Below are 56439 nucleotides of genomic sequence, written 5' to 3'. Positions count from 1 at the left end.
GGGCAGGCACTGGTGGTGCTGGAAGCGATGAAAATGGAGCACACCCTGCACGCGCCCAGCGATGGCACCGTGCAGGCGTACCTGGTGGCCGAAGGCGATCTGGTGAACGACGGTGCCGCGCTGGTGGAATTTGTGTCCGCGTCTGCGTAGCGGCGCATGGCAGGGTGACCAACGGCACGTTCGCCTGCACGCACGCTGCCGCTAGCGTGGCAAATCGGCCGGCCCGGCCGCCTTGCCACCGGAGTTCCCATGCAACGCCTGCTTCTTGTTTCCAGCATGCTGCTCGCGCTGTCTGCGTGCAGCGACAAACCTGCGCCCGCTCCCGAGAAAGCGGCAGCACCTGCACCGGCGGCAGCAGCGCCCGCAGCGCCGCCTGCGTTAATCACCCGCGATGCGCTGTTCGGCAATCCCGAGCGGGCCAATGTCAGCATCAGTCCGGACGGCAAGTACCTCAGCTGGGTGGCGCCGCTGGAGGGTGTGCTCAATGTCTGGGTGGCGCCGGTGGATGCGCCCGACCAGGCGCGTGCGATCACCAAGGACACCGCACGCGGCATTCGCAATTACTTCTGGACCTATCAACCCAATACCTTGCTGTATCTGCGCGACAACGGCGGCGATGAAGATTTCCACCTGTTTTCGGTCAATTTGGCTGACGGCAGCAGCAAGGATCTCACTCCGTTCAAGAAAACCAATGCCGAGGTGTATCGGGTCAGCGCACAACATCCCGAATCGATCATGGTCGGCATGAACGACCGCGACGCCAAGTGGCACGACCTGTACCGCGTGGACCTGGCCTCCGGCAAGCGCACGCTGGTGCAGAAGAACACCGACAGCCTGGATGCGTACCTGCTCGATGGCGACTACCAGCTGCGCTACGCCACGCGCGCGACAGACGATGCCGGCAGGGAGTTGCTGGTGCCCGATGGCAACCGCTGGAAGAGCGTAGACCGCATTCCGTTCGAGGACGTCACCAATACCGCGCCGGAGGGCCTGACCGAGGATGGCAAGACGCTGTACATGCAGGATTCGCGCAACCGCGACACCGCAGCGCTGTATGCCATCGACACGACCAGCAACACACGTACGCTGTTGTTCGAAAATCCGCGCGCCGACGTCGGCGCCACCTTGAACGACCCCAAGACCGGGGCGGTGCAGGCGGTGTCCACCGACTACCTGCGCGAAGAATGGAAGCCGCTGGACAACGGCATTGCCGCGGATCTGCAGAAACTCAAATCCCTTGGCGGCGGCGATGCCAGCGTGGCCGCGCGCACGCTCGACGACCGCATCTGGATCGTGGGCTATTCCGCGGCAGAAACCCCGCTCACGTACTACCGCTACGATCGCGCCGATGGCGGCAAGCTGACCAAACTGTTCTCCGCACGACCCGCGCTGGAGGGCAAGCCACTGGTGCCGATGTGGCCACAGGAGCTGACCGCACGCGACGGCCTCAAACTGATCAGCTACCTCACCCTGCCGGCCGAAGCCGATGCCAACCACGACGGCAAGGCCGACAAGCCGGTGCCGTTGGTGCTGTTCGTGCACGGCGGCCCGTGGGCGCGCGACAGCTACGGCTACGGGCCGTACGAGCAATGGTTGGCCAACCGCGGCTATGCGGTGTTGTCGGTGAACTTCCGTGGCTCCACCGGGTTCGGCAAGGCATTCACCAACGCCGGCAATGGCGAGTGGGCCGGCAAGATGCACGAGGACCTGCTCGACGCGGTGCAATGGGCGGTCAAGCAAGGCGTCACCAAACCGGACGAGGTCGCCATCATGGGCGGCAGCTACGGCGGCTATGCCACGCTGGTCGGCATGACGTTTACCCCGGACGCCTTCAAATGCGGCGTGGATATCGTGGGCCCGGCCAATCTCAACACCTTGCTCGGCACCGTGCCGCCCTACTGGGCCAGCTTCTACAAGCAGCTGACCCGGCGCATGGGCGACCCCGCCACCGAAGCCGGCAAGCAGTGGCTGACCGACCGTTCTCCGCTGACCCATGTCGACAAGATCAGCAAGCCGCTGTTGATCGGCCAGGGCGCCAACGACCCGCGCGTCAAGCAGGCCGAAAGCGACCAGATCGTCAACGCAATGAAGGCCAAGAACATTCCGGTCACCTACGTGCTGTTCCCCGACGAAGGCCACGGCTTCCGCCGCCCGGAAAACAGCAAGGCCTTCAACGCCGTGACCGAAAGCTTCCTGAGCCAGTGCCTGGGCGGCCGCGTGCAACCGATCGGTGCGGACCTGGAAGGCTCCAGCATCACCGTCCCGGAAGGCGCCGACAAGATCAACGGCCTGAGCGAGGCCTTGAAGACGCATACGCAGGCGATTCGGAAGTAAGCCTGCGCGGGACTTGCTTTAGCCGGGAAACGAAAGCCGACGGCACTCTGCCGTCGGCCTTCGCAGGTGCTACGAAACACCGGAGCGCGGCTCGGATTGTCAGTAAGCGGCGCCAGATACCGGCGGGTAAACCGGGTGTATCAAGGGCAGCTACCAATACGTCAACGGCACACGCTCGGACATAGCGAGAAAGCGAGCAAACTGACCTCACGCGATTGTCCGATACGTCTCAAGTCGCTGCGGACCAAATCGCACCCATAGGATCCAGCTCTGCCGTCACCATGGTCGTGGCGCGCCAGCCAAAGCCGCATACGGCGAGAACGCCTTGCGAAGTCGGGTCCAAACCAAGCGCGCGCTCAAGATGTTTTTCGTTCACCGCACCGGTGATAAACGCCCCCAAACCGAGGTCGGTTGCCGCCAGATACAGCGTCTGCGACAAGTGCCCGGCTTCCAACGCAACCACGCGATACCCTTTGGCATGCTGCCTGTATTTCCAGAAGGTTCGATCAAAGCGCGGCACCAAGGCAACCAGTACATGCGCGTCTGCGAACCAGTGTTGCTGTCCTACAGCCTGCATGACGAAGTCATCGGAGCACTCAAGACCTGACATACGCTCTAAGGCGTGACTATCTGCACGATAGTGGTAGACGCCAGATTCCAGATCTTGGACGTTCCTCACCAAAATGTATGCCTCGATAGGATGCAAGCCACCACCGGAAGGCACATTCTTTTTAAGAAAAACCAGGTCATCGCCCACCTTTACCTTGGCATGAGCAGCGAACACCCGCTGCAACATGTGGGCGAACGTCGGTAGAGGAACGGGTCTGCTCTGATCGAAATTACGACAAGTGACACGCCGTCCCAGCAGGTCATCGAAATCGTTTGCGACCATGGGCGGCAGGCCGATGAGTGTTCGACGGTCATTTGCCGGCAACACTTCCGGGGGCGCAGGCCCCAAGACACGCCGCATTGCCACCGCTGTATCGGTGCCAGAATCCCGGGTGTTCTTGACCGCATCTACCCCATCCCATCGCGTAAATGCGTGCAGCACCGCGGCAAGCGGATGCCAGTGCGAGGCCCTCAGACGCGAATCGGCTTTAGCAAACCTGCTGCCTTGCGTTTGTTCCTCCAGCACCAGGCCCTGCGCGATCAAGCCGTCAAGCGCTTCACTCTCGTATGGCAAGCGGGTCGTCCAGTGCGAGGGACTAAGCTCACCCAGCAACGCCCGCTGAGCTTCTGACACGGCCACCGGGGCATCGAGATGCGGCGCGAGCGCAAACCACTGCATCGAATGGTCCAGCCCATTGCCGCCTCGTAGAAGACTGTCCAATGTGTAAGACACGGTCTCACGTGGCTCCAGCACGACAATTGCGCAACGCTTGACCAGCATCATCTTCTCCAGCGATCTGAGGTACACCGTGTGCAGATATTTCTGCTCCAGGAATAACGCCCCGCCGTTGCCTAACTTGAGCCAATGCCTGATACCGCTCAAGCCAGCCCCGTTAGAGCCGCTATGTGTTACTTCATCCCACTGAAGTGCCAGCGATGCCAATGCTGAAGCTTGAACCTGCTGTTGCAAGCAACCTGATCGATCTACTATCTACCGATGATGCCTTTCGTGCATTATTCGTCTCAGACACATTAGAGGCACTACGACAGGTTGGGCACATCGCCGCACCTGGCGACGACATCGAGGCATTCGTTCGCGATTGCGCATGCAATATCCAGTTGGCAGATAAGGATGTAATCGCAGGTGCGCGTGAGCAGATCAACACCATGCTGACGTCTGGGACCTCACACATCGTCCCTCAGCTGGATGCCGGTTACAACGGCGATAGGACGCTCAAATAAAGAACAGCTTTTTGGCACGCTGCAGGTTTACCCCTGCGTCTCTGCTATCCACGAATCTTCTGCTGTTCTCAGATCCACCAGATTGAGCGGCTGCAGACAGTATCCGCATTCGATCTCCGCGTAAGCCAAACCTCGATGCTGGCGGATCCAGTCGTGTTGAATCCGCGCATCTGCGTTACGCTGTCCAAGTTGGGCAGCGCGCATTGCCGTTGCCCTTGTCTGAAATCGCGACATCGAATCCAGATAGGGACTGAGCATGCGGAATGCATCGTCTGGCCGCTGCTCGGCTAATAGAATTTCCGCATCGACAACCGCACCCAGTTCCACCACCAAGCGGTTGGCGTAGGCCAGTGGCGCCACCTTGACCTGCTGCCGGACCCTAGCGGCACCTTGGGTATCGCCGGCGCGGGCCATGATGAGCGCGGCAGCCAATGCGGTGGACAGGTTGTCGATCCTATCGATTGGGACATCTGCGCCTAAATCCCGCAATGCCAACCTTGCCCCCTCTTCGGCGACCTCCGCGGCTTTTGGTCGCTGCCCGGAGGCAAGCAACGCAGTTGCTAGCGGGACGTAATAGTTGATCCGATCAGTTCCTCTCCTGTTCAATCCTGCGCTCAGTCCGACTTGGGCATGCGCGACCGCCGCGTGCAGATCCCCTTCATCAAGAGCGATAGTGGTTCGCGTGATATCGGCATGGAAATTCGTCTTGTCGACTCGAGCAAGCGCATCGCGTGCGCCCGAGTAGTCACGCTTCGCAGCCGCGACAGCAGCCTGACGCAGCAGCGCGCCATTCCATCCTGATCCGACCGCCTTTCTCACTGCCTGATCGGCTTGGTCGTATTGACCAAGAGCCAGCAAGATACGCCCATACATATCGAGCGATACGCTGGAAAGATCGTACTTCCCCTGCGCCGAAGCACGCGCGTACGGCAGAGCGTCAGCGAACCGATTAGCGACGAACAAGTCCATCGCTGCGTTCGCTTGGGCAGGTGCATAGTCGGGATACAACTCCGCCATCTGTATCCAGGAATCGGCCGCCTGCGCTGGATCGAGAATCTGCACGCCCCAGCTTTTTACGTAAAGCGCCTCGCGCGGGGGGAGCCTGGACTTGAATTGCTCAGCAACCCTAAGCGTTTCGGTCGCCTTCTTGTAATCGACATTGGCAAAATGGGCGCGCACTTGACCAAGCCAGGCCAGCGCAAAGTGCGGATCGATATCGACTGCTTTCTGGAAGAAATCCAAAGCAGCACCGTATTTCCCTTCCGAGTATCGTTGTTGTCCCAATGCATAAGCGCGCAACGCATCGAGACTAGATGTGGTGACATCCGGCAAGGCAGGACTGTTTTGTCGAATACTGTCACGGTTTTCGCCGAGCTGCGTCCTCAGTTCGCCCGTCACTGTATCAACAGCAGAAAGAATCGACGGATTTGAGCCGAATGCGGTACTTACAGCAACAGTCTGCTGAGTTTTCGGGTCGACCACTTCCACGACGAAACGTGTGCGCCCCCCAACGTAACCCACGGAAGGAAGTAACACCGCTCTCGCACCGGTGCGTAATGCGACATCCGACGCGTTCTTGCGGTCCAGCGGATCTTTGGTGGGATCTTTGCGCATCAGTGCTAACAGTTTCAGTGTTCTGTCTTCACTGAGAACGTTGACGTATCGCGACTGCTCCAGGCTGATCCGAAATGCCTGATCGAGTGCTCCGTCCAGCATCACGTCATTGGTGAGGTTGCGGACCGTCCCGACAACCACCCAGTCGCGTTCTGCAAACGCGAGCGCTGGTTGCGGCCGTGCAAAGAGCCAGATTGCGAAACCAATCCCCAGCACCACCCCCACCTCAGCCACCAACGCGGCCGGCCTGCGCCACAGCGGCACATCGCGCCAGGCTTTTGCCGAATTCTTCGGCATGCGCAGGGGAGTCAGGCCGACTTCGCCGACTTCGTAGATCTCCATCGCGGTGGGCATGCCTTTGAAGCGCCAGCGCCCGTGCGATTTCCACAATAACCGGTCGGCCCGGTTTCCGAGTTCGCGTGCGGCGCGATGGGTCAACGACTCGGCCACGGCCGAGAGCAAGATCTGCCCCGGCCGTGCCATCGACATCAGGCGTGCGGCGGTGGGCTTGGCCAGCCCTTCGACTTCCAGCGGCTTGGCGCCGATGCTGATCGCTTCGTCGCTATTGCGCCAGGTCAGCACTTCGCCCACATGCAGGCCCTGGCGTGCGCAGAGCGTGAGCGCATGCGCATCGCCCATCGTCTTGAGCCCGCGCGCGTAATCCAGCGCGAAACCCAGGCCATCGATGGGGCGGTCGAACAGCAGCAGCAGCCCGTCGGAACGATCGATCAGGCGGCCGCGCCAGTGCTGCTGCAGCTTGACCACCAGGCGGTCGTGCTCGCGGAACAAGGCGGCTGCGGCGTTATCGCCGATACGTTCGACCAGCGCGGTCGAATCGCAGAGATCGGTCAACAGCAAGGTGCGCAGCCGCGGCGCCTGGATCGCTTCCGACGACGCGTCCTTGCGTGCGTGGGTACGGCTGCTCATCGCTCAGCGGTGACCGGTGGCAGGCGGTTGATCCAGGGCCAGCGTCTCCTGCATGCACAGCACATTGCCGCCCTGCCGCTTGGCCTCGTACAAGGCGCTGTCGGCGAGCGTGTACCAGTCGTTCCAGGCCGCGTCCGCGTCGATCATGCACGAGCCTACGCTGACCGAGCAGCCTTGTTCGCCCTGGCCGTTGCACAGCCGCGCTTCCACCGCGCGCACGATGCATTCGCCGATGTGGTGCACCAGCTCGCTGGTGCCTTGCGCGACGAGCACGCAGAATTCATCGCCGCCGAGACGGCAGGCCAGGTCGCCTTCGGCGATCACCGAACGCAGGGCATGGGCCACGTTCTGCAGCACGCGGTCGCCTGCCAGGTGACCGAACTCGTCGTTGATGCGCTTGAAACGGTCGCAGTCGATCAGGATCAGGCCCACACCCGGCACGTGGCCGGCCCGCCGGCATTCCTGCAGGTGCAACGCCAGCCCGCGCCGGTTGTGCAGGCCGGTGAGCTCGTCGGTCCGGCTCAGTTCTTCGGTGTGGTTGAGCTGGTGCGAGGTGACGTAGAGGTTGTCCAGCGCCGCTTCCAGATCGTGGTTGCGGCGGCGCAGCTGGCGGATCAGCAATTGTTCGTTGTTGACCACCCGCACGATGGAGCGGCGCAGGAAGTGCGCCACCATCGAGGGGTCCTGGTCGACCAGACGCTGGAAATCCTCGTGTGCCAGCTCGATCAGACGGCTGTCGGTGGAGGCGCTGGCGCCGGCGCTGCGCGCGTGATCGCCGATCAGCAGGCCGAGCTCGCCGAAGAATTCTCCCGGGCCCAGATGCTTGAGCATCAGGTCCTCGCCGAAATCCAGGTCGATCTGGCCGCTGACAACGATGTACATCTGCGTGCCCACCGCACCGCGCTCGAACAGCGACTGGCCCGCGGACACCTCACGCGAACGGCCGAAACGGGCGAAAAACGCCAGTTCCTCGGCAGTCATCAGCGCATGCAGCCCATCGGGGACCGTTTTGGCAACGTTCCCTGTCGGCTCGAGTGCGCCTGCGGTGTTGTGGCACGTCATCGGTTTTCCCTTAGGCCAGCCTGCACCATTAGCCCATGGACAAATCCTACAGGACCCCCTTGTTCAGCACCAGATCACACTATTTCTCACCAAGAAAGAGACGAATTGACGGGTATCGGACGTAAAAAAAGGGCTCGGTTCTCCGAGCCCTTCCCCCTCCCAGGGTGGCGCAATGTGGCGCCGGTTGAATCTGCCTTGGTCGGCTATTGCTGTAGCAACAGCTGCATCAACTCAGCGCCAGGTGTCGCTGCGCTGCATTGCCTCATGTACAGCCGCTGCCGTTGCGGTGCCGCCAGCCATCAGGCCGCCTTGTCGCTATGGAATTGCGCTTCTTCGGTGGAGCCACGCAAGGCGGTGGTGGACGATTGCCCCTGCTGGATCGCCTGCGTCACTGCATCGAAATAGCCGGTGCCTACTTCGCGCTGGTGCTTGACTGCGGTAAATCCCCTCTCCGCCGCCTCGAACTCGGCCTGCTGCAATTCGACGAACGCACTCATCTGCCGGCGCGCATAGCCGTGCGCCAGATGGAACATGCCGTAGTTCAAGGCGTGGAAGCCAGCCAGGGTGATGAACTGGAACTTGTAGCCATAGCTCGCCAGTTCGGTCTGGAATTTGGCGATGGTGGCATCGTCCAGATTCTTCTTCCAATTGAAACTCGGCGAGCAGTTGTAGGCCAGCAATTTGCCGGGGAACCTGGCATGGATGGCCTGCGCAAACGCACGCGCAAATTCCAGGTCCGGCTTGCCGGTTTCGCACCAGATCAGGTCGGCGTACGGGGCATAGGCCAAGCCGCGGCTGATCGCCTGGTCCAGGCCATTGCGGGTCTTAAAGAAGCCTTCGACCGTGCGCTGCCCGGTGGTGAACGGTTGGTCGTTGGCATCCACGTCGCTGGTGATCAGGTCGGCGGCTTCGGCGTCGGTGCGTGCGATCAGCACCGTCGGCACGCCCAGCACGTCGGCAGCCAGGCGCGCGGCATTCAATTTTTCGATCGCCTCACGCGTGGGTACCAGCACCTTGCCGCCCATGTGGCCGCACTTCTTGACCGAGGCCAGTTGGTCTTCGAAATGCACGCCAGCCGCGCCGGCTTCGATCATCGCCTTCATCAGTTCGAAGGCGTTGAGCACGCCACCGAAGCCGGCTTCGGCGTCGGCCACGATCGGCTGCAGGAAGTCGATGGCATCGTTGCCTTCGGCGTGATGCAACTGGTCGGCGCGCAGCAAGGTGTTGTTGATGCGCTTGACCACCGCCGGCACCGAATCGGCCGGGTACAGCGATTGGTCCGGATACATCTGCCCGGCCAGATTGGCGTCGGCGGCAACCTGCCAGCCGCTCAGGTAAATCGCCTTCAAGCCGGCCTTGACCTGCTGCATGGCCTGGTTGCCGGTCAATGCGCCCAGCGCATTGACGAACGGCGTGGCATGCAATGAGGCCCACAATTTTTCCGCGCCCAACCGCGCCAGCGAATGCTCGACATGCACGGTGCCGCGCAGGCGCACCACATCGGCAGCGCTGTAATTGCGGGTGATGCCGCTCCAGCGCGGGTTGTTGGCCCAGTCCTGCTGCAGTTGTTCGGCGCTTTGCAGTGTAGTGCTCATCTTGCGTTCTCCTGAGAGGTACGACGGATGGAACGAGGAAGAATGGTGGGCATGCGGCATGGCAAGGCCGTCGTTGCGCGCGTGTGCGCAACGGGCGTTGGAATGCGTTGAAGTGGAAACTGCGCGACGCCGGTGGCAGGCGTCGCCGCAGGGTGAAATCAATCGATCAGGCGGTACGCCGGTACGGTAAGGAAGTCCGCCAGTTCGTCGGCGCGGCTCAACTCTTCGAGCAAGGCAATCGCTTCATCGATCCGTGCAGCGCCGGGCAGCGCGGTGGCGGTTCCCAACCGTGCAGGCAGTGCGCGCAAGGTGGCCTGCAGCAGGTGTTGATCGATGGCGGTGCCATCATCCAGGTGCTGGCCGTGATGCAACCACTGCCACAGCTGCGCGCGGCTGATTTCGGCCGTGGCGGCGTCTTCCATCAGGTGGTGGATCGGCACGCAGCCATTGCCGTCCAGCCAGGCCGCCAGGTAGCGCACGCACACTTCGACATTGCCTTCGAACCCGGCGCGGGTGACATTGCCCGGCGAGGGCGCGATCAACATGTCGCGCGTCACCTGCACGTCATTGCGCACTACATGCTGCTGATGCGCGGTGGGCATGTGTTCGTCGAACAGTTTCATCGCCACCGGAATCAGCGCCGGATGCGCCACCCAGGTGCCATCGTGGCCGGCGGTCACTTCGCGCAACTTGTCGGCACGCACGCGGGCCATGGCCTGTTCGTTGGCGGCTTCATCGTGATTGATCGGAATCTGCGCGGCCATGCCGCCCATCGCATGCGCACCGCGGCGGTGGCAGGTCTTGATCAGCAGCTCCGAATAGGCCTTCAAAAATGGCTGGGTCATGGTGACCTGGCCGCGTTCGGGCAGCACGCGGTCGCGGTGCGCCCGAAAGGTTTTCAGGTAGGAAAAGATATAGTCCCAACGCCCGCAGTTCAGGCCCACGATGCGCTCGCGCAGCGCATGGAGAATTTCGTCCATCTCGAACACCGCCGGCAGCGTTTCGATCAGCACGGTGACCTTGATCTGCCCATGCGGCAGGCCCAGCATCGCTTCGATATGCGCCAGCGCGGTGTCCCACAGTGCGGCTTCTTCCATGCTCTGCAGCTTGGGCAGGTACAGGTACGGGCCGCGGTCCTTGGCCAGCAACGCACGGCCATTGTGGAAGGCAAACAGCGCCGCATCGAACAGGCCGCCGGCCAGCGGCTGGCCGTCGATCAACACGTGCTTTTCGTCCAGGTGCCAGCCGCGCGGGCGCACGATCAGCACTGCACGTTCGGCCTCCGGGCGCAGGGCGTAGTGCTTGCCGTTGGGCGCATCGAAGCTGAGGTCACCGCGCACCGCCGCGGCCAGGGTGCGCTGGCCGGCCAGCAGGTTGCGCCAGGTCGGCGCGGTGGAATCTTCGAAGTCGGCCATGAACACCTTGGCGCCGGAGTTCAGCGCATTGATGACCATCTTCGGGTCGGTCGGGCCGGTGATTTCGACACGGCGGTCCTGCAGTGCCGCCGGCAGGGGAGCCACGCGCCAATCGCCGGCGCGGATGGCCTGGGTATCGGTACGGAAGTCTGGCAGCTGACCGGCATCGAAAGCGGCCTGGCGCTGGCGCCGCTGGGCCAGACGCTGCTGGCGGCCGGGCTCGATCGCCCGGTGCAGCGAAACCAGCAGGGCCAGCGCGGCGGCCGGCAGCAGCTCTGCCTGGCCGGCGATCTGGGTGGTCAGCGCAATGCCGGGCGTGGCGTGGTCGGTGGGACGGGGAGCAAACGCGGTGGCAGCCATGTGGGGGTCCTTGTGCATCCGGACCTGCACCGTGCGCCCGATACAATTATTTGACAAAGCAGTTTTATCAATGCTGTAAATAAGCTCGACTTATATTAGACCAGCGCAACGCACGCTCATGGCGCCAACCCCGCGATTTTCCTACAAATCTGATCGCCTCAAGCCGCTGCGCGCATTCTGCCAGACAGTGCGGCTGGGCTCTGTCTCACGGGCCGCTGAGGCGCTCTATGTCAGCCAGCCGGCCGTGACCCTGCAGCTGCAGGCACTGGAGCGTGATCTGGGCGTGCCGTTGTTCGAACGCTCCGGTCGACGCATGGCACCCAGCCGCGAAGGCCAGTTGCTGTACGACATGGCGCAACCGCTGGTGGAAAGCCTGGATGGGCTGGAAGCGAGCTTTCGCGAAAAGGTGCGCGGGCTGGATGCCGGCGAGCTCAATATCGCCGCCAACAGTTCCACCATCCTGTACCTGCTGCCGCGCATCGTGGCCAACTTCCGCGCGCGCCACCCGGACGTGCGGCTGACCCTGCACAACGCCATCAGCGCCGATGGCACCGACCTGCTGCGCGAAGATGAAGTGGATCTGGCGGTTGGCTCGATGCTGGATGTGCCGGCCGACCTCAACTACGCGCCGGTCTACCGTTTCGAGCAATTGCTGATCACCCCGCCCGATCATCCATTGGCCGGCAAGGCCGAGGTCTCGCTGCAGGATCTGTCGCCATATCCATTGATCCTGCCGCCGCGCCGGCAGGTGACCTACCGCCTGGTCGATCTGGTCTTTCAGCAGGCGCGCGTGCCCTACACCGTGGCACTGGAGGTGGGCGGCTGGGAGGTGATCAAGCAATACGTGGCGATGGGCATGGGTATTTCCATCGTCACCGCGATCTGCCTCACCGATGCCGACCGCGACAAGCTGGCCACGCGCTCGCTGAAGGATTTTTTCCCGACCCGCAGCTACGGCGTGGTGGTGCGCAAGGGCAAGTATCTGTCGCCGCAAGCACGCGCGTTTATCGAGCTGATTCAGCCGGATCTGTTCACGCCGCGTGGCTATGACGAGAGCGGCGATTCGGAGCGTTGAGTCGTTCGCGATGGCCCGGCGTCATCGTCTGGCATCGCGGCCATGCGAGCACGCGTCGCGCCATCCATCACGCACATCCGCCGGAAGATGCTGGATCAAGCGCGCCAAACGTGTGTGCCCTGCAGCAATGCGAGCGAACGCGACAAGATGCGTGACCTGCATTCGACCATCTATCCCTTACGTCAGGACGCATTGCCTGCGCGCGTTGATCACCAACCTGATCGCAGCGCGTCGCCATGCATACACTAAGCGCCGGCATGCCGCGCATCGCCGTGTCGTCGGTTGGGGGGGAACTTGCCGATGCCCTGCAGGACGCGCGGCTGAGCCGACTCAACCACTGGAATGCTCACGCGATGAATCCGACCACGTTGTTGCTGGTGCAGTTGGCAGTGATCCTGGGCGCTGCGCGCCTGTGCGGTGCGTTGTTGCAACGCATTGGGCAGCCGCCGGTCATCGGCGAAATGGCGGCCGGGTTGTTGCTCGGTCCGATCGCATTCGGTGCCTGGCTGCCCGACCTGCACATGGCGTTGTTCGCCGCCAGAAGCCTGCCGCCGCTGTCCGGCCTGGCCACGATGGGCGTGGTGCTTTTCATGTTCGTGGTCGGTGTCGAATTGCGTGCGCCGGAAGGCACCAAGGCGCAAGTGCGCGCCTCGATCCTGGTGGGCGTGTCCGGCATCGTGTTGCCGCTGCTGCTCGGACTGGCTGCCGCGCCGTGGCTGTTCCCGCGCTTCGCACCGCAAGGCGTCAGCTTCTGGCCATTCGCGCTGTTCATTGCCGCGGCGATGTCGGTAACGGCATTTCCGGTGCTGGCGCGCATCCTCAAGGACCGCAACATGACGCGGACGCCCGCCGGCCGCCTGGCGCTGGGCGCGGCCGTGATCGACGACGCCACGGTATGGATCTTCCTGGCGATCGTGCTGACCCTGACCGGCAACAACGCGCATGGCGGCGTGGCGTTCACGGCCATCGGTGCGTTGGTCTTGATCGCCGCCGTGTTCGGTGTGCTCAGGCCTGCCTATGCGCGCGTGCTGCGGCCACATGCGCATGACGGCCGGTATGCACCGAGCGCGCTGGTATGGGTCTTGATCGGTCTGCTGGCGTGCGCCGCGCTGGCGGAGTGGATCGGGCTGCATGCGATCTTTGGCGCCTTCCTGTTCGGCATTTGCCTGCCGCGCGATGACCGCCTGCTGGAACATCTGGCCGGGCGTATCGAGCCGCTGGCCATCACCCTGCTGATGCCGGTGCTGTTTGCGGTTGCCGGTCAAGCCACCAGCCCTGGTGCATTCGCCGGCGCCGGCCTGAGCGGACTTGTGCTGGTGATCGGGGTGGCGGTGGGCGGCAAGTTGCTCGGCTGCACGCTGGGTGCGCGCCTGAGCGGCCATCACTGGCGCGACAGTCTTACCGTGGGCTCGCTGATGAACGCACGCGGGCTGATGGAGTTGGTGGTGATCAAGATCGGCCTGGATAGCGGCGTGATCGGGCCGGATCTGTTTACGCTGTTGTTCGGCATGACGCTGGTGACCACGGTCATGGCCTCGCCGATGGTGGCCTGGTTCCAGCGCAAACGGCACGCAGCAGCCGATGCGCTGGCCGCAAGCAATTCACCTCACGGATGAGGGCGCGATGGTGCTGCGGTGCCGCGTCAGGCCCGATACCGTGCATGCAACTGGGCTGCCGTGCAGCGCACGGCATTGAATCATGGCGCGCTCCACGTTGCGGCACTGCACGCGCCCGCATCCGCTCCCACGCAGAGTGCCGTCATGTCCGACCCAGCTGAGCCGTGTTATGCCGAAAGCGCGGCACCGCCTGCGTTACGCGCGCAGCTGCAGTGCAGCTGACAATTTCGCCAGGGCGATTGCGCGCCGCAACCGGTGCTGGTGTTGCCCGATGGCAGCGTCGATCTGATCTGGAACGGCAGCGAAGTATTCGTTGCCGGGCCGGATCGCATTGCCAATCCCGCATCGGTGGCGGCAGGCACGACGTTGACCGGTGTCCGCCTGGCAGCGGGCGTGGCAGCCGGTCTGCTGCAGCTGCCGTTACACGCCATTGCCGACCAACGCGTTGCGCTGGAAACGCTGTGGGGCGAGCGGGGCCGCACATGGCAGCATCGCCTGGAAGACGGCGCCGACCCGTTACAGACCTTGCAGGCACTGTGCCAACAGCACGCCGCAGCGCGCGATCCGCAGATGGCTTGGCTGTTCGAACAACTGACCGTCGGCGCGCCGACCCGGCTAAGCGCGTTGACCGACGCGTTGGGAATCAGCGAGCGCTCGCTGCGCCGCCGCTGTCAGGACGCGTTCGGCTACGGCAGCAAGACGCTGGAGCGCGTTCTGCGCCTGCAGCGCTTCCTGCGGATCGTGCGACGGCACCGCAACTTGACCGAGGCCGCGCTGCATGCCGGCTACGGCGATGCGCCGCATCTGGTGCGCGATGCACGTCAACTCACCGGGCTGAGTCCGCGCGCCCTGGTGCAGCAGCATGCACGCTGAGTTGGCCGTTTTCGCCAAGCCACCGGCGTGCGCCATCTGCATGCTGTGCGCTCGCTCAGGAGCACGCCATGACCGACACCACGCAGCACCGCATCGATTATCTGGAATTTGCCGTCGACTCGATCGCCGTCGCCAAAGCCTTTTACGGGCAGGCCTTCGGCTGGACATTTCAGGACTACGGCCCTGACTACTGCGAATTCCGCGACGGCCGCCTGAGCGGCGGTTTCTTCCATGGCACGCCGCAGCCGGGTGGCGCGCTGGTGGTGCTCGCCTCCGATGATCTGGCGCGCAGCCAGGCGCGTATCGAAGCGGCAGGTGGACGCATCACCCAACCGGTGTTCGCGTTCCCGGGCGGGCGCCGTTTTCACTTTGCCGACCCGCACGGCTATCCCTTGGCAGTGTGGTCAAAAGACTAAGCGCAGCTGGCAAAACGCCTACGCGCGCCGCCAGGCGGCGCGGCCGGTGCGCGAAATCGGGGCACGTCCCACTCGTCCGCTGCGCCTGTGAGTGCGCCGGCTGCGCTCACCTGACGACTACTCGCTACGCCTTGTTAGCAAATGAACGGGCTGCCCGCGCTTATTTGCGCGCGTACAGCCCCAGGAACATCGCCACCGCCGATTCGGCCACCTGCGTCTGTTGCTGCGGCGACAGCGGCGGCTGGCCCATGGTGATCTGCGGCCAGAACGCAAAGCCCTTCACCAGCGCCTGCAACTGCTGCGCGGCGAATTCAGGCTCTACGCCTGCCAGCCGGCCATCGGCCAGTGCGGCACGCAGCCAGGCGGTGGTGCCCTCTTCCTTGCTGCCCAGCTGCGACAACAATTCGCGCGCACGCGCCGGCGAGTGGATGCCTTCGGCGATGGCCACGCGCGACAGATCGATGAACGCCGGGTCGTCCAACAGCCGCAGTTTCTGTTGCAGCAGGGCGATCAACTGCAGGTGCAGCGGTTGGTCGGGCCGATAGGCCAGGTTCACCGCCTCGGCGCTGCGTTGCCACAGTCCGCGCAAGATCTCGCCAAACAAGGCGTCCTTGCTGGGGAAGTGGTTGTAGACCGTGCGTTTGGAAACGCCGGCGGTGGCGGCCACGCGGTCCATGCTGGTCGCTTCGAAGCCGTGCTGCCGGAATTGGGCAATGGCGGCCTCGACGATGGCGTTGCGCTTGCGGTCGGTCAGGCGCTGGGGCGTGGCCGGAGAGGAAGATGCGGTCGACATCGGGCGATTTTACACCGGGTAGTTTACTTTCACTAAAATAAAACTACACTGTGTAGTGTAATCAGTGCTGGTGCGCTGTGTTGTTGTCACCCCGCCGCCGTTGGTCTGTAGGAAGCTGCCTGTACGCCCGTCCATGCCGATCCTGACGCCAGGTCCACCCAGTGCTTGCTGCATCGCCGTTGCCTGATCGCTCGTCCTTCTGTTCTCCCACGTCTTGCCCGGACTTCCTATGGCTTCCCCACGCCCTTCCCCGTATGTCGATTCGCCGCAGTTTCGCGCTGGCCGCTTCCGTAATGCGATGCCGTTGCCGACCACCGTCATGACCCTGCGCGAGCAGCTCGGCCTGATGTGGGCCATGGTATTCGGCAAGCCCCGCACCACGGTGCCCTCCGCGCCCTTGCCGGTGCAGCCGCTGACACGCGCGCAACTGCTGGCCGCACCGGATCGCAGCCTGTACCGGCTGGGCCATTCCACCCTGCTGATGAAGCTGGCGGGCGGGCTGTGGCTGACCGACCCGGTGTTTTCCAAACGCGCCTCGCCGGTGCCGTTCGCCGGACCCAAGCGCTTCCACGCCCCGCCGATTGCGCTGGACGCGCTGCCGCCGCTGGCTGGGGTGATCCTGTCGCATGACCACTACGACCATCTCGACCGCGCCACCATCGCTGCGCTGGCCGACCGTGTCGGCGTGTTTGTGGCCCCGTTGGGCGTGGGCGACCTGCTGGTGCGCTGGGGCGTGGACCCGGCCAAGGTGCGGCAGCTGGATTGGTGGGAGTCGATCAGCATTGCCGGCCTGCAGCTCACCGCCACCCCGTCGCAACATTTTTCCGGCCGCGGGCTGTTCGACAATGGACGCACGCTGTGGTGTTCCTGGGTGATCCAGTCAGGTGACCTGCGTTTGTTCTTCAGCGGCGACGGCGGCTATGGCCCGCACTTCAAGACCATCGGCGAGCAGCTCGGGCCGTTCGATGTCGCATTGATCGAAAACGGCGCCTACGACCACATGTGGCCGCACGTGCATATGCAGCCGGAGCAGACCTTGCAGGCGTTCATCGACGTCGGCGGCCGTAGCCTGCTGCCGATCCACAACGGCACCTTCGATCTGGCCATGCACGCGTGGCAGGAGCCGCTGGACCGGATCGTGGCGCTGGCCGACGCTGCTGGTGTCGCACTGATCACCCCGTGCATGGGCGAGCGTGTGGACTTGAATGCCCCCGGCAACCGCGTGCGTTGGTGGCGGCAGGACGCTGCGGCCACTGCGTCGGATGGAGTGGTGGCAACGCCGTAAATGGCCGGCTGCGCGGCCGGCGTGGGTGGCGGGTGTGGCTACGCCATGGTGCGCGTGATGCTTGTCGACGCCCTGGTGACCGCGTGCACAGCGTGACGCAAAGATCGGCAAGGTCGGTCTCTTCGACATCGCGAGCACCACTGCCACGTGTCTCGATCTGCGCGGCGCGCACTGCAGCGGCAGGCATGCGGATACGACCGGCATGATGTGGCTTGTACCCGCGCACGGTGCGTTAAAAACTGAATGCTGATCCTGAAAGTGGCAATGCCGTCATGTAGCGCGTACATGCGCACAAACAAAAAACGGGATGGCACGTGGCCATCCCGTCTTGATTGCTCAGCACTGGCCAGGCATGCATGCCTTCGCATGCAAACATCGCCTACGCACGCACACGCTTACTCGGTCAATCCTCGGTTTTCCAGCAGCGCCTTGACGCTGGGGTCCTTGCCGCGGAAATCGCGATACAGCGTGGCCAGATCGACGGTGTTGCCGCGCGAGAGGATCTTGGCGCGGAAGGTGTCGCCGTTCTTGCGGGTCAGGCCGCCGTTTTCCTTGAACCATTCGAACGCATCGTCGTCGAGCACTTCCGACCAGAAGTACGCGTAGTACCCGGCCGAATAACCGCCGCCCCAGATGTGGTCGAAGTAGCTGCTGCGATAACGCGGCGGCACTTCGGACAGATCCACCTTGAAGCGCTTCAGGGCGTCGGCTTCGAACTTGCTCACGTCCTGCAGCGGCGCGTCGGCCGGCTGGGTGTGCCAGGCCAGATCCAGCAGCGCTGCCGACAGGTATTCGGTGGTGGCGTAGCCGCTGTTGAAGGTCTTGGCCTTCTTGATCTTTTCCACCAGCTCGGCCGGCATCGGCGCGCCGGTCTGGTAGTGCTTGGCGTAGTGGGCGAAGACCTTCGGATCGGAGGCCCAGTGCTCGTTGAACTGCGAGGGGAATTCCACGAAGTCGCGCGAGGTGCTGGTGCCGGCAATCGAGGGGTACTTCACCTTGGAGAACATGCCGTGCAGCGCATGGCCGAACTCATGGAACAAGGTGGTGACGTCGTCAAAGCTCAGCAACGCCGGCTGGCCGGCGGCCGGCTTGGTGAAGTTGCACACGTTGTAGACCACCGGCTTGGCACCGGTAAGGCCGTCCTGCTCGACGAACACGTCCATCCACGCGCCACCGGACTTGCTGTCGCGCTTGAAGTAGTCGGTGTAGAACAGCGCCATGGAAGTGCCGTCGGCATCGAACACCTCATACACCTTCATATCCGCGTGATAGGTCGGGATGTCGGTGCGTTGCTTGAAGGTGATGCCATACAGCTGAGTGGCGGCGTAGAAGACGCCGTTCTGCAGCACGTTGTCCAGCTCGAAATACGGCTTGATCTGCGCCTCGTCCAGGTCGTACTTGGCCTTGCGCACCTGCTCGGCGTAGAAGTCCCAATCGGACGCGGCGAGCTTGAAATCGCCGGTCTTTGCATCAGCACGTTGCGCGTCGATCACCTTCTGCATCTCGGCCACTTCGCGGCGCGCCTTGGCGGTGGCGGCCGGCACGGTGTCGGTCAGCAGCTTGAGCGCAGCATCCGGCGTCTTGGCCATCTGGTCGCCCAGGCTGTAGGCGGCGTAGTTGTCGAAGCCGAGCAACTTGGCCTTTTGCGCGCGCAGCTGCGCCAAGCGCTGGATGGTCTGGCGGGTGTCGTTGGCATCGCCCTTTTCTGCGCGTGTTTCAGAGGCCTTCAACACCTCGGCACGCAGCTGGCGATCCTTCAGCGAGGCCAGCACCGGCTGCTGGGTAGTGTTCTGCAGGGTGAGCAGATACTTGCCATCGAGCTTGCGGGCCTTGGCGGCATCGGCCGCGGCGGCGATATCGCCTTCGCTCAGGCCATCGAGCTTGGCCTTGTCGTCCACCACCACCGCGCCGGCGGCCGAGGCGGCGACCAGGCGGGTATGGAACTGCGTGGAGAGGGTGGTTTCTTCCACGTTGAGCTTGCGCAGGCTGTCCTTGTCGGCATCGGACAGCTGCGCGCCGGCGCGTACCAGCTCTTCGTAGTCGCGCTCGACCAGACGCTTCTGCTCCGGGTCCAGATTCAGCGTGTCGCGCTGGTCGTAAATGGTTTTGACGCGTGCGAAGAGTTTGGGGTCCAGATTGATCTCGTCCTGATGCGCGGCCAGCTTGGGCGCGATCTCTTCCTGGATTTTCTGGCGTGCGTCGCTGGTATCGGCCTGCACCAGCCCGAAGAAGATGCGCGACACGCGCGTGAGCGTTTCGCCACCACGCTCCATCGCTTCGATGGTGTTGTCGAAGGTGGGCGCTTGGGGGTTATCGGCGATCTTGCGGATGTCGGCCAGATGCTGGCGCATGCCTTCTTCGAACGCCGGCAGGTAATCGGCGTCCTTGATCTTGTCGAACGGCGGCGCCTGGAACGGCAGCGTGCTGGCAGTCAGCAAGGGGTTGGATGCAGCATCCGCGGCCGGGGCCGGGGCGGTTTTCTCGGGCACGGTGGTGGACTCCTGGCCGGACGACTCTTTTCCAGAACAAGCAGCCAGTGCCAAGGTGATGGCAGCGGCCAGAACGACGGTACGCGACATGGCGTGTGATTCCTGAGTGGGTAGTGCAGCCGGCCACGCTAGCGGGTTTCGCGCCCGCTGGCATGTGCCGTTGGATTGGGTCGACGGACGCGGTTGGGGATGGCGGCGCTACAGCGTCTCGTCCTTGAAAATCGCCACATGCGGGGTGCCGTCGGCACCGATCCAGCCGCGGTACATGCCCTCGGTATTGAAGGGAAACGCCAGGTTGCCCTGTGCATCCAGCGCGATGGCGCCGCCGTCGCCGCCGGCCTTTGGGATCTGCTGGTCGATCACGGTCTCGGCCGCCTGCTGCAGCGATTGTCCGGCGTATTTCATGCGCGCGCAGATGTCGTAGGCCGCCACGGCGCGGATGTAGAACTCGCCCCAGCCGGTGCCCGACACCGCGCATTGGCTGTTGGCATAGGTGCCGGCGCCGATGATCGGCGCATCGCCCACGCGGCCGTAGCGCTTGTTGGTCATGCCGCCGGTGGAGGTGCCAGCGGCCAGATGGCCGTCGCGGTCCAGCGCCAGCGCACCGACCGTGCCGAAATGCTTGGCGGTTTCCAGGTCCAGCTGCGCCTGCGCCTGCCGATCGCCGGCCTCGGCCTTGAGCGCCTTCTGCAGCTGCTGCCAGCGCTTGTCGGTGCGGAAATAGCTCGGGTCGACCAGGGCGACGCCCTGCTCGCGCGCGAATTGCTCGGCGCCGTCGCCGACCAGCATGACGTGCCTGGAGTGGTCCATGACGCGGCGTGCCAGCTGGATCGGGTTCTTGACCGTGTGCACGCCGGCAATCGCGCCGGCCTTGCCGCTGGCGCCGTCCATGATGGCCGCGTCCAGTTCGTTCCTGCCGTCGTGGGTGAACACCGCACCGCGCCCGGCGTTGAACTGCGGCGCGTCCTCCAGCACGGTGATGGTGGCGGCCACTGCATCCACCGCACTGCCACCGCGGTTCAACACCGCGTGCCCGGCGCGCAGTGCGCGTTGCATCGCCTCGCGCGCCTGCGCCTGCTCGTCCTTGGAAAGGCTGGATTTCTCCACGCCCGCACCACCGTGGATCACCAGCATCGGCGTGGCTGCGAGCGCCGGGCCGGCGATGAGCAGCAGAGAAAGCGACAGACACAACGCGCGTGCGCACCTAGCGATCATGAAGTGCCTCGATGGAATGCATATTCGACGACAGGCGCACCGGTTCACCAACCAACGCCGACGATCCTTCAACCGCGCGCCACGCCACTCACAACGTATCGCGATGCTTGCCGCGCCACGGCCGGTACCAGGTGCGGATGGCGGCGATATCGGCGGCCATGTCGTTACCGGTCCAGAACGGCTCGCCGATGCCAACGGTCTTGCTGGGGTAGTCAAAATACACCGGCAGGATCGGCACCTTGGCATCGGAGGCGATCTTCCAGAAGCCGGCCTTCCACTGTTCCACCCGCTTGCGCGTGCCTTCGGGGGTGATCACGTACCACATCTGCTCGGAGTTACGGATCAGCCGCACCGCCTGGCCGATGGTGCCCTGTGGCGAGCTGCGGTCCAGCGGAATGCCGCCGAGCTTGCGCAGCAGCGGGCCCAGCGGCCACCAGAACAGCTGCGCCTTGCCCAGCACGCGCACTTCAAAACCCAGCGCGAACTTGGCCGCAAAGCCCAAAAAGCCGTCCCAGTTGGACGAATGCGGGGCCACGATCATGACCAGCTTGGGCTCGTCGGGCAGCCGCCCGAGCAGGCGCCAGCCGGTCACGCGCAAGGCGGTACGGCCCAGCCAACGGATGAAGCGGCCATGGGCACGCGGCATCCGGGGCGGAGATGGCTGCAGCAGGATGTTGGCCTGTGTTACCGGTGGCAACGACGGGTCGGGTTGACTCACGCTTACTCCCAGTGGGACGCAGAGCGTCCACGCTTGATTTGGCTGCGTTCCCGCTTGGCATCCAGCCGCCGCAGCTTGGCACCATGACTCGGTTTGGTGGCGACCCGGCGCTTGGGCACCGACAGGCACGCACTGATGATTTCGACCAGCCGCTCGCGCGCATCGTCGCGGTTGCGGTCTTGGGTGCGGAAGCGCTGCGCGTCGATCACCAGCACGCCGTCGGCCGTCATGCGGCGGTCGCGCCGCGACAGCAGCCGCGCCCGCAGCGGCTCGGGCAGCGACGGCGACCCAGCCACGTCGAAACGCAGCTCCACCGCGGTGGAGACCTTGTTGACGTTCTGCCCGCCGGCGCCGCTGGCACGCACGAAGCGTTCGACGAGTTCGCTGGGCGGAATCGTCAGGCTGGGGGTGATCTGGATCGGGTCGCTGGCCATGTGCGCCGATTGTATCGGCAGCGGCGTGGACGCGCGCGCGAACGCCGGCTCCCGTATGCTGCGGCCGGTCCCCCGTTTGCAGGATGCTCCGATGACACCTACCCATTCGCTCACTGCCACGCGCCGCCTCGGACGCCGGCTGCTGCTGTCGGCCCTGCTGGCCGTGGCTGCCCCGGCGGCATTGGCGCAGGCGCCCAGCGATGCCGACATCAACCGCCTGCTGGCCGCCTCGCGCGCGCAGACCATGCTGGATACGATGCTGCCGCAGATCGAAGCACTGCAGCAGCAGCAATTCGCCCAGCTCACCGCACAGCGCCAGCTCGACCCCGACCAACAGGCGCAGCTGCAACGCATCCAGGAACGCACCCGCCAGACCGTGCGCAAGGCGCTGTCGTGGTCGGAACTGCGCCCGATGTATGTGGATATCTACAAGCGCTCGTTCTCGCGCGAGGACGTGCTGGCCATGGCCGAGTTCTACGAGAGCTCGGCCGGCCAGAGCCTGCTCGACAAGACCCCCGCCCTGACCCAGAACCTGATGGGCGCCATCCAGCAAAGGATGCTGCCGCTGTTTGCCGACCTGCAGAAGGACCTGGAGAAGATCGTCAACGAACCTGCGCCGGCCAAGAAGCCCTGAAAGGCGGGGAATGGGGAATGGGGAATCGTCAGAGCTTGCTTTGCTGGGGCCTTGAGTTAGCGGAGAGTGGCACGCGCGTTGACCAGGCGGGCTGAGCGCGCGCCCTCATCCGCCTCTGCGGCGCCCCTCCCCCGTAGGACGATCAGGGCGCTCCCGCGCGACAGCGGTGGCGCCACCTACAACTGCGCCACGTCCCAACCAAACAACGCACACGCCTTGGTGAACTCCGCATCCAGCGGCGCGGTGATGCTGATGCGCCGGCCACCGCCCGGATGCGGAAATCCCAGGCGTTCGGCGTGCAGCAACATGCGGTGGATGCCGAGCATGCGGAAACTGCGGTTGTGGCGGCCGTCGCCGTGGCTGGTGTCGCCGATCATGTGATGGGACAGGTGCTTCATATGCCGGCGAATCTGCCGGAAGCGGCCGGTCTGCGGCTGACAGCGCAGCAGTGCGTAGCGCGAGGTGGTGAACCCGGTGGAAGGAATCTCCAGCTCGCCGGTGGCCAGACGCTGGAAATGCGTCACGGCCGGCTTCTTGACCGGCTTGCCCGGCCCGCCGTCCAGGTCATGGTCGACGATGAAGCGCTCCTCGGCCGGCCAGCCGCGACAGACGGTGAGATAATCTTTCTCCACCTCGCCCGCCATCAAGGCCTTGCCCAGCGCACTGGCGCTGTCGCGATCGAAGGCCAGCAGCAGGCAGCCGCTGGTGGCGCGGTCGAGCCGGTGCACCAGAAAGATCGGCTTGCCCAGCTGCTCGCGCAGACGGTCGGCCAGGAAGTCGTCCTCCCCACGCGCCAGCTTGCTGTCATGGACCATCAGGCCGGCGGGTTTGTCGACGACGGCCAGGACATCGTCCTGGTAGAGAATCTGCAGATGCTTGGGGGATATGCTCACCGGCGGATTATCCGCATCGCCGACACCGCATGCCACTGCATCGCCGCTGCCGAGCGGCGAACACCGCAACTGTTCTGTCACCAGGCCACGCGCACGGCAATGGCTGCGGCCTGGACCGCTCGCACGGTGCAACTGCTGCGCGCTCCTCACGCAGCTGATGCCTGACCGCCGCATGGGTGGCTGCTTCACGTCTCACTTGCCCCAACCACGCCAGCGTCAGGGCAGCAGACGGATGCGCGTATCGCGGTGTATTGCGCCATCGTGCAACGCCAACAGATGGACCACCACCGGCGCGCTCAGTAGGGCGTGCCGTCCTTGTGCCGGTACGCGCGCTGCCCGTCCGCCACGGGGACCAGCATCAGGTCATCGTCCGGATAGGTCACGCAATCGCCGGCACTGCGGTCGCCCACTTCCAGGTACGTCACCACCGCCTGGCTGCGATTGATCAGGCAATGCGCATCGCCATCGCCGGCGCGGAAGCCAACGCACATGCCCGGCTGCAGCAACTGCTCGCCGGCGTTGGTGATCAGGCTGGGCGCGCCGCTGACGATGTAGACGAACTCGTCCTGCTGCGAATGCCCGTGCCGCAGCGCCGAACGTGCACCCGGCGCCAGCGTGGTCAGGTTGACGCCGAAGTTGCGCAGCCCGAACACCTCGCCCAGTGCGCGCTTCTGGCGGCCGCCCATCTGCGCGGCGAACACCGGCGGATAGCTGGATTCTTGCGTGCGCGGTGGCGCATCCAGCGCCGCAATCGCCGCTACGGGTGTGCTTGCGTCCAAGGTATCGGTTGCGTCGGGCATGGTCGTCCCCTATCGCCGCAACCAGGCGACCAGCAGCGCGGCCGAACCGGCGCCGCCGCTGATCCAGCTCCACACCGGCACCGTACCCAGGTACCAACCATCCGGATGCAGTCCATAGAGCACGGCCGCGACCACCAGTAACCCGCTGCCGGTGATGGCGGTCACCACGCGGGTCTGCAGCTTGCGTAGGCTCAGGTCCAGGGCGAGCAGTTCGGGCGAGCGGATGTCGATCTGATGGCGGCCTTCCACCTGCTGCTTCAGCCAGCTGTGCACCAGGCGCGGCATGTCCGGCGCATGGGTCATGATCTCCGGCAACCGCTTGCCCAGTTCGCGCAGCACGCGGCGCGGGCTGTAACGCTCGCGCAGGATGCGTTCGAGCACCGGTCGCGCCACCGCCCAGATATCCAGCTCGGGGTCCAGCTGCCGGCCCACGCCTTCGATATTGAGCAGCGTTTTTTGCAGCAAGATCAGCTGCGGCTGCAGGGTCAACTCATAGCGCTGCGCCACGCGGAACAATTTGATCAGCACCTGCGCCAGCGAAATCTCCGACAACGGCCGGGTGAAATACGGCTCGCATACCGAGCGCGCGGCCGCTTCCAGTTCGTCGATGCGCACGTTGCTGGGCATCCAGCCGGCCTCCACGTGCAACTCGGCCATGCGGCGGTAATCCTTGTGGAAGATCGCCATGAAGTTCTCGGCCAGGTAGTACTGATCTTCCTGCGAGAGCTGGCCCATGATGCCGAAATCCAGCGCAATGAAGCGCGGATTGAGCCGGCGTTCCGGGTCCGAATCGACCCAGATGTTGCCGGCGTGCGCATCGGCATGGAAGAAGTTGTCGCGAAATACCTGGGTGTAGAACACGCGCACGCCCTTGGCCGCGAGCGCCTTGCGATCGATGCCCGCCGCATCGAGCTTGGCGATGTCGTCGGATGGAATGCCGTACACGCGCTCCAGCGTGAGCGCGCGCTCGGCGGTGTGCGACCAGATCACTTCCGGCACGTACAGATCGTCCGAGCCTTCCCAGAACCGGCGCAATACGCTGGCGTTGGCGCCTTCGCGCTGCAGGTCCAGTTCGGCGGCCAGCGTGCCTTCGATCTCGGCCACCACTTCGCGCGGACGGATCTTGTCGGCACGCGGGTGGGTGCGCTCGACCAAAGTGGCCAGCGAGTGCAGCAACGCGATATCGGCATCGATCTGGCGTTCGATGTCCGGACGCAGCACCTTGACCACCACTTCGCGGCGCACGCCGTTGGCATCGGGCGGCAACGTGGCCGCATGCACCTGCGCGATCGACGCCGAGGCCAGCGGCACGGTATCGAAGCTGGCAAACGCCACGCTGACCGGCAGGCCGAGTGCGGCTTCGACGATCAGGCGCGCGGCCTGGCCATCGAACGGCTTGACCCGGTCCTGCAGCAAGGTGAGTTCTTCGGCCACGTCGGCCGGAATCAGATCGCGCCGGGTGGACAGAATCTGCCCGAACTTGACGAAGATCGGCCCCAGTTCCTGTAGCGCCAGGCGCAGCCGCGCACCGCGCGATTGCGCGGCGATTTCGGCGCTGGCACGCGGCACGAAGGGCTTGGCCAAACGCAACCAGCGCTCGGCCGGGGTGCCTTCCAGCAAGGCATCCAGGCGATAGCGCAGGATCACCCGGCCGATGCGGCTTGCCCGCAGGATCGCCTTCATGCTGTGCCTCCGCTCGCACGCAGGCGGCGCACGCGCGCGGCCAGCCGTTCGACGTCATCGCGTAGCTCGTCCACGTCGTCATGGAAAGCCTCGAGCTCGGCGCGTGGCACCACATCGCGCGATTCTTCGGTGACGAATTCGGCCGCGCTCTGCGCCAGATTCACCGCACTGCGACGTGCCTGCTGCAGCGCTGCGCGCACCGCGCCGGCGATCTGCACGCCCAGGATGTCGCCGAACACCGTAACGAACGGCAACTGCCAATCCGGGTCGAAGCGGCCGGCCAGTTGCTGCAGCTGGCGCGCCAGTTCGGCGTCGCCGGAAACCTTGAGCCGACCGGCCGGCGCGCCGGTGCGACGTGCGTTGGCCAGCAGCGGCAGTTGCCCGAGCAAGCCGGCCAGGCTGCTGCGCACCGCCAGGTCAGGTTCCTGTGCCTGATCGACCGGGCCGACCAGCAACCGGCGCTCGTGCACGCGGATCTGCAGGGCCAGCGCGGGCGCCTCCAGGGTCAGCGCGATGCGCTGGCCTTCCAGCGGCAGCAGGGCGTCGCGGGTATCCGGGTCCAGCGCCAGCGCACGGTTGAGCGCTGCCTGCAGGGCCTGGCCGGCGAGCGGCTTGAGGGAATTGAAGAGTGATCCGGGCATGCCCGCATTCTACCGCCCCTGCATGTCGCAGCTGCCCGACGGCGGTGTGGCACGTGCGCCGGCTGTCGGTACGGCGGTCGTGCGGTCGTTGCGACGGCAGGTTGCCGGGCACCGCGGCGCATGGTCAGGCGCATCGGGCACGCCGGCGTTGTTCGCCATGGTTGGCTGCAGCACGACTTCCTTCAGCGCATACGCCACAGGCATCCTGTCCACTTCCAATGGCAGGAGCAGGCAATGCGCATGATTCGGGTCGGCCTCATCTTCGGTGGCAAATCGGCCGAGCACGAGGTCTCGTTGCAATCGGCGCGCAATATCCTGGATGCGCTGGACCCGCAACGCTTCGAGCCGGTGCTGATCGGTATCGACAAGCAAGGCCAGTGGCACGTCAACGACCCCGACAGCTTCCTGCTGCATGCCGACGACCCGGCGCGCATTGCGCTGCATCGTAGCGGGCGCGGCGTAGCGCTGCTGCCGGGCGCGCAACAGCAGCAGGTGCGGCCGATCCAGCCGGAGCAGGCGCTGGCGCAGATCGATGTGGTGTTCCCTATCGTGCACGGCACCCTGGGCGAGGACGGCTCGCTGCAGGGGCTGCTGCGCATGGCCAACCTGCCCTTCGTGGGCTCCGGCGTACTGGGCTCGGCGGTCGCGATGGACAAGGACATGGCCAAGCGCGTGTTGCGCGATGCCGGGCTGGCGGTGGCGCCGTTCGTCTGCTTCAACCGCCACACCGCCGCGATGGCCGATGTAGAGGCGTTGATCGCGCAGTTTGGCTTGCCGCTGTTCGTCAAACCGGCCAACCAGGGCTCGTCGGTCGGCGTCAGCCAGGTGCGCAGCGCCGATCAGTTCGCCGCTGCACTCGCCTTGGCCTTGGCCTACGACCACAAGGTGTTGGTGGAAGCGGCCATTGCCGGGCGCGAAATCGAATGTGCCGTGCTGGGCAATGCCACACCCCAGGCCAGCGTCTGCGGCGAGGTGGTGGTGCACGACGCGTTCTATTCGTACCAGACCAAATACATCAGCGAACACGGCGCCGAGATCGTGATTCCGGCCGACATCGATGCGCGGACCCAGCAGCGCATCCAGCAAATCGCGGTGCAGGCTTACCAGGCGCTGGACTGTGCAGGCCTGGCACGGGTGGATGTCTTCCTGTGCGCCGATGGACGCATCGTGATCAACGAGGTCAACACGCTGCCGGGCTTCACCCGCATCAGCATGTATCCGAAATTATGGCAGGCAAGCGGGCTGGACTATCGCAGCCTGATCACGCGGTTGATCGAGCTTGCACTAGAACGGCATGCCGGCGATCAATTACTGCGCAGTGCGGTCCAATTGCCTTGATAGCGCTGCCGCCGTTACATCGCATACAAGCGCGCGACCACGACCACGACGCCGCGCTTGTAACCACCATTGCACATTCAAAATGCGCGCATCTCCGGCCACAACGCACAGGGCCCGCATCCTTGCGGAAGCGGGCCCTGTGAGCGCCAACCGGCAGCGCCGCTGCCGTGACGTATCGCAGCTAAGCGTTATACCTTGCCGCGACGGAACATCGAGATCACTGCCAGGATCAGGAACACCACGAACAGGATCCAGGCGATGTTGGTCGCCGCACCGGCGATACCGCTAAAGCCCAGCACAGCAGCGATGATGGCGATGACGAAAAAGATGATGGCGTAATGCAGCATGGCAAGGTATCCAGAAGTTGTCGTGCCGAATCGGCGCAGACGTATCTTGTGGATATGCCGGTCTTTATCCGGTGATGGCGATGTCGTTGGAAGATGAGGATCGCAGCCGTTGCAGGCCTTCTTCGATGCTGATGCGCGGTACATAGCCGAAGTCGCGACGTGCCGGCTCCATGCTGTACCAATGCGGCGTACACAGCTGTTCCACCAGAAAACGCGTCAACGGCACCTCGCCTGGCAGACGCAACAGTGGCCATAGCGTTTCGCACACGGCGCCGATGCGGTAGGCGGTGTTGAATGACAGCGAGCGCGTGACTGCCGGCGCGTCCACCGCAGCCAGCAAACGATTGAGCAACTCGCGCATCGGCAGCGGTTCGCCATTGGAAATGAAGTACGCCTTGCCTGCGCAGGCAGCGCCTACGGCAAGGTGCTCGAACGCATCGAAATGCGCCTGCGCGGCGTTGTCGATGTACGTGCTGTCGACCAGATTGCTGCCATCGCCGACCATGCGCAGCCGCCCGGCACGCGCACGCGCGGCCAGGCGCGGCAACAAGTGATTGTCGCCCGGACCCCAGATCAGGCGCGGTCGCAGCGCCACTGTCGCCAACTGGGCATCGTTGGCCGCCAGCACTGCACGCTCGGCAATGGCCTTGGTTGCCGCGTAGGCGGCGCGCAGATTCTCGCCATACGGCACTTCGTCGGCACCGAGTCCTTCCACCGGGTTGGTGGCGCGATGGGTGACGCTGGGCGTGGAGGTATAGATCAACCGCGGCACGCCATTGGCGCGACAGGCCTCGATCACGTTCTGCGTGCCCACCACATTGGCCTGGTGATAGCTGTCGTAACTGCCCCATGCGCCGGCCTTGGCGGCATTGTGGAACACCGCATCGATACCGGCGAAGGCATGCCGCACCGCCTGCGGGTCGGCCAGGTCGCCGCGGATCTGGCCCACGCCCAGGCGTTGCAGCACCGGGTAATCGCCGCGCTGGAAGCTCACCACCTCGTGCCCACGCGCGCGCAGGCCGCGGCACAACGCCTGGCCAAGAAAGCCGCCACCACCGGTCACCAATACCTTCATCGCACCACACCTCGCCTCTGAGGGACGACACCATAGCCGGCCACACCCGACTTGGCGATCTTGCGTCGACGCGCGGCCGTGCAGGCTGCCGTCAAGGGCCGCAGCGACCAACAAACACTGCGCCTAATCCCTGGCGGGCGGGTGCGGTGATCGGAATCGACCACTTGCGCGCTGCAATTTACGAGTGCGCCATCCATACCCGCCTGACCACTAGGCGCTCCCTGTTGTCATCCGTTCTTGTGCAGCTGCTGCGCTGTCCACACCGCCAGCGTTTCGCGGCCGATCTTGGCGTTGTGGCGGATGTCGACCGGAAAACCGGAGTGGCGCAGGAAACGCGCGATACCTGCGGTGTGAGGGTGGGCAGCGCCCAGCGCGCGCAGGTCGCTTTCCACCTGTGCGAACGCGGGAGCAGACACCCCCGGCTGCAACTCCACGCACAGCACCGGTTGCTGCTGTCCGGGCGCACCCACGCCCACCAGCGCGGTGCGCCGCACCTGCGGATGCACGTTGAACACCGGCTCCACCTGTTCGGTGTACAGCGGGCCGCTGGCGGTTTCCACGCGCTGGGTCTTGCGCCCACAGAACCACAAGCGTCCTTCGGCGTCGAAATATCCGACATCGCCCATGCGGTGCACGACGCGCTCGCTGCCATCGCTGCGGCGTTCGCGAATTTTGGCGATGCGCGTGGCCGCATCGCGGTTGAAATAGGTGTCGGTGGCGGTGGGGCCGGCAACGGTGATCTCGCCGACCTCACCGGTCGCCAGCACGCGCACGCCACTCCAATCGGCAATGGCCGCATCGTCAATCGCAATAATGCGCACCTCATTCGGCGCGACCACCTGGCCCACACAGGTGCCGGCACCAGCCTCGGTGGCGGCGCGCGTGGCATCCAGGGTGCGCCCTTCGATCGCGGCCACCGGCAGGCATTCGGTGGCGCCGTACGGGGTCCAGAACTGCGCATCGTCCGGCAGCAGCGCGCGGATCTTCGCCACCACATCCGGCGGCACCGGTGCACCGGCCGACGTGGCCAGGCGCACGTTGGGAAGCGGCTGCCCATAATCGGCCAGCACGCGCATCAGGGCCGGCGAACCGAACAACTGGGTGACACCGAAGCGCGCGATCGCATCATGCAACTTGCGCGGGTCGGCACTGCCCGGGCGGGTCGGATCCATGTCCGGAATCACCGAGGTCAGCCCCAGCGCCGGATCGAACAAGGCGAACGGCGGAAACGTCGGCAGATCCACCCCGCCCGGCTGCATGCCGAACGCATTGCGCAGCAATTCGATCTGCCCAACGAAGTGCCGGTGGCGATACACCACGCCCTTGGGCACGCCGGTCGAGCCGCTGGTGAACAGGATCGCCGCCACATCGTCGGGCGCGGTGTCGGCCAGTTGGCTGCCTGCGCCGGCACCATCGCGCTCCACCCGCGCCAGCGTGACTCCCCCCCAGCCGTAACGTCCGCCGACGGTAACGATCTGCTTTGCCGAGCGCGCCCAGCGCAACAGGCGACGCGCCAGCTGCGCCAGCGCAATGCCGATAAATGCCTGCGGCTGCGCTTCGTCCAGGCACTGCTTGAGCGCACGTTTGTCGATGCCGGGGTCCACCAGCACCGGCACCGCGCCAGCCTTGAACAAGGCGAACATCAGCAGGAAGAATTCCGGCGACGGCCGCACCATCACCACCGCACGCGCGCCGCGCCCGATGCCGTGGCGTGCCAGCCCGGCGGCGATCGCATCGCTGCGCGCATCCAGCTCGGCATAGCTCAAGGTCAGATCGTAGGCGGCAAACCCGTTGGCACCGCGAGCGCCCGGGCAACGGATGGCGATCTGGTCGGGGCGCTCGCGCGCCAGTTGCGGAAGGGTGGCCGCGATATTGCAGAGGGTCGTCATCTGCGCATTATCACCCATGCGCCAATGACGCCGGCCGCTGCAGGCTGCCTGAAGGCGACGCGCGGCGCGGGCGCAAGCGCGGCTCATCATCACCTGACGCCATGACGCATCGCTGCGCGACAGTACCCGACCCAATCGCCGCAACGCGTTCGCAGCGCATGCCTGGGTGCGCGGCACGCGTGGAGCGCCGCCCACCCAGGCATGGCGGCGCGCATCTGAATCGCTAACCGGTCACCGCGGCACGCTACTTGTATCGCGGCGCGGTTCGGTCAAAATGCCGCGCTTCCCACGCGATTTCGCCGCGCCAGGCTCGGCATTCCATGGCACACCCCTGCCTTACCTGCGGCGCCTGCTGCGCCTATTTCCGCGTCAGTTTCCATTGGAGCGAAGCCGATCCTGCATTGGGCGGCAGGGTGCCGATCGAGCTGACCGACGCCCTACGCACGCATGAGCGGGTGATGCGCGGCACCTCGCAGTCGCAGCCGCGCTGCATCGCGCTGGACGCGGACATCGGGCGCTACAGCCGCTGCAGCATCCACGACCGCCGCCCCTCGTCCTGCGCGGCCGTGCCGGCCTCGCTGGAATTCGGGCAGCGCAGTGCGCAATGCGATAAATCGCGTTTGGCGCACGGCCTGCACGCACTGACCGATGCCGATTGGGTTGGCGTGGACGACGCACAACGCAACCCGCTGCCGCCGGTGTAATGCCGTAGCGCAGCACCTGGTGTCGTGCTCGCAATCGCGTCGGCAGGCATCTGGCCGGGATGACCGATGCGCTGCATCGGATTTGGATGCAGTCATTCCAGTCATTGCGTGCAGTGAGCTGACGCGTGGCCGCACGCTGCTGCCGGCGCAATGCGCTAGAGCGGATTGCGCTCCAGAAACGCGCGAATCGCCGGCACCAACACCTCATGCTTGTCTTCCAGCACATAGTGATTGGCATCGTCGAATGCTGTCACTTCGGCCTGCGGCAGTGCCTTGCGAAAGCCGGCCAGGAAGTGTTTGTCGAAGCAAATGTCGCGCAGGCCCCAGGCAATGAAGACCGGACGATCGGCGAACGCAGGCAGCGCCTGCGCCGAGCGCTCCAGCAGCGACCAACCCTTGTCGGCGGGCGACAGCGGAATATCCTGCATGAAGCGGATGGTGGAGATGCGATTGCGCCAGTTGTTGTACGGCGCCACATACGCACGGCGTACATCCGACGGCATCGGCCGCGACACGCCCAACCATGAAGCGCCGGACGAGAACGCATTGAACGTGCGGATGAACCACTCGCCCAGCCGCCAGTGCCGGCCCATCGCAATCTGCCACGGCATCGGCTTTTCCGCCGGCAGCGGGAACGCTGCGGTGTTGGTGATGACCAGCCGCTTGACCTGGGCGTGATGCGACAACGCCCAGCCGAACCCGATCATGCCGCCCCAATCGTGCACCGCCAGCGTCACCGGCCCGGTGATGCCCAGATGCCGCAACAACGTATCCAGATCGTCCACGCGCGATTGCAGCGTGTAGTCATAACGCGGCTGCGCGTCGGGCGCATCGTCCGGCTTGTCGGACAGCCCCATGCCGATGTGATCGGGCACGATGCAGCGGTAGCGATCGGACAGGCCGCTCACCAGATGCCGCCACAAATAACTCCACGACGGATTGCCGTGCAGCATGACAACCACCTCGCCATCGCGCGGGCCTTCGTCCAGATACGACATCGCAACGCCGGGGCGCACTTCAAGGCGCTTGGGGGTAAAGGGGTAGCCGGGGTAATTCATGCAAAAACGCGTCCGATTCAGTTCGAGTAATTTCGCGCGGTGCAGGTGCTGCCCTGTACCGCACACAAGTGCAGATTACGTTGATTGTCACGATGCGTCCGGGCCAAGGCACGCCAACCGTAGCGGAGATTCGAGTAGATCCCAAGCGTCACTCGGCTTGCCTGGCATGCCCCCGATACGGCGGCAGTTGATGCTCGTCGCTGGACAGCAGCTGTAGAAATGCCGGATGTAGGAACAGTTTTTCTTTGCCTAAACGCTGCTCTTTCAAGACACCGATATCTACCAGTTCCTTGAGGTGACGTGCAGCGGTTTGCCTGGTCACGCCTAGCACCTCTACAACATTTTGGATGCGGCAATACGGCTGGTTGAAGATCACATCGACAAGCTCGCGGCTGTAGGCCTTCGGTGCGAGGCTGCGGACGTGATCTTGCGCCTGTGCCTCCAAGCCGCGAATCGCCTGGATTTTGGCTGTTGTCCATGCAGCAGTCTCAGCGACGGCAGCGAGCATGTAATGAATCCACTCGGCCCAGTGCCCATGCCGCGTCACGTCCAGCAGCAAGCGGTAGTAGTCGCTGCGATGTCGAATGATGTAGCGCGACAGATACAGCACCGGTACATCGAGTAATCCTTGTTCGATCAGCATCAGCAGATTCAACACCCGCCCTGTGCGACCGTTACCATCGGTAAATGGGTGGATCGCTTCGAATTGATAATGCGCAACCGCCATCCGGATCAATGGATCGACATCGGTGTGTTCGTGGATAAAGCGCTCCCAGTTCGCGAGTTTGTCGCGTAGCAGCGTTTCACCCACTGGCGGGGTATAAATGATCTGCTGGATCTGATCGTTAGCCAGCGCAGTACCAGGCACGCGACGAACCTGCATCTGTACCGCGTTGATACGACTGCACACGACAATTGCGGTTTCGGTACACAGCGGCCGCTGTCTGAGCGATTGAAAGCCTTCGTACAGCGCACTGCGGTAACGCAGGGCTTCTTTGGTCGCGGGATTTTGGGCGCGCTCTTGGTCGTCTGCGTAGCGAAATAAATCGTCAGTGGTCGTGACGATGTTTTCGATCTCCGAGCTGGCCTGCGCCTCCAGGACCGGAATCGTATTGATCAACACGGCCGGGCTGGGTAACAACGCGGTGGCCTGTTTCAGTTCGGCCAGGGCGGTGCGTGCGACGATGCAAGCCTTGAGCAGGCTGCGGGTTTCTATATCTCCCGCCGGCGGTAGCGGCGGGAGAGCATTGTGGGGTTGACCAGGGTCGAAAGCGGGTGGTTCATCCATGGCACCTGCTCATGTTGCGAGAACGAACATGATGCAAGAACGCGTTCTAAAAATCCATTTTTTTTAACGCGTCTTTCCGTGCATCACCAAACCACTTCGGCCATCGAGCAATTCAAGCCCGAGCCAATGCCCAGCAGCGCGATGCGGTCGCCCTTCTTCAGGCGGCCCAGCTCCTTGAGCTTGCTCAGCACGATCGGCACCGAGGCCGGGCCGATGTTGCCGTGCTCGCCGAAGATGGTCATGACCTTGGCCGGGTCGATGCCGAACGACTTCACGAAGGCGGCGGTGTGCGGGCGGCTGACCTGGTGGATGACGAACTGGTCCAGCTCCTCCACCGCCCAGCCCAGCACCTGCCTGGCGGCCATGAAGGTCTTCTGGGCCAGCTTGATCCCTTCGATCAGCAACAGCCGGGTGTCGGTGACCATGCGGTCCAGGTTGCCCCGGCACAGCTTGTTCCACTCGGTGGCCGAACGGGTCACGCCGCCCTTGTAGCGCGGCGCGTCGGGCACCAACTCGGTGCGCGCCATCACCATGGCTGCTGCACCGCAGCCCAGGGTCAGCGCGGCAAGTTCGTTGCGGAACTCCTCCTCGGTGACATCCGGCGAGGTCATGCGCTCAAGGGTCTTTTCGTACACCAGGTTGGCAGTCTCGCCATCCACCACCAACGCATAGTCGATCTCGCCGCGCTCGAGCATGCGTGCGGCGATGTCCATGCCATTGATGAAGGCCAGGCAGGCGTTGGCCACGTCGAAGGTGACGCAGTGGTCGCCCACGCCCAGGTTGCCGGACACGATGGACGCCGTGGACGGCTCCAGGTAATCGCGGCTCACCGAGGTATTGACCAGCAGGCCGATCTTCTCGATGCCGATACCGGCATCGATCAGCGCCTTGCGCGCGGCCTGGGTGGCGGCGTCCGATGCCTGGACATCCTGGTCCCACAAGCGCCGTGCATGGATACCGGCAACGTCGCCCAACACGTCGGTCTTGATTCCGAGGCGGTCGTAGGTCGGTTGCAGGCGTTCGTTGATTTCCTTGGAAGTCAGCGTGTGCGGCGCATCAACATGCGCCAGTCCCGCGATGGAGACATTCTGGAAGAGCATCGAAGTAGCGCCATGGCGTCAGGCGAGGGGGCGCTAGTCTAGCCGCTGGCTGGTTTTACCGCATCTTTACAATTGAATCGCCTGCGCCCCAACCCAACGGTTCAGCGCGGGGGGCAGCGGAAGGCGTTGAAACGCTGGCTGCCGTCGGCCGGCTGGCCTTGCGCCTGCACCGCATTGGCGTTGGCGCCGGGGGCCTCGTTGCGCGCCAGCGTTTCCAGCTCTTCCTGCACGCGCAGCGGGTTGCGGTTGTAGAAGCCGACCTTGCTCTTGACCGTCACCACCACTTCGCCCTGCTGCTGACACCCCGCTGGCACAGGGCCTGCGGGCAGCACCCGCACACTTTTGCCGCTTTGTTCGATCGGCACCCAGGTGCACGCCGCAGTGGTGGTGGCAACCAGAACAGACAGCATCAGCACGCGCATAAGTCATCACACCTGTGGGGAAAGCCGGATTGTGCCGCAGTTGCCTGCTGGCGATCCGGCGCGCGGTGGCACCCGCCATCCACCCATTCAGCGCACCGAACCGCCTTGCCTTGAGCGTGCATACCCGTTTAGCCGCGGTGTCCGCCGTCCTGCAGCGCGTCCGGGTGTCCGGACGCGGACACTCTTACGCGGCTGAAATCCCTTTAAAAACAATGGCCTTTTGTTGGCACACCGTTTGCTCCCCTGTATCTCGCAACCGCCGACAGCCGCTGAAACTGACTTTTCGCTGAACAAAATAAAAAGCCACGCGAAAGTTCTTGTGCGTACCGAGACGGTGTACTACCTTACTACCACACCACTGATTAACAACACCAAGAGACCCCGCCATGAAGACCCAGACCCTGCGCATCGCCCTCTCCACCGCCCTGTTCGCTGGCGCCACCCTGGCCGGGTTTGCCCAGGCCGCGAGCCTGACCACCCTGGACACCGTCCAGGTTCGCCCGGCCGCCGACCAGATCGCCCAGCAGACACTGGAGCGCAACAGCGCCATTCGCACCCTGACCGCCGTGCAAGTGCGTCCCTCGGCCGAGCAAGTGGCCGCACTGGCCGCCGAACAGGCCGGCCCGCGCATCGTCACCTTGGCGGCGGTGCAGGTGCACCCTTCGGCTGAACAGCGTGCCGACCTGGTGGTGCGCAGCGCCGCCTCCAGCGCGCAGAGCGCCTCCAGCCAGGCAGCTGGCGCCATCGGTGCACTGATGGGCCAGGTCATCGTGAACCTGCCGACGCCGCAGCTGCAGCCCTCGCCGGCCGAACTGGAAGCGCTGGTCAACGCCGCCATCAGCCTTTAAGCACGCGCGCAGCTACACTTGCGCGCATGCCAGCACCTGTCCTCGACGTCATCCTGTTTCAGCCTGAAATTCCGCCCAATACGGGCAATGTGATTCGCTTGTGCGCCAATACCGGCGCGCGCCTGCACCTGATCGAGCCGCTCGGCTTCGACCTCAGCGACAAGCAGCTCAAGCGCGCCGGCCTGGACTACCACGAATACGCGCCGTTGCAGGTGCACACCGACCTGCCCAGCGCCCTGGCCGCGATCGCGCCCAAGCGCGTCTTCGCGCTGAGCACCCGCAGTACGGTGCGCTACGACACACCGCAGTTCGCCGATGGCGATGCGTTTTTATTTGGTCCGGAAACCCGCGGCCTGCCGGCCGAGGTGCTGGAGTCAATTCCGCCGCAGCACCGGCTCCGTTTGCCGATGCGCCCGGACAACCGCAGCCTCAACCTGTCCAACACCGTTGCGGTGATGGTGTTCGAAGCCTGGCGGCAATGGAATTTCGCTGGCGGCCAGTAACCAGGCGATAGCCGGGACTGTACGCAACGGCATGCGCCTGCGTGCCTGCTGGCAAGACCGCATCGACGGACGCGCGATGAGATGGTGGCTACCGCACCTGATCTCTCACCAGGACGCGGCATCTGTGGTGGTGGCTATCGTTGGACAGCGACAGACACTGCATCGATCCGGACCAACGAGGTGATGATGTGCGCCGCGTCATCTGCGCGACTGCCAGGCCTGCCGGCCGACAGGACACGCCCCGGTCAGATCGCACTTGCTCGTCCCTACCAGCGCAGCGCGATCGATAACGCGCAAGCCGCGACGGACAGCGATCGGTCGCTCCGCTTGCGCGCGCCCTGCGCACCGGTCACAGCACTGTCTCGGCCTGCATGGAAGCCGCTGCCTGCAACATGCCGCGACAGCCGGCCCATAACGCCACTGCCAGCAGCGCGATCGCACCCAAGGTCAGAAACGCGATGCGGTAACCGAAGGCATGCGCCAACCAGCCACCAAAGGCCGGACTCAGTGCCGCACCGACGCCCTGCACGGTCATCACCGCGCCCTGGCCGACATTCACGCGCCCGGTGCCTTGCAACAACCGCGCGACCAGTGCCGGCACCACCACGCTTTGCAAGCCGGCGCCGAGCCCATCGAGGATCTGCACCGGAAACACGCCCCAGCCGTGAATCACCGAGGCCGCCACCAAGGCGCGCAACGGCAGGGCCATGAACGCCACCAGCAGCACCCACCAGTGCCCATGCACGCGTATCCAGCGCATCGCCAGCAGCGCGACCACCACCATCGTGGCCTGTGCCACCACGATGGTGGTGGCCGTCAATGCACTCGGGTCGCCGGCGTGCGCCGCCACGATCGCCATGCCGTACAGCGGCAGCATCGCCGCATTGCCCAGATGGAACAGCCCCAGCGTCACCGCCAGCAGCGCCAGCGGGCGGCAGGTCAGCAGCACACGCCAACCGCTCAACGCATCCCCACCGTTGTTGCTTGCCAGACCGCGTGCTGCGCGGTGGTCGATGGCCGCAGCCGGAATCGCCAGCACCGCCACCAGCGCCAGGGCGCCGAAAAAGGCGGTCAGCAGGAACACGGCGGCGAAGCCATAGCGCCATCCCAACCAGCCGGCCAGCACCGCGGCCAGCACGTTGCCGGCATGGTTGGCCACCTGATTGCGCGCCAGCTGATGGTCGAAACCGTGCGCGTGCACCAGCCCCAACGTAATGCCCGTCAATGCCGGGCCAATGCCGGCCGCTGCCAACGCCGAGGCGATCTGGGCGGCGACCACGCCCGAAGAGGTGGGCTGCAGCCAGATCAAGGCGGTGGCAAGCAGGATCGCCAGGCAACCGATGACCACCACGGCGCGTTTGCGCCGGGTGGCATCGACCAGCGCGCCGGCCGGTGTGGTGGCGAGCATGCCGGCAATGCCGCCCACGCTCATCACCGTGCCGATCGCCGCCACCGACCAGCCTTTGGATTGCAAAAACACGCTGAGGAACGGCCCCAGCCCGTCCTGCACATCGGCCACGCTGAAATGCAGGGCTTCCAACGCGCGTGTCCCACGGGGCCTGGCCTTGGTCATCGGCATGGCACCGCTCCGCTGCGAGCGCGCACGAAGGCGCACGTGGCAGACCACGGGGCGGGCATCTCAGTGGCGCGCGGTGGCCGCATGTCAGGCTCCTAGTGTTTGGGCTTGGGCTTGGGTTTATGCGCAGGGCCGTGCGGTGGATGCTCGATCTGCTTCAGCGTCGCCGCCTTGCCACCCAAGGCATGGGCATGGATCAGCACACCGTGCGGCGTGGCCTTGGTCTCGCCTTCGGCCACCAGTGGCTTGCCGACCACTAGCTGCTTGGCGAAGTCGCCACCGGCATGCGGCGGAAACCGCACCGTGACCGCATCGTCCAGCAGCACGCCATGCACCTGCCCATGCGGACCGTGCAGCAACCGGGTGATGGTGCCGCTGTGCTGGGCCACTTCCGGCTTGGGCGGTTTGCCGGGCGGTTTGGGCTTGGGCTTGGCGTGCGGCCCATGCGGGCCTTCATCGAGGATGCGCTTGCCGCCTTCCGGATCGATTGCCAGCGCCACCAGCATCTCCACGTCGCGCGGCTTGAGGCCACGTACGGTGAGCGCGCTACCAGGCTTGAGCGCCTTCAGCAGCGCCTCGGACAGATGCGGCGGGGTGTGCACTTCGGTGCCATCGGTGAGCAGCAGGCCGTCGATATCGGCCTTGGGGTTGAGCAGGAAACGCGCCAGGGTGCCGCGGGTGGCGGGGAGGAAATCAGGGTCGACCCAATGCATGGTGTTACTCCGAAAAAGGACCGGCATTGCCGGTCAAGCCGCTGGCCACGCGGCTGCGTGACCAGCGGAGGAAACCAACGAACAAAACAGGAGCGGTACGACTCAACGGCCGGCCGGCGGAACCGGCGCGCCCGGCGGCGGTGGCGGCAGCGGGCCGTCCGGACGCGGCGCGGTGAACAGCGCACGCAGCGAGGAGCGATCACGCCCCAGCTGGGTCGCCTCGATCGCACGGCCGTCCGGGGTGGCCACACCGAAGCCGCTAGCGCTCAGCGGCTCGCCCACGCGCAGCAGATCGGCAAACTGCAGCGCCAGATGCGGTGGCATCCGCACCACCGTGCCATCGCTGACCAGCGCACCATTGACCTCGCCGGCAGGCCCATAGACCAGGCGCTGGATCGTGCCATCGGACTGCAACGGGGTCAGCTGGCCGGGGGTCGGCGGCGGCGGCGGGGCGGCGCCGAAGGTGGGCGGACGGTCGACCACCTCGCGGCCGCTACGGCCGGAGCGGATCGAACTGACCTGCAGCACCGGCAGATTGCCCAGACGGAAGCCCTTGACGACGACATTGTCGCCGGCCCGTACGGCTGCCTTCACCTCGCTGGACAGATGCGGTGGAAACCCGACCTGGGTGCCGTCGCGCAGCCACAGTCCGTCGACCTCGCCATTGGGGTTGAGCAGGAAGCGCTCGACGGTACCGCTCACGCTCACCGGTGTGGCGGCGACCGGGGTCGGCGGGGCTGGCGGACCGCCGATCGGGCCGTTGGGCGCCGGCGGCGGCGGCGGGGCGGCCACCTGTGCGGCGGCGGCGCCGATGGTGCAGGCCAGGGCAATTGCAAGAACAGTCTGACGCATCATGGGGATGTCTCCTGCGCGGCGGGAAGGGGCCGCGTACCAGAGACAAAGCAGCAATCGTGCCAACCAATAACTGATTGTTTTGAAAGAGCTTTATTTGCTCTGCAACCGGACGGAGACGTCTGCATTTCATCCACCCTGTCCGGTTTTGGGACACCTGTCCCGCAGCCTGTGATCGATGTGCGCACAAGTGTCACAGGCCGTATTCCTCCAGCTTGCGATAGAGCAGCTGCCGATGGATCCCCAGCCGGCGCGCGGCCTCGGCGCGATTGCCCTGGCTGTGTTCCAGCGCCGACCGGATCATCTGCGTTTCCAGCCGCGCCACGGCCTCGGGCAGGGTCCCGGTCACCACCGATGGCTCCTGCGGCGGCAACTCGCCCGCCTCGCCCAGCGCTTCATCCAGATCCGCCGCATCGATGCTGGCGCCACGCACCAAGACCTGGCTGCGCTGCATGACATTGCGCAATTCGCGCACGTTGCCAGGCCAGCGGTGCGCGAGCAGGCGCTCCTGCGCGGCCGGCGACAGGCTCTGCGCACGCGCTGAATCGGCGCTCAGGAAGTGCTGCGCCAGCAGCAGGATGTCCTGGCCACGCTCGCGCAATGGCGGCAGTTCGATCGGCACCACATTGAGGCGGTAACGCAGGTCGCTCCGAAAGCGTCCGTCGGCCACGCAGGCCGCCAGGTCGCGATGGGTGGCGGCCAGCACCCGCACATCCACCTTCTGCGGGCCGCTGCCACCCAGTGGCGTCACCTCGCCTTCCTGCAGGAAACGCAGCAGCTTGGCCTGCATCGGCAATGGCATGTCGCCGATTTCGTCCAGAAACAACGTGCCGCCATCGGCTTCGCGAATCAGCCCGCGTCGGTCGCTGCTGGCGCCGGAAAACGCCCCCTTGCGATGGCCGAACAGCTCACTCTCCATCAAGTCCAGCGGAATGGCCGCGCAGTTGACTGCGACAAATGGCGCATTGGCGCGCGGGCTGGCGCGATGCAGCGCGCGTGCGGCCAATTCCTTGCCGGTGCCGGTTTCCCCGGTGATCAGCACCGGCAGATCGGACGCCGCTGCCAGCCCGATGCGCTTGTGCACGGTGCGCATCGCCGGGCTGTGGCCGACCAGTGCATCCTCATCTTCGACCGGCGCAGGCGAGCTGTCTGTCGCTGCAGCCTGCGCATCGGCACGACTGAGCAGCGCGCGCTCCACCACCTCCACGATATCGGCACGGCCGACCGGCTTGACCAGATGATCGAAGGCGCCCAGCGTCATCGCCTCGATCGTGTTGCCACTGGACACATGGGCGGTCAGCATCACCAGCGGCACCTGACGCGCCTGCGCATCGTCCAGGCGCGCACGCAGCACCGCGATGCCATCCATGCCCGGCATGCGGAAATCCACGAACGCCATGTCGATGCCGCCTTCGCTCAGCCGCGCCAGCCCGTCCGGCCCGTTCCCGGCGGCGACCACCGTATGCCCGAGCGAGCGCAAGGTGGCCTGCAAGGTGGTGCGAAACGCCGCGTCGTCGTCGATGATCAGGATGCGCGCCATGGCAACTCCAGGATGAAATGGGTCAGCCCGTCGGCATGTGCGTAGCGCGCGTGCCCGCCATGCGCACGCGCGATCTCGCGCACCAGCGCCAGCCCCAGGCCATTGCCGTCGGCGCGGCCACTGACGAACGGTTCGAACAGGTGCGCAGCGATCGGTTCTGCGATCGGCGCGCCACGGTTGCAGACCTGCAGCTGCAACATGCCCTCCACTGCTGCCGCCTGCAGCGTGACCTCGCTGCCTGGATCGGCGTGCTGCGCAGCATTGCGCAGCAGGTTGTGCACGGCGCGCCCCAGCTGCTGCGGATCCAGGGTCCAGCGCAACGGCGCGGCCGGAAGCAGCAGGCGGGGCGGCGGCGTGCCCGGCGGTAACGGGCTGTGTTCCAGCAGCGTCGCCAGCCAGTCCTGCACGACCACCGTCTCCAGTTGCAGACGAATCGGCTGCACCATGCCGAGCAGACTCTCGACCACGCCATCCAGGCGACGAATCTGCGCCAGCATCAACTCGCCATGCGCCGCATCGTCCGGCGTCGCATCGCGGCGCGCGATCTCGTTTTCCAGCGCCAACCGCATCGTGGCGATCGGGTTGCGGATCTCATGCGCCACCGTGGCCGTCATGCGCCCCAGTGCGGCAAGCCGTTCGTGCCGCGACAGCTCGTCGGCCAGCCGGCGCGTCTGCGCCAGCGCCTGCGCGTTGCGCTGCGCATAGTCGTTGACCGCCGCGCCCAGGCGGTCCAGTTCCGGCGCACCGGTCGGCGGAATGTGCGGCGTCTGGGTGTCGGCGGCCAGCGCCTGCTGGATCCGCTGCAGGCGCTGGCTCCAGCGCCGTACCACCACGCCCAGCGCAATGGCCGATATCGCCACCATCGCGAAGATCAGCAGCATGCCAACGACCAATGGCCGCCATGCGTCGGCCTTGCTGGCCGGCACCCGCGTCATCGTCCATGCCGCGCTGCCGGATGCCAACGGACAAGCGCTGATCAGCAGCACCTCGCGGCGACCGTCGCGACGGTATTGCGCCGCCTGCCTTGTCGTCACGCTCTGCTGCGCCGTGTTGACGATGTTGGCCCACTCCGCGGCGGGAATATCGGTCTTGTGATCGCTGCCGTCGTAGGTCGGGTAGGCATAGGCAACAAAGCCCTTGTGCAGGTCCCAGACACCGCCTTCGACGCCTGGCGCATCGGCCAGCACCAACTGCACCACCACCGCTGCCAGGCCTGCGCCATCGTCGCCGCGACGCGCCGCCTCGCTTGCCCCGGCATAGCGTTGCACGATGCGCGCGCATTGCCCGCCCAATTGCTGGCGCGCCTCTTCCAGCCGCACACCCTCGGTCTGCCGATACAGGCCGTACAACATCGTGGCCACGCCCACACAGGCGGCCACGATCACCATCCAGATCAGCAACAGTTGCCGGAGCAGCGAACGGGGCATGGACGAAGCGGCCTGAAGAGGACAGCCAGTGTGCGCGAGTACAACTGAATTAACGCAGGTTGGTCTTCACCAACTCGATGACCTCATCGCCACGCCCGCTCATCACCGCCTTGAGCAGATACAGGCCCATGCCCTTGGCCTGTTCGAGCTTGATCGCCGGCGGCACCGCCAGCTCCTGCGTGGCGATGCGCACATCTACCAGCGCCGGACCCGAATGCGCGAAGGCTTGGCGCAATGCACGCTCCAGTTGCGACGACTCATCGACACGGATGCCGAGGATGCCCATCGCGTTGCTCATCGCCGCGAAATCCGGATTGTGCAGCTCGGTACCGGTATCCAGGTAACCGGCAGCCTTCATCTCCATCGCCACAAATCCCAGCGAAGCGTTGTTAAACACCACCACCTTTACCGGCAGGTTCAATTGCGCCAGCGAGATGAAATCGCCCATCAGCATCGCAAAGCCACCATCGCCCGATAGCGAAATGACTTGCCGACCGGGAAATGCTGCTTGCGCACCAAGCGCCTGCGGCATTGCGTTGGCCATCGAGCCGTGATTGAACGACCCCAGCAAGCGACGCTTGCCGTTCATGCGCAGGTAGCGGGCGGCCCACACCGTGGGCGTGCCGACATCGCAGGTGAACACTGCATCCTGATCGGCAATCTGGCTGATCAGCCGGGTCACGAACTGCGGGTGCAGCGGCTGCCCGGGATCTGCCGGTACCGCCAGATCGTCCAGCCCTTCGCGCGCCTTGCGGTAGTGCGCAAGCGACTTTTCCAGAAAGCCACGTTCTTCGCGGCGCTGCAGCTGCGGCAGCAACGCCGCAATGGTTTCACCCACATCGGCGGCAATGCCCAGCTGCAACGGCGTGCGCCGACCGAGCGCGCTCGGGTCGCGATCCACCTGCACGATGGTCGCGTCCTTCGGGTAGAACTGCCGGTACGGAAAATCCGTGCCCAGCATGAGCAAGGTGTCGCAATTGAGCATGGCGTGATAACCGGAACTGAAACCGATCAGGCCGGTCATGCCGACATCGAACGGGTTGTCCCACTCCACGTATTCCTTGCCGCGCAGCGCATGCACCACCGGCGCACCCAACGTGTCGGCCAACGCCACGACTGCGTCATGCGCGCCGGCACAGCCACTGCCGCACAACAGCGTCACTGCCTTGCTCTGCTGCAGCAGCTCGGCCAATTGCCGCACGTCCTCGGCGGCGGGCAGCACCCGCGGCTGACGCAGCGCCGGCCACGCACTGGAGACATGCTTGTCCACCTCCAGCAGCGCGATATCGCCGGGAATCACCACCACCGCCACGCCTTGCTGCAGGATGGCCGTGCGCATCGCCCGATGCAGCACTTCCGGCAATTGCGCCGGGTTGGTCACCAACTCCACGAAGTGACTGCACTCGCGAAACAGCTCCTGCGGGTGGGTCTCCTGAAAATAGCTCAGCCCGATCTCGGACGATGGAATATGCGCGGCAATCGCCAGTACCGGCTGGCGGCTGCGATGGCAATCGAACAGCCCGTTGATCAGGTGCAGATTGCCCGGCCCGCAACTGCCGGCACACACCGCTAGCTGGCCGGTCACCGCCGCCTCGGCACCTGCGGCGAACGCGGCCACTTCTTCGTGCCGCACATGCATCCACGCGATGGTCTGCATCTCGCGCAAGGCATCGGTCAAGCCGTTGAGGCTGTCGCCGGTCACGCCCCAGATCCGCTCGACCCCGGCGCTCTGCAGCGTCTCGGCCAGAAAGCGCGCCAACGTTTTTTTCTTCGCCACGATGCAGCTCCACAGGTGTGTTCAACAGGCGTGCAATGCTCCCAGCGGCGGTGTCAGTGCAATGTGCTGGTGGAGCGAGCGCGCGTAAAACGTTGGAAGCCCGGCGATCTGCCGCGTTTGTGTACACATGCCCACGTCGGCGCCACGTAAGCGCTAGAGCATCACGTTTTGCACGTGCTGTACGCGCATCTGCACGCGACACAAGAAAGCGCAGCTGAATCTGGCGCGATGATTCATCAACTGGTCAGTCCAAAATTCATGTCGCGTTCCATCGAATAACGGAGAATTTACATCTCGGCAGCGAACGGCATCCGCCTCAGCGCCGGTCCAATCAAATAAGTACAGGTATCCCGATCATGAAGACTTCTTTGCTGGCCCTCGGCCTTCTCGCAGCTCTGCCGTTTGCGGCTTCGGCTGCTGAAAACCTCTCCTACAACTTCGTCGAAGGCGACTACGTGCGCACGCCGACCGAAGGTCGCGATGCGGACGGCTGGGGCGTGAAGGCCTCCTACGCCATCGCTCCGAACTTCCACGTGTTCGGCGATTACAGCAAGCAGAATGCTGACGACAACAACAACGTGTTCGAGAACACCGACTCGGACTTCCAGCAGTGGGGCGTCGGCGTGGGCTTCAACCACGAAATCGCCACGAGCACCGACTTCGTTGCGCGCGTTGCCTACCGCAAGCTGGACCTGGACACCCCGAACATCAATTTCGACGGCTACAGCGTTGAAGCCGGTCTGCGTAACGCCTTCGGCGAGCACTTCGAAGTCTATGCCCTGGCTGGCTACGAAGATTTCTCCAAGAAGCGTGGCATCGACATCGGCGACAACTTCTACGGCCGCCTTGGCGCCCAGGTGAAGTTGAACCAGAACTGGGGCATCAATGGCGACATCCGTATGGATGGCGACGGCAACAAGGAATGGTCGGTCGGCCCGCGCTTCAGCTGGTAAGCCGCACGTTTGACTGCAACGCGCTCTCTCTCCCGCGTTGCACTGGAAGCCCGGTCCCCCGACCGGGCTTCTTTCTTTTGGGCGATCGGTTGGCGGTTTGGACATGCACGTCACGATGCGCGTCACTTCGCACAGGGAACCTCGCCAACGATGCATCTGCGTCACGAGGGTGGGCCGCGCTCGCGTTGGGTGCCCCAACGACCTGGCGCCCGATCCGCCAAAGCGGTGCTTGCGCCGCGCGGCAAGCGGCCAAACAAAAAAAACGCCCGGTACTGCCGGGCGTTGTGTTGTGCATTTTCGCATCGGATGCCGAGGCGCTACCGGTCTTGGCGCGGCGAACAAGACGGAGCGAGCAATCATCCGGTGGCGTGGACAGCGCGCGGAACCGTCATGCAAGGGTGGCGCACGAGGATTCTAAGCACCGGCCACGCACGACTGGCAGTAAGCGCAGCGGTTTGTCGGCTGTTCTCAGGTAAACAAGGTCTGCGGGTACTCTGGCTTGCGCTCGCGTGCCAGCAGTTCCTTCAGGCCTGCTTCCGGAGTGATTTCACCGTGCAATACCGCGCGCACGGCATTGGAGATCGGCAGTTCGATGCCGTGGTGTTCGGCCTGACGCATGACCTCATCGGCCGTCTGCACTGATTCGACCACCTGGCCGATCTCGCGGATCGCATCGTCCAAGCTCTGGCCGCGCCCCAGGGCCAGACCCAGGCGCCGGTTGCGCGACAGATCGCCGGTGCAGGTAAGCACCAGATCGCCCAACCCGGCCAGGCCCATCAGGGTCTCCGGACGTGCGCCGATCACCGCCGCCAGACGCAGCATCTCGTTCAAGCCACGCGTGATCAGACCGGCCCGTGCATTGAGACCAAGCTGCATGCCGTCGGCCACGCCGGTGGCCACCGCCAGCACGTTCTTCATCGCCCCGCCCAGCTCGGCGCCCACCATGTCGTCGCCGGTGTAGGCGCGGAAGGTGGGGCCGTGCATCGCATCGGCCACCACTTGTGCGAACGCCGCATCGTCGCCGTGCACGGTGATGGCGGTCGGCAGGCCGAGCGTGACTTCCTTGGCGAAGGAGGGCCCGGTCACCACGGCCAGCGGAACGCTGGGGCCGAGGATGTCGCGTGCCACTTCATGCAGGAACCGCCCGGAACCGGGTTCGAAGCCCTTGGTCGCCCAGGCAACGCCGGCACCGGCCGGACGCAGCGGTGCGATCAGCCGGATGGTCTCGGTGAACGCATGCGAGGGCACCACCACCAGGATCCAGGTGGCGTCAGCCACCGCCGCCTGCAGGTCGGTGGTGGCACGCAGACTGTCGGGCAGCGCAATACCCGGCAGATAGCGCGCGTTCTCGTGGGTGCGGTCGATGGTATCCACCATCGCCGCATCGCGCCCCCAGAGCACGGTCGGATGACCATGCCTGGCGAGCAGCGCGGCCAGGGCCGTGCCCCAGGAGCCGGCGCCGAGAACGGCGATCTTGTGGGTCCAATCGCTCATCGGCGCAATCAACGCTTAGGCGTTGCCAGCCGGCTCGGAATCGGCCAGCGAAGTGCCTTCGTTCTGACGCTGACGCAGGGTTTCTGCGTACAGGGCTTCGAAATTGATCGGCTGCAGGTAGAACGGCGGGAAGCCGCCGGCCTGGATCAGGTCGCTGACCAGGGTGCGCACGTACGGGAACAGGATGTTTGGGCACTGGGTGCCGAGCAGCACGTCGATCGCCTGCGGGTCCAGGCCGACCAGGCCGAACACGCCGGCCTGCTGCACTTCGGCCACATAGGCCGTCTTGCCACCGGCGGTGCAGGTCAGAGTCACGGCCAACACCACTTCGAAGGCGTTGTCGTTGAGGCGCTGCACCTTCTGGTTGAGGTTCAGCTGCAGCTCGGGCTGGTTGGCGTCATTGAAGACGGCCGGTGCGTTCGGAGATTCGAAGGACACGTCCTTGACGTAAATCTTTTCGATGGTGAAGGCGGGACCAGCAGCGGCGTCGGCCGGCGCAGCGGCGCCGTTGAGGATTTCGTCGGACATTCCTAACTCCAGAAACGGTTCGGTGGATGCAGCGTTGAGTGATGCGAACGTGAAAGCGCAAGTCTCTCACGCCAGCAATGGGGGCGTGCCGGTTGCCGCACAAGGCGGATCAGCGGCCCTTGATCAGTGGCAGCTCGGCCATCTGCCAGGCGGCCACGCCGCCTTCGAGCCAGTACACCTGTTCGAAACCAGCTTTCTTCAGCGTCTTGGCTGCACCGGCGGAGGTGGTGCCGCTGCGGCACACCACCACCACCGGCGAGGCCTTGGCGTTGGCCAATAGCTTGCCGGCCGGGTCGAACTTGGCCAGCGCCACGTTCCGGCTGCCGGCGATGTGGCCTTTTTCGAAGTCGGCAGTGGGCGACAGGTCGATCACCAGCGCATTTTCGCTGTTGATCAGACGGGTCAGCTCGGCCGGCTTGAGCGCGCGATAGCCGCGGAACAGGCGCGCGACCTCGGTGACGATCAGGGCGATGGTCAGGCCCACCAGGGCCAGCGACAACATGGGGTTGCGGCCGACAAAGGCCTGCAGCTCTTCGAAATTCACGGGGTCAGGGTCAGTCGAGCGGGCGGGAATTGTCGCACAGCTGGCGCACGCGACGCCCGGCGCGCAGGGGCCAGGCTACTGGCCCTTCCACAGGTCGGGCAGGCCGCTGGCCAGCCACCAGCGCTTCTGCTCGGGATTCCAGCGCCAGATCTCGATGCTGCGCACCAGCCGTTCGGCCTGGGTATTGCGGTTGATCACCCGCAACTCGACCTCGCGCCGCAGGTCGCCATTGGGGTCTTGGCCCACGCGCACCTCGCGGTAGCCGGAAATCTGCACCTGCTCGTAGCGCGAACGTTCCAGGTCGCTGAGCGGATGCGCCTGGGCATAGGCCGGCTCGACGAAGCCCTGCGCGGCATCGAAATCGTTCCAGCGCACGGCGGCCGTGTAGGCGGCCTGGATGGTTTCCAGCGCCCGCGCCTGGGCACGGCTGCCGGCATTGGCCACCCCGCTCAGCAGTGCCAGCCCAAGCAGCACGATCGTTGTAATGACTGCACGCATGCGTATTCCCCCGGATCCAGCCGGCATCCTACCGTTTTGGAAACGCCACGAAGCGCCCGCTCAACGTGGCCGCGGCGGCACCGGAGCCCAGTGCGATCTGCGCGCGCATGCCGATGCGCGCCTTGCCACGCTGCCGGAACGTCGCCAGAAAGGCCTCCCAGCTTCCCAACTCGGACGGCTCGGCATTGGCGACCAGGTCTTCGTACACCGGCGCGACATAGCGCAGCTGGCTGTCTGCAACGTAGACATCGGCGTGGTGCCCAGCCAATTGCAGCTGCAGGGTCAGCCACCCCCAGCTGGCCAGCGTCATCAGCGAGGCCAGGCTGCCGCCGAACGCATTGGCCTTGTCGTTGACGTTGGCCTGCAGCGGCGCCCGCAGGCGCAACGCACCATCGTGCAGACCGTCCACGGCAATGCCCATCGACAGGACCGGCGGCATGGCGATGAACTGCTGCTGCAGCGACTGCAGGGCGGATGCGAGCGTGCACGAAGGAGTCATCGGCAAAGACTGAAAGACGGCGAAGGGCGGCATCATGCCGCAATGTTCTGCGAGCGTCTTGTGCACCTGCATGACATGCGGTACCGCATGGTGAATGCAGTCATCGCCACGTGCGATGTGTGGGCCGGCATCGCGCTGGCCGCATGCAACAACCTTTTCGATGCCTTGGCCCAGCCCGGATCACGCGCTCGGTCAGCACGCGGTATCCGCCACGATGCCTGCCGGTGGCGTTGCAGATAGCGCGCCATGCATCAAACCGCCCGGCACGACCGACGCCTGCGCGCGAGTGCTTGTTTGCCACGCTAAGGTGCAAAGACCACCTTTCGATAGCCCTGCGCCACCCGCAACAGCGCGGTGGCCTTGGCTTTCCAATGCGTGCTGCGCTGCTTCTGTGCGCGCGTCAGCGGCGCATCGATGGTGCTGGTAAACACGATGTTTTCCGCAGCTGCATGGAAGAATTTGTCCTGGATGCACGCAGCCGGCGAGAGCTGATAGGTGGACAACTGGTGCGCCACCGGCGACTCGTTCCAGCCGAACAAAAAGATATCGGCCATGGTGTGCCAGCGCGCCTTCGCAGCCAGCAGCAATCGCGCCGCATCCCTGCTGATGATCAGCGCGCCGGCGCATACCGGCCAGCAATGCTGATACGTCGATGGCCGCACCAGGCGCAGTTGGCGTCCGGCGACATCCGCCACCTTGGCATCGAGTTTGATGCGGTTGTAGGACGGCTCCAGCCGCACGATGCTGCGGCCACCCGGTAGCCAATCGGTGCTGCCCAGCAACGCCGGCAGCGCATCGGACAGATGCATGTCGTCTTCGAAAATCGCCGTGTAGGCGTCGTCGGAATCGGCCGCAATGCGCCACGCTGCCTGGTGACTGAGAAAGCAGCCGATGTTGGACGCCGTCCACTTGCGCGGGCCGGCGCTGAAGGCATCGCCCGACCCTTCCAACGGGCGCTCGCGTACGAAGTGGGCGATCTGCTCGTCCGTCAACGTGGCGCCATCGATGGCAGCAATGCGCTCGAACGGCAGGCCCAGCGCATCGAAGCGCGCCGACATGGCCTGCAACCGGTCGCCGCTGCGCTGCATGTTGATAAGGTAGGACTTGATCACTTCGCCGCTCCAGCACGGTTGTCGGCCAGGATCGTGACCGGATTCCCAGCGGTTGCAAGAGGTTCCGGATCGAGTCGAAGGGCGTCAGTCAGGCTGCCGAACCATCGCTCCGGCTGCCGGCATTGCGCCATCGATTCGTACTGGCATCCCCGGATGCGGCGACAGTGGGCCGCAGGTGACCCACGCTCTCGCATAATCACCTCATGACCGGCCTTGCCCATCCCGACGCTGCCTGGACCCTGATCTCGCTGCGCCCCAGCGGTGAACATGCGCCGTTGCGGCGGGCAGTTGCGCGGCATGGCGGACGGGTACTTGCGCTGTCGCCATGGCGCCTGCAGACCCATGACACCGCACAGGCGCGAGACGCGCTGCGGCAGGCGCTGGCAGCGCCGATTGCGATTTTCACCAGCCCGGCCGCGGTGCAGGCAGCGCATCGTCTGGCGCCGCTGCAGCGCCCGGCGCAGGCGCACTGGGTCAGCGTGGGCGACGGCACTGCGCGCGCATTGCACGCCTGCGGCATCGACAGCGTGGTGCGGCCGGCGCGCATGGACAGCGAAGGCCTGCTTGCGCTGCCGCTGCTGCAGGCACCGTTACAGGCCGTCGGGCTGATCACTGCCCCCGGCGGGCGCGGCATGCTGGCGCCAACGTTGCAGCAGCGCGGTGCACGCATCGTGCGTGCCGATGTCTATCGACGCGTCCCGCTGCGCTTGCGCGCCTCGTCCATCCAGGCGTTGTCGCTTGCACTGCCGCGCAGCGTGCTGGCGCTCAGTAGCGCCGAAGCGCTGACGCTGGTTCTGCAACAGCTGCCTGCCGAACTGGTCGCTGCGTGGCAACAGCGTCCGGTAGTGGCATCCAGCGATCGCATGCTCGACGCCGCACGTGCAGCCGGTTTCGTGCATGGCATGCGCGCAGCAGGCCCGTTGCCGCAGCAGCTCGCCGCTGCTGCTGAGGCGGCAATCATGACACCACCACGACCTTGCTGAACTGCGAACTCAAGCACAGCTTGCCGCCGTCCGGCGCTGCACGCCATGCTGTGTGCGATGACTGCGGCGCCTGCGCCGGTCGTGACTGCCCGAGGATGTCCGAATGACCGAAATGCCCGCTCCTGCGCGACGCTTTCCCTTGGCATGGCTGCTGCTTGTCGTCGCCGTGGCGGCCGTGGGCGTGGCGCTGTTCCTGGGCTGGCGCGCGTGGCAGAACTATCAGGCAACGCAGCTGCAGGCCGCGCAGGCGCAGCAGCAACGCTGGGACGGCACCCAGCAGATGCTGGAGACGCTGCGCCGCGATCAGCGCCTGGCCAACGAGCGTCTGCAGGACGCGGCGGCCACCAACCGCGTCCTGCGCGACGAGATGCTGGGCTTGAGTCAGCGCAGCGCGTTGCTCGAAGACACCGTGCAAAAGCTGGCCGACCCCAACCGTCATGGCGCACAGGCGCTGCGCCTGGATGAAGTGGAGCTGCTGCTGCGGCTTGGCCAGCAGCGCCTGAGTATCGCCGGCGATGCCGATGGCGCGCGGCGCGCCTATGCGCTGGCCAACGGCGCACTCAACGGCATCGACGACCCCGGTTACCTCAATCTGCGTCAGGCATTGGTGCAGGAACGCGATGCGCTGGAGCGTCTGGGGGCCGGCCCGCAGGCGGAGGCGGGCAAGAATCTGGACACCTTGGCCGCCGAGTTGCAGCGCCTGCCGGAACAGACCGCACAGGCCAGCGCCGCGGCGCAACCGTGGTGGCAAAAAGCGCTGGCGCCGCTGGTGGACATCCGCCCCAGCCGCGGCGACGCCTTGCTGACCGGCGGCGACCGGCGTGCTGCGCGCGATGCAGTGCAGATCGAAATCAGCCTGGCCCGCGCCGCCGCGGAACGTGGCGATGCCGCCGGTTTTGTGCAATCGCTGCGCCGCGTGGAGACCTGGACCACCCGGCTCTGGCCGGATTCGCCGCAACGTCGTCAGCTGCGTGCACGCTTGCGCAGCCTGCAACAAGCGCCACTGCGTCCGCGCCTGCCGGAACTGGGCACCACCCTGCTGCAACTGCAGGCCATGCGTGAAGGGAGATCCACCCAATGAAAGTGTTGCGTACCGTCTTGATCCTGCTGATTGCCGTGGCGCTGGGCGTGCTTGGCGCACAGTGGCTGTCGCATCAGAACAGTTACGACCTGGGCAACGTCGTTGTCAGTGTGGGGGGCAACGACTATCACGCCGCGATGCCGCAGGCGGTGCTGATCCTGCTGATCGCATTGCTGGTGCTGTGGCTGCTCTGGACGTTGATCAGCCTGCCGTTCCGCGTGTGGGGCAAGTACCGCCGCAACAAGGGCCGTGCGCGTTTGATCGAAGGCCTGCGCGCTGCCGATCATGGCCAATGGCAGCGCGCCGAGCGGCTGCTGGTCAGTGCCAGCGAAGACGATGAGGTCAGCGGCATTGCCCTGGCCAGCGCGGTGCGCGTGGCCGATGCGCGCGGCGACGAGGCGGCGGCCACGGCACTGGCAAAGCAACTGGCCGAGCGCGACCCGACAGGCTATGCGCTGTTGCAGGGCGAGCGGCACCTGGCGCGCCAGCGCCCGGTCGATGCGATCAATGCACTGGATAGCGCCAACGCGCAGCCGTTGCCGGCACGCGGCCTGCTGTTGCGCACCCACGCCCTGGCGCAGATCGGTCGCGCCGACGAAGCCTATGGCCAGCTCGGTGCCCTGCGTCAGCAGGCGGTCTTGGCGCCCGATGCCTACAGCACGCTGGAAGCGACGCTGGCCGAGCAGACCCTGTTGCAGGCCAGCGACGCCAATGCACTGGCCGAGCGCTGGGAAGCATTGCCCAAGACATTACGCACCGCTCCGGCAGTGGTTGGCGCCTACGCGCAACGTGCGGCCGTGCTGCATTGGGACGATGCCGCCGTGCACAGCCTGGAGCAGGCGCTGGACGCGCAATGGGACGAATCGCTGGTACGCCTGTACGGCGTGCTGCCGCTGGAAAAATACGATTCGCGCCGCGCCAGCGCGCAACGCTGGCTGACCCAATATCCCGACAGCCCAGGGCTGTTGCTGACACTGGCGCGGCTCGCGCGTCATCAACAGCAGTGGTCGCAGGCCGAGGAATTCCTGCATCGCGCCATCGCAAGCGGCGCCGGCAGCGAGGCCTGGGAAGAGCTGGGACACGGGTTTGCCGCCTCCGGCGACCTGCTGTCGGCACAGCATTGCTACGCCAACGCCTTGCGCGCCGCACGCGGCGAACCGGTACGCGACGGCATGCCACAGCAGTCGTTGCGCGGGCCGATCGTCACTACGTACGACCCGGCGCCAGTCGATCCGCACGCAGCGGACGATCGCATTCTGTAGTCGGGACAGCGGCGGTATGCGATGTGCTTACCGCCGCACTGCACTCCCGCGAACGGGGCCAATGCGCGCCAAGCGGCCATCTGCTTCATCGAAGAAGCTGACGTCGCATTGTTAGCCATACAGCGATGGAATTAAGGATGGCGGACCCGCAACGGCAGAATTCAACTGCCGCTTCTGCAAATCCCCAATCCCGAATGCGCAATCCCGTACCGCACCACGGCATCAGCGCTCGACGATCGCCACCACGCCCATGCCGCCGGCGGTGCAGATCGAAATCAATGCACGGCCGCCGCCGCGCTCTTCCAGCTGTTTGGCGGCCGTGGCCACCACGCGTGCGCCAGTGGCGGCGAACGGATGGCCGGTGGCCAGCGACGAGCCCAGCGGATTGATCTTGTCCGGGTCGATGCGTCCCAGCGGCGCATCCAGCCCGAGGCGATTGCGGCAGTAATCCTCGCTCTCCCAGGCACGCAACGTGCACAGCACCTGCGCGGCGAAGGCCTCGTGGATTTCGTAGATGTCGAAATCCTGCAGGGTCAGGCCCTGACGCGCCAGCATCTGCGGCACCGCGATGGTGGGCGCCATCAGCAGGCCTTCGCCATGCACGAAGTCGACTGCCGCCACCTGTGCATCGCGCAGGTAGGCCATCGGCGTGTGGCCATGCGCCAGCGCCCAGGCTTCGCTGGAGAGCAGCACCGCGGCGGCGCCATCGGTGAGCGGGGTGGAATTGGCGGCGGTCAACGTGCCGCGGCCAGAGGTCTTGTCGAAGGCCGGGCGTAGCGTGGCGAGTTTTTCCAGCGAGGTGTCCGCGCGCAGGATGTTGTCGCGCGAGATGCCGCGGAACGGCGCAATCAGCGAGTCGAAGAAACCGCGCTCATAGGCAGCGGCCAGCTTGTGGTGCGAAGCCACCGCCCATTCGTCCTGCGAATCGCGCGAGATGTTCCATTCCTTGGCCATGTCTTCGCAGTGGTCGCCCATGCTCTTGCCGGTGCGCGGCTCGGCCACGCCGGGGAATTCGGGCTTGAGCTCGGCCAGCTTGAAGCCGCGCAGCAGCGCCCTGAGCTTGTCGCCGGTGGCCTTGGCACGGTTGGCGGCCAGCAGCCGTGCGCGCAACTTCTTGCCGTACACGATCGGCACTTCGGAGGTGGTGTCAGAGCCGCCGCCGATGCCCGAGTCGATCTGCCCCAGCGCGATCTTGTTGGCGATGGTGATCACCGAATCCAGGCTGGTGCCGCAGGCGCGCTGCAGGGTGATGCCCGGCGTCAGCGGCGACAGACCCGACGACAGCGCCGCCTCGCGCGCCAGGTTCCAGTCAGCGGAATGCTTGATCACCGCGCCCATCGCCACTTCGCCCAATTGCTGCCCATGCAACCCGAAGCGCTCGACCAACGCGCCCAGCGTGCGCACCGACATGCCCAGGTTGCCCACATCCGCGTACGCGGTGTTCTGACGACAGAACGGGATACGAACGCCGCCCAAAATGGCGACGGGACGGGCTGCGGGCATCGGTTGACCTGGCATGGAGGACTCGGGGACATGGCCTGCACAGGGCCGGCAGGCATAATGGCCGCAGTGTAGCTTCGACCCCGTGATGGGCCAACCGCGAATCATGAGCAAGACCGAACACGGCGTAACCGCCATGGGTGTGCTGGCGCTGGAATTGACCGGCGGAAGCGCCCCCGAGCGCGGCGCCTTGGCGCCGGCGCAGGCCGGCATGCTGGCCGAACGCATCGGCCGCGACCTGGCGCAATGGATCCCGGAAGTCCGCGATCTGGAATTGAGCGTGGCGTTGGCGCATTTCGATCCGTCCGAAGTGTTGCGGCCGGGCTGGCCGCTGCATCGGCGCCTGGAAGAGCTGCAGGCGCGTGCACCGGGGCGCGACCAGGGCCCGCGGGTGCTGGCCTTCGGTGCCGACGCGCAAGGCGAGATCCCGCTGCCGTTCCAGGCCGATGCGCAACTGGCCGGCGGTGGGTTGCGCGTGTTGCCGTTCCTGCTGTCGGGCGACCCGCACACGGTTGCCGGCGTGGCCGACGCCATGGAGGAAGTGCTGCTGGCCCAGGGAATGGCGCAGGCCGATACCGCGTTGCTGGCGCAGGAAAGCTTCGGCGCCCGCATCGAGCATGCGCGGTATCTCACCGCCAACGATCTGGCGGCGATGATGTCGATGCAGTACGACAATCAGGGCCTGGCGCCGCTGTGGCCGCTGATCGAAGCCGCACTGCTGGCGCCGCACACCGAAGAGTGGCTGGAGCAGCCCCCCGAGCCGGTGTTGCGCTACATCGATGGCGAAGTGCGTATCGCCTTGTTC

At 65.2% G+C, this 56439-nt stretch carries 52 protein-coding genes, 2 other RNA genes and 1 pseudogene (2 of these 55 only partly in view); 19 read left to right on the top strand and 36 right to left on the bottom strand.

Features of this window, described 5'->3' with window-relative positions; translation table 11 throughout:
* On the top strand, positions 1-150 hold the 3' end of the coding sequence (locus ACDH77_RS01220) for an acetyl-CoA carboxylase biotin carboxylase subunit (RefSeq protein WP_372353681.1). 1878 nt of this gene lie to the left of the window's left edge; only the last 150 of its 2028 coding nucleotides appear in the window; its start codon lies off the left edge, out of view; it ends in the stop codon at positions 148-150.
* A 99-nt stretch (positions 151-249) separates the two neighbouring features.
* Entirely contained in the window at positions 250-2334 is a 2085-nt protein-coding gene (locus ACDH77_RS01215; protein WP_031420697.1) for a S9 family peptidase, read from the top strand.
* 229 nt (positions 2335-2563) lie between these two features.
* On the opposite strand, the gene ACDH77_RS01210 is transcribed toward ACDH77_RS01215, so the two are convergent.
* On the bottom strand, positions 2564-3724 hold the full coding sequence (locus ACDH77_RS01210; RefSeq protein ID WP_039417208.1) for a putative peptide maturation dehydrogenase: 1161 nt from the start codon (positions 3722-3724) through the stop codon (positions 2564-2566).
* A gap of 161 nt (positions 3725-3885) precedes the next feature.
* Between ACDH77_RS01210 and ACDH77_RS01205 the strand changes: the two genes are divergently transcribed.
* Positions 3886-4185, top strand: a complete 300-nt coding sequence (locus ACDH77_RS01205) for an NHLP-related RiPP peptide (RefSeq protein WP_008572251.1) — start codon at positions 3886-3888, stop codon at positions 4183-4185.
* A 27-nt stretch (positions 4186-4212) separates the two neighbouring features.
* Here the strand turns inward: ACDH77_RS01205 and ACDH77_RS01200 are convergent, their stop codons facing one another.
* The 4 genes from ACDH77_RS01200 to aceB all read right to left on the bottom strand — a co-directional run bounded on the left by ACDH77_RS01200 (position 4213) and on the right by aceB (position 11158).
* Complete coding sequence (locus ACDH77_RS01200) at positions 4213-6726, bottom strand: putative peptide modification system cyclase (protein ID WP_008572250.1); 2514 nt, start codon at positions 6724-6726, stop codon at positions 4213-4215.
* Between the two features lie 3 nt (positions 6727-6729).
* Positions 6730-7788 (bottom strand): sensor domain-containing diguanylate cyclase, encoded by a 1059-nt coding sequence (locus tag ACDH77_RS01195; RefSeq protein WP_014089029.1) that lies wholly within the window; start codon positions 7786-7788, stop codon positions 6730-6732.
* A 299-nt stretch (positions 7789-8087) separates the two neighbouring features.
* A complete protein-coding gene (gene aceA / locus ACDH77_RS01190; protein WP_008572248.1) occupies positions 8088-9383 on the bottom strand; it encodes an isocitrate lyase in 1296 nt (431 codons plus the stop codon).
* A 158-nt stretch (positions 9384-9541) separates the two neighbouring features.
* Complete coding sequence (aceB, locus tag ACDH77_RS01185) at positions 9542-11158, bottom strand: malate synthase A (protein ID WP_008572247.1); 1617 nt, start codon at positions 11156-11158, stop codon at positions 9542-9544.
* Positions 11159-11276: 118 nt separating this feature from the next.
* Here aceB and ACDH77_RS01180 point away from each other — a divergent pair, with 118 nt between their 5' ends.
* From ACDH77_RS01180 to ACDH77_RS01160, 5 genes and pseudogenes are all read left to right on the top strand, one after another.
* Positions 11277-12233 (top strand): LysR family transcriptional regulator, encoded by a 957-nt coding sequence (locus ACDH77_RS01180; protein WP_008572246.1) that lies wholly within the window; start codon positions 11277-11279, stop codon positions 12231-12233.
* 353 nt (positions 12234-12586) lie between these two features.
* Positions 12587-13849 (top strand): cation:proton antiporter, encoded by a 1263-nt coding sequence (locus ACDH77_RS01175; protein ID WP_031420693.1) that lies wholly within the window; start codon positions 12587-12589, stop codon positions 13847-13849.
* A gap of 144 nt (positions 13850-13993) precedes the next feature.
* Positions 13994-14722 (top strand): annotated as a pseudogene (locus tag ACDH77_RS01170) (helix-turn-helix domain-containing protein).
* A gap of 68 nt (positions 14723-14790) precedes the next feature.
* A complete protein-coding gene (locus tag ACDH77_RS01165; protein ID WP_011345970.1) occupies positions 14791-15138 on the top strand; it encodes a VOC family protein in 348 nt (115 codons plus the stop codon).
* Positions 15139-15201: 63 nt separating this feature from the next.
* Positions 15202-15278: non-coding RNA, sX9 sRNA (locus tag ACDH77_RS01160), on the top strand.
* A gap of 20 nt (positions 15279-15298) precedes the next feature.
* On the opposite strand, the gene ACDH77_RS01155 is transcribed toward ACDH77_RS01160, so the two are convergent.
* Together ACDH77_RS01155 and ACDH77_RS01150 are read right to left on the bottom strand one after the other, a co-directional pair.
* On the bottom strand, positions 15299-15931 hold the full coding sequence (locus ACDH77_RS01155) for a TetR/AcrR family transcriptional regulator (RefSeq protein WP_008572236.1): 633 nt from the start codon (positions 15929-15931) through the stop codon (positions 15299-15301).
* Between the two features lie 9 nt (positions 15932-15940).
* Positions 15941-16162 (bottom strand): hypothetical protein, encoded by a 222-nt coding sequence (locus tag ACDH77_RS01150; RefSeq protein ID WP_031420688.1) that lies wholly within the window; start codon positions 16160-16162, stop codon positions 15941-15943.
* On the opposite strand from ACDH77_RS01150, the gene ACDH77_RS01145 reads away from it, so the two are divergent.
* The gene (locus ACDH77_RS01145) at positions 16161-17216 is read left to right on the top strand and encodes an MBL fold metallo-hydrolase (protein ID WP_218489009.1); all 1056 of its coding nucleotides are present in this window, start codon (positions 16161-16163) and stop codon (positions 17214-17216) included. The two genes, ACDH77_RS01150 and ACDH77_RS01145, sit on opposite strands and share 2 nt — an antisense overlap.
* 395 nt (positions 17217-17611) lie before the next feature.
* On the opposite strand, the gene dcp is transcribed toward ACDH77_RS01145, so the two are convergent.
* The 4 genes from dcp to arfB form a co-directional block, all read right to left on the bottom strand.
* Complete coding sequence (gene dcp / locus ACDH77_RS01140) at positions 17612-19795, bottom strand: peptidyl-dipeptidase Dcp (protein WP_031420687.1); 2184 nt, start codon at positions 19793-19795, stop codon at positions 17612-17614.
* A gap of 108 nt (positions 19796-19903) precedes the next feature.
* Positions 19904-20920 (bottom strand): isoaspartyl peptidase/L-asparaginase family protein, encoded by a 1017-nt coding sequence (locus tag ACDH77_RS01135; protein ID WP_031420685.1) that lies wholly within the window; start codon positions 20918-20920, stop codon positions 19904-19906.
* Positions 20921-21008: 88 nt separating this feature from the next.
* Positions 21009-21638 (bottom strand): lysophosphatidylcholine acyltransferase, encoded by a 630-nt coding sequence (locus tag ACDH77_RS01130; RefSeq protein ID WP_031420683.1) that lies wholly within the window; start codon positions 21636-21638, stop codon positions 21009-21011.
* A 2-nt stretch (positions 21639-21640) separates the two neighbouring features.
* Positions 21641-22072, bottom strand: coding sequence for an alternative ribosome rescue aminoacyl-tRNA hydrolase ArfB (gene arfB, locus ACDH77_RS01125; protein ID WP_005912264.1), 432 nt, complete (start codon positions 22070-22072; stop codon positions 21641-21643).
* A gap of 55 nt (positions 22073-22127) precedes the next feature.
* Here arfB and ACDH77_RS01120 point away from each other — a divergent pair, with 55 nt between their 5' ends.
* Complete coding sequence (locus tag ACDH77_RS01120; RefSeq protein WP_031420680.1) at positions 22128-22706, top strand: DUF2059 domain-containing protein; 579 nt, start codon at positions 22128-22130, stop codon at positions 22704-22706.
* Between the two features lie 176 nt (positions 22707-22882).
* Here ACDH77_RS01120 and ACDH77_RS01115 read toward each other — a convergent pair whose 3' ends face one another.
* From ACDH77_RS01115 to ACDH77_RS01100, 4 genes are all read right to left on the bottom strand, one after another.
* A complete protein-coding gene (locus tag ACDH77_RS01115) occupies positions 22883-23635 on the bottom strand; it encodes a pseudouridine synthase (protein ID WP_031420679.1) in 753 nt (250 codons plus the stop codon).
* A 260-nt stretch (positions 23636-23895) separates the two neighbouring features.
* Complete coding sequence (locus ACDH77_RS01110; protein ID WP_008572223.1) at positions 23896-24399, bottom strand: cupin domain-containing protein; 504 nt, start codon at positions 24397-24399, stop codon at positions 23896-23898.
* 9 nt (positions 24400-24408) lie between these two features.
* Positions 24409-26082, bottom strand: coding sequence for a ubiquinone biosynthesis regulatory protein kinase UbiB (gene ubiB / locus ACDH77_RS01105; protein ID WP_029818276.1), 1674 nt, complete (start codon positions 26080-26082; stop codon positions 24409-24411).
* Entirely contained in the window at positions 26079-26723 is a 645-nt protein-coding gene (locus ACDH77_RS01100) for an SCP2 domain-containing protein (protein ID WP_014089017.1), read from the bottom strand. Before ACDH77_RS01100 ends, ubiB begins: the two co-directional genes overlap by 4 nt.
* Before the next feature lie 234 nt (positions 26724-26957).
* On the opposite strand from ACDH77_RS01100, the gene ddlA reads away from it, so the two are divergent.
* Positions 26958-28061, top strand: a complete 1104-nt coding sequence (ddlA, locus tag ACDH77_RS01095; RefSeq protein ID WP_109290521.1) for a D-alanine--D-alanine ligase — start codon at positions 26958-26960, stop codon at positions 28059-28061.
* Between the two features lie 188 nt (positions 28062-28249).
* Here the strand turns inward: ddlA and ACDH77_RS01090 are convergent, their stop codons facing one another.
* The 3 genes from ACDH77_RS01090 to oleC all read right to left on the bottom strand — a co-directional run bounded on the left by ACDH77_RS01090 (position 28250) and on the right by oleC (position 31372).
* Positions 28250-28408 carry a DUF1328 domain-containing protein gene (locus tag ACDH77_RS01090; RefSeq protein ID WP_003468167.1) on the bottom strand — a complete coding sequence of 53 codons (159 nt, stop codon included), beginning with the start codon at positions 28406-28408 and terminating at the stop codon, positions 28250-28252.
* Positions 28409-28472: 64 nt separating this feature from the next.
* On the bottom strand, positions 28473-29483 hold the full coding sequence (gene oleD, locus ACDH77_RS01085; RefSeq protein ID WP_008572201.1) for a 2-alkyl-3-oxoalkanoate reductase: 1011 nt from the start codon (positions 29481-29483) through the stop codon (positions 28473-28475).
* Between the two features lie 227 nt (positions 29484-29710).
* Positions 29711-31372, bottom strand: coding sequence for an olefin beta-lactone synthetase (gene oleC, locus ACDH77_RS01080; RefSeq protein ID WP_218489004.1), 1662 nt, complete (start codon positions 31370-31372; stop codon positions 29711-29713).
* A 320-nt stretch (positions 31373-31692) separates the two neighbouring features.
* On the opposite strand from oleC, the gene ACDH77_RS01075 reads away from it, so the two are divergent.
* Positions 31693-32076 (top strand): YkgJ family cysteine cluster protein, encoded by a 384-nt coding sequence (locus ACDH77_RS01075; RefSeq protein WP_008572198.1) that lies wholly within the window; start codon positions 31693-31695, stop codon positions 32074-32076.
* Positions 32077-32231: 155 nt separating this feature from the next.
* Here the strand turns inward: ACDH77_RS01075 and ACDH77_RS01070 are convergent, their stop codons facing one another.
* From ACDH77_RS01070 to ACDH77_RS01055, 4 genes are all read right to left on the bottom strand, one after another.
* Positions 32232-33134, bottom strand: a complete 903-nt coding sequence (locus ACDH77_RS01070; protein ID WP_014089013.1) for an alpha/beta fold hydrolase — start codon at positions 33132-33134, stop codon at positions 32232-32234.
* A gap of 148 nt (positions 33135-33282) precedes the next feature.
* Entirely contained in the window at positions 33283-34422 is a 1140-nt protein-coding gene (fic, locus tag ACDH77_RS01065; RefSeq protein WP_080721016.1) for a protein adenylyltransferase Fic, read from the bottom strand.
* Positions 34423-34505: 83 nt separating this feature from the next.
* Positions 34506-35522 (bottom strand): 3-oxoacyl-ACP synthase III, encoded by a 1017-nt coding sequence (locus ACDH77_RS01060; protein WP_008572193.1) that lies wholly within the window; start codon positions 35520-35522, stop codon positions 34506-34508.
* A gap of 101 nt (positions 35523-35623) precedes the next feature.
* Positions 35624-35944, bottom strand: a complete 321-nt coding sequence (locus ACDH77_RS01055; protein WP_008572192.1) for a DUF4156 domain-containing protein — start codon at positions 35942-35944, stop codon at positions 35624-35626.
* A 386-nt stretch (positions 35945-36330) separates the two neighbouring features.
* Here ACDH77_RS01055 and ACDH77_RS01050 point away from each other — a divergent pair, with 386 nt between their 5' ends.
* Together ACDH77_RS01050 and ACDH77_RS01045 are read left to right on the top strand one after the other, a co-directional pair.
* Positions 36331-36792, top strand: coding sequence for a hypothetical protein (locus tag ACDH77_RS01050; protein WP_029818268.1), 462 nt, complete (start codon positions 36331-36333; stop codon positions 36790-36792).
* A 26-nt stretch (positions 36793-36818) separates the two neighbouring features.
* On the top strand, positions 36819-37295 hold the full coding sequence (locus ACDH77_RS01045) for a tRNA (cytidine(34)-2'-O)-methyltransferase (protein WP_008572190.1): 477 nt from the start codon (positions 36819-36821) through the stop codon (positions 37293-37295).
* 349 nt (positions 37296-37644) lie between these two features.
* On the opposite strand, the gene ACDH77_RS01040 is transcribed toward ACDH77_RS01045, so the two are convergent.
* The 6 genes from ACDH77_RS01040 to poxB all read right to left on the bottom strand — a co-directional run bounded on the left by ACDH77_RS01040 (position 37645) and on the right by poxB (position 45162).
* Entirely contained in the window at positions 37645-38874 is a 1230-nt protein-coding gene (locus ACDH77_RS01040; protein ID WP_029818267.1) for an MFS transporter, read from the bottom strand.
* Positions 38875-38966: 92 nt separating this feature from the next.
* Positions 38967-39584: a hypothetical protein gene (locus ACDH77_RS01035; RefSeq protein ID WP_003488352.1), complete on the bottom strand. Its 618-nt coding sequence runs from the start codon at positions 39582-39584 to the stop codon at positions 38967-38969.
* Between the two features lie 102 nt (positions 39585-39686).
* Positions 39687-40439, bottom strand: coding sequence for a hypothetical protein (locus ACDH77_RS01030; RefSeq protein WP_014089009.1), 753 nt, complete (start codon positions 40437-40439; stop codon positions 39687-39689).
* A 190-nt stretch (positions 40440-40629) separates the two neighbouring features.
* Complete coding sequence (locus ACDH77_RS01025; RefSeq protein WP_031420670.1) at positions 40630-41976, bottom strand: sigma-54-dependent transcriptional regulator; 1347 nt, start codon at positions 41974-41976, stop codon at positions 40630-40632.
* A complete protein-coding gene (locus ACDH77_RS01020; RefSeq protein WP_031420669.1) occupies positions 41961-43403 on the bottom strand; it encodes a sensor histidine kinase in 1443 nt (480 codons plus the stop codon). The genes ACDH77_RS01025 and ACDH77_RS01020 overlap by 16 nt, the downstream gene beginning before the upstream one ends.
* Before the next feature lie 49 nt (positions 43404-43452).
* Positions 43453-45162 carry a ubiquinone-dependent pyruvate dehydrogenase gene (poxB, locus tag ACDH77_RS01015; protein ID WP_031420668.1) on the bottom strand — a complete coding sequence of 570 codons (1710 nt, stop codon included), beginning with the start codon at positions 45160-45162 and terminating at the stop codon, positions 43453-43455.
* A 374-nt stretch (positions 45163-45536) separates the two neighbouring features.
* On the opposite strand from poxB, the gene ACDH77_RS01010 reads away from it, so the two are divergent.
* Positions 45537-46133 (top strand): diffusible signal factor-reguated Ax21 faimly virulence factor, encoded by a 597-nt coding sequence (locus tag ACDH77_RS01010; RefSeq protein ID WP_003488520.1) that lies wholly within the window; start codon positions 45537-45539, stop codon positions 46131-46133.
* 333 nt (positions 46134-46466) lie between these two features.
* Here the strand turns inward: ACDH77_RS01010 and ACDH77_RS01005 are convergent.
* The 7 genes from ACDH77_RS01005 to ACDH77_RS00975 form a co-directional block, all read right to left on the bottom strand.
* Positions 46467-46540: non-coding RNA, sX9 sRNA (locus ACDH77_RS01005), on the bottom strand.
* A 61-nt stretch (positions 46541-46601) separates the two neighbouring features.
* Positions 46602-47627, bottom strand: coding sequence for an NAD(P)H-dependent glycerol-3-phosphate dehydrogenase (locus tag ACDH77_RS01000; protein ID WP_008572015.1), 1026 nt, complete (start codon positions 47625-47627; stop codon positions 46602-46604).
* Positions 47628-47642: 15 nt separating this feature from the next.
* Positions 47643-48155, bottom strand: coding sequence for a protein-export chaperone SecB (secB, locus tag ACDH77_RS00995; protein WP_003488515.1), 513 nt, complete (start codon positions 48153-48155; stop codon positions 47643-47645).
* Between the two features lie 109 nt (positions 48156-48264).
* The gene (locus ACDH77_RS00990; protein ID WP_005912207.1) at positions 48265-48699 is read right to left on the bottom strand and encodes a rhodanese-like domain-containing protein; all 435 of its coding nucleotides are present in this window, start codon (positions 48697-48699) and stop codon (positions 48265-48267) included.
* 75 nt (positions 48700-48774) lie between these two features.
* Positions 48775-49197, bottom strand: a complete 423-nt coding sequence (locus ACDH77_RS00985) for a hypothetical protein (RefSeq protein WP_011345931.1) — start codon at positions 49195-49197, stop codon at positions 48775-48777.
* A gap of 28 nt (positions 49198-49225) precedes the next feature.
* Entirely contained in the window at positions 49226-49696 is a 471-nt protein-coding gene (locus ACDH77_RS00980; protein ID WP_017156408.1) for a YiiD C-terminal domain-containing protein, read from the bottom strand.
* 302 nt (positions 49697-49998) lie between these two features.
* Complete coding sequence (locus ACDH77_RS00975; RefSeq protein WP_372353680.1) at positions 49999-50808, bottom strand: glycosyltransferase family 25 protein; 810 nt, start codon at positions 50806-50808, stop codon at positions 49999-50001.
* Positions 50809-51011: 203 nt separating this feature from the next.
* On the opposite strand from ACDH77_RS00975, the gene ACDH77_RS00970 reads away from it, so the two are divergent.
* The 3 genes from ACDH77_RS00970 to ACDH77_RS00960 all read left to right on the top strand — a co-directional run bounded on the left by ACDH77_RS00970 (position 51012) and on the right by ACDH77_RS00960 (position 54134).
* Positions 51012-51791: a uroporphyrinogen-III synthase gene (locus ACDH77_RS00970; protein ID WP_008572011.1), complete on the top strand. Its 780-nt coding sequence runs from the start codon at positions 51012-51014 to the stop codon at positions 51789-51791.
* Positions 51792-51894: 103 nt separating this feature from the next.
* A complete protein-coding gene (locus ACDH77_RS00965) occupies positions 51895-52872 on the top strand; it encodes a uroporphyrinogen-III C-methyltransferase (protein ID WP_372353679.1) in 978 nt (325 codons plus the stop codon).
* Positions 52869-54134: a heme biosynthesis protein HemY gene (locus tag ACDH77_RS00960; protein ID WP_372353678.1), complete on the top strand. Its 1266-nt coding sequence runs from the start codon at positions 52869-52871 to the stop codon at positions 54132-54134. The genes ACDH77_RS00965 and ACDH77_RS00960 overlap by 4 nt, the downstream gene beginning before the upstream one ends.
* Before the next feature lie 222 nt (positions 54135-54356).
* Here ACDH77_RS00960 and ACDH77_RS00955 read toward each other — a convergent pair whose 3' ends face one another.
* Complete coding sequence (locus tag ACDH77_RS00955) at positions 54357-55652, bottom strand: acetyl-CoA C-acetyltransferase (RefSeq protein ID WP_218556168.1); 1296 nt, start codon at positions 55650-55652, stop codon at positions 54357-54359.
* A gap of 88 nt (positions 55653-55740) precedes the next feature.
* Between ACDH77_RS00955 and ACDH77_RS00950 the strand changes: the two genes are divergently transcribed.
* A protein-coding gene (locus ACDH77_RS00950) for a hypothetical protein (RefSeq protein ID WP_039417480.1) crosses the window boundary here: on the top strand, positions 55741-56439 show its 5' portion. The gene runs 186 nt beyond the window's last position; only the first 699 of its 885 coding nucleotides appear in the window; the start codon lies at positions 55741-55743; its stop codon lies off the right edge, out of view.

Origin of the sequence: Xanthomonas axonopodis pv. maculifoliigardeniae (genome assembly GCF_041519315.1) — a bacterium.
Lineage (GTDB): Bacteria > Pseudomonadota > Gammaproteobacteria > Xanthomonadales > Xanthomonadaceae > Xanthomonas > Xanthomonas euvesicatoria.
This window is presented reverse-complemented; position numbering and strand designations above follow the sequence as displayed.

Excerpts from the sequence above, each read along its gene's own strand:
- ACDH77_RS01215 (WP_031420697.1), top strand. The coding sequence starts at position 250 with ATGCAACGCCTGCTTCTTGTTTCCAGCATGCTGCTCGCGCTGTCTGCG.
- ACDH77_RS01210 (WP_039417208.1), bottom strand. The coding sequence starts at position 3,724 with ATGCTGGTCAAGCGTTGCGCAATTGTCGTGCTGGAGCCACGTGAGACC.
- ACDH77_RS01205 (WP_008572251.1), top strand. The coding sequence starts at position 3,886 with ATGCTGAAGCTTGAACCTGCTGTTGCAAGCAACCTGATCGATCTACTA.
- ACDH77_RS01200 (WP_008572250.1), bottom strand. The coding sequence starts at position 6,726 with ATGAGCAGCCGTACCCACGCACGCAAGGACGCGTCGTCGGAAGCGATC.
- ACDH77_RS01195 (WP_014089029.1), bottom strand. The coding sequence starts at position 7,788 with ATGACGTGCCACAACACCGCAGGCGCACTCGAGCCGACAGGGAACGTT.
- aceA (WP_008572248.1), bottom strand. The coding sequence starts at position 9,383 with ATGAGCACTACACTGCAAAGCGCCGAACAACTGCAGCAGGACTGGGCC.
- aceB (WP_008572247.1), bottom strand. The coding sequence starts at position 11,158 with ATGGCTGCCACCGCGTTTGCTCCCCGTCCCACCGACCACGCCACGCCC.
- ACDH77_RS01180 (WP_008572246.1), top strand. The coding sequence starts at position 11,277 with ATGGCGCCAACCCCGCGATTTTCCTACAAATCTGATCGCCTCAAGCCG.
- ACDH77_RS01175 (WP_031420693.1), top strand. The coding sequence starts at position 12,587 with ATGAATCCGACCACGTTGTTGCTGGTGCAGTTGGCAGTGATCCTGGGC.
- ACDH77_RS01165 (WP_011345970.1), top strand. The coding sequence starts at position 14,791 with ATGACCGACACCACGCAGCACCGCATCGATTATCTGGAATTTGCCGTC.
- ACDH77_RS01155 (WP_008572236.1), bottom strand. The coding sequence starts at position 15,931 with ATGTCGACCGCATCTTCCTCTCCGGCCACGCCCCAGCGCCTGACCGAC.
- ACDH77_RS01145 (WP_218489009.1), top strand. The coding sequence starts at position 16,161 with ATGGCTTCCCCACGCCCTTCCCCGTATGTCGATTCGCCGCAGTTTCGC.
- dcp (WP_031420687.1), bottom strand. The coding sequence starts at position 19,795 with ATGTCGCGTACCGTCGTTCTGGCCGCTGCCATCACCTTGGCACTGGCT.
- ACDH77_RS01135 (WP_031420685.1), bottom strand. The coding sequence starts at position 20,920 with ATGATCGCTAGGTGCGCACGCGCGTTGTGTCTGTCGCTTTCTCTGCTG.
- arfB (WP_005912264.1), bottom strand. The coding sequence starts at position 22,072 with ATGGCCAGCGACCCGATCCAGATCACCCCCAGCCTGACGATTCCGCCC.
- ACDH77_RS01120 (WP_031420680.1), top strand. The coding sequence starts at position 22,128 with ATGCTGCGGCCGGTCCCCCGTTTGCAGGATGCTCCGATGACACCTACC.
- ACDH77_RS01110 (WP_008572223.1), bottom strand. The coding sequence starts at position 24,399 with ATGCCCGACGCAACCGATACCTTGGACGCAAGCACACCCGTAGCGGCG.
- ubiB (WP_029818276.1), bottom strand. The coding sequence starts at position 26,082 with ATGAAGGCGATCCTGCGGGCAAGCCGCATCGGCCGGGTGATCCTGCGC.
- ACDH77_RS01100 (WP_014089017.1), bottom strand. The coding sequence starts at position 26,723 with ATGCCCGGATCACTCTTCAATTCCCTCAAGCCGCTCGCCGGCCAGGCC.
- ddlA (WP_109290521.1), top strand. The coding sequence starts at position 26,958 with ATGCGCATGATTCGGGTCGGCCTCATCTTCGGTGGCAAATCGGCCGAG.
- ACDH77_RS01090 (WP_003468167.1), bottom strand. The coding sequence starts at position 28,408 with ATGCTGCATTACGCCATCATCTTTTTCGTCATCGCCATCATCGCTGCT.
- oleD (WP_008572201.1), bottom strand. The coding sequence starts at position 29,483 with ATGAAGGTATTGGTGACCGGTGGTGGCGGCTTTCTTGGCCAGGCGTTG.
- oleC (WP_218489004.1), bottom strand. The coding sequence starts at position 31,372 with ATGACGACCCTCTGCAATATCGCGGCCACCCTTCCGCAACTGGCGCGC.
- ACDH77_RS01075 (WP_008572198.1), top strand. The coding sequence starts at position 31,693 with ATGGCACACCCCTGCCTTACCTGCGGCGCCTGCTGCGCCTATTTCCGC.
- ACDH77_RS01070 (WP_014089013.1), bottom strand. The coding sequence starts at position 33,134 with ATGAATTACCCCGGCTACCCCTTTACCCCCAAGCGCCTTGAAGTGCGC.
- fic (WP_080721016.1), bottom strand. The coding sequence starts at position 34,422 with ATGGATGAACCACCCGCTTTCGACCCTGGTCAACCCCACAATGCTCTC.
- ACDH77_RS01060 (WP_008572193.1), bottom strand. The coding sequence starts at position 35,522 with ATGCTCTTCCAGAATGTCTCCATCGCGGGACTGGCGCATGTTGATGCG.
- ACDH77_RS01055 (WP_008572192.1), bottom strand. The coding sequence starts at position 35,944 with ATGCGCGTGCTGATGCTGTCTGTTCTGGTTGCCACCACCACTGCGGCG.
- ACDH77_RS01050 (WP_029818268.1), top strand. The coding sequence starts at position 36,331 with ATGAAGACCCAGACCCTGCGCATCGCCCTCTCCACCGCCCTGTTCGCT.
- ACDH77_RS01045 (WP_008572190.1), top strand. The coding sequence starts at position 36,819 with ATGCCAGCACCTGTCCTCGACGTCATCCTGTTTCAGCCTGAAATTCCG.
- ACDH77_RS01040 (WP_029818267.1), bottom strand. The coding sequence starts at position 38,874 with ATGCCGATGACCAAGGCCAGGCCCCGTGGGACACGCGCGTTGGAAGCC.
- ACDH77_RS01035 (WP_003488352.1), bottom strand. The coding sequence starts at position 39,584 with ATGCATTGGGTCGACCCTGATTTCCTCCCCGCCACCCGCGGCACCCTG.
- ACDH77_RS01030 (WP_014089009.1), bottom strand. The coding sequence starts at position 40,439 with ATGATGCGTCAGACTGTTCTTGCAATTGCCCTGGCCTGCACCATCGGC.
- ACDH77_RS01025 (WP_031420670.1), bottom strand. The coding sequence starts at position 41,976 with ATGGCGCGCATCCTGATCATCGACGACGACGCGGCGTTTCGCACCACC.
- ACDH77_RS01020 (WP_031420669.1), bottom strand. The coding sequence starts at position 43,403 with ATGCCCCGTTCGCTGCTCCGGCAACTGTTGCTGATCTGGATGGTGATC.
- ACDH77_RS01010 (WP_003488520.1), top strand. The coding sequence starts at position 45,537 with ATGAAGACTTCTTTGCTGGCCCTCGGCCTTCTCGCAGCTCTGCCGTTT.
- ACDH77_RS01000 (WP_008572015.1), bottom strand. The coding sequence starts at position 47,627 with ATGAGCGATTGGACCCACAAGATCGCCGTTCTCGGCGCCGGCTCCTGG.
- secB (WP_003488515.1), bottom strand. The coding sequence starts at position 48,155 with ATGTCCGACGAAATCCTCAACGGCGCCGCTGCGCCGGCCGACGCCGCT.
- ACDH77_RS00985 (WP_011345931.1), bottom strand. The coding sequence starts at position 49,197 with ATGCGTGCAGTCATTACAACGATCGTGCTGCTTGGGCTGGCACTGCTG.
- ACDH77_RS00980 (WP_017156408.1), bottom strand. The coding sequence starts at position 49,696 with ATGACTCCTTCGTGCACGCTCGCATCCGCCCTGCAGTCGCTGCAGCAG.
- ACDH77_RS00970 (WP_008572011.1), top strand. The coding sequence starts at position 51,012 with ATGACCGGCCTTGCCCATCCCGACGCTGCCTGGACCCTGATCTCGCTG.
- ACDH77_RS00965 (WP_372353679.1), top strand. The coding sequence starts at position 51,895 with ATGACCGAAATGCCCGCTCCTGCGCGACGCTTTCCCTTGGCATGGCTG.
- ACDH77_RS00960 (WP_372353678.1), top strand. The coding sequence starts at position 52,869 with ATGAAAGTGTTGCGTACCGTCTTGATCCTGCTGATTGCCGTGGCGCTG.
- ACDH77_RS00955 (WP_218556168.1), bottom strand. The coding sequence starts at position 55,652 with ATGCCAGGTCAACCGATGCCCGCAGCCCGTCCCGTCGCCATTTTGGGC.